Source organism: Arthrobacter mobilis, assembly GCF_012395835.1.
GTDB classification, from domain to species: domain Bacteria; phylum Actinomycetota; class Actinomycetes; order Actinomycetales; family Micrococcaceae; genus Crystallibacter; species Crystallibacter mobilis.
Window position 1 is genome coordinate 20,344 of the sequence record NZ_JAAZSQ010000004.1, and the last position, 49,904, is coordinate 70,247.

Genomic DNA, 49,904 nt, shown 5'->3' on the forward strand with positions numbered 1-49,904 from the left:
CCAGGATGATGCCGGTCAGGCCGCCGAAGAGGAAGGTGGCCAAAAAGCCCAGGCTCCAGAGCATCGGGGTTTCGAAGGTGACCGACCCGCGCCACATGGTGCCGATCCAGTTGAAGAACTTCACCCCCGTCGGCACCGCGATCAGCATGGTCATGAAGGCGAAGAAGGGCAGCAGCACCGAGCCGGTGACGTACATGTGGTGCGCCCAGACCGTGACCGAGTAGGCGGCAATCGCGATGGTCGCGAAGACCAGGCCCTTGTAGCCGAAGATCGGCTTGCGGCTGAAGACCGGGAAGATCTCGGTGACGATGCCGAAGAACGGCAGCGCGATGATGTAGACCTCGGGGTGGCCGAAGAACCAGAACAGGTGCTGCCACAGGATGGCCCCGCCGTTGGTCGGATCGAAGATGTGCGCGCCGAAGCGGCGGTCGGCCAGCAGCCCGAACAGTGCGGCGGCGAGCACCGGGAAGGCCATCAGGACCAGCAGCGAGGTGACCATGGTGTTCCAGGTGAAGATCGGCATGCGCCACATGGTCATGCCCGGGGCGCGCATGGTGATGATCGTGGTGATGAAGTTCACCGAGCCCAGGATGGTGCCGAAACCGGTCAGGGCCAGGCCTGCCACCCAGAGGTCCCCGCCCACCCCGGGCGAGAACGTGGTGGCCGACAGGGGAGGATAAGCCGTCCAGCCGAAATCCGCCGAACCCTGCGGGGTGATGAATCCGGCCATCACGATCACCGAGCCGAAGAGGAAGAACCAGTAGGCCAGGGCGTTCAGGCGCGGGAAGGCCACGTCGGGGGCGCCGATCTGCAGCGGCATGATGACGTTGGCGAAGCCGGCGAACAGCGGGGTCGCGAACATCAGCAGCATCACGGTGCCGTGCATCGTGAACATCTGGTTGTACTGTTCCTTGGTCTGCAGGATCTGCATGCCCGGCTCGTACAGCTCGGCGCGGATGACCAGGGCCATCACCCCGCCGAGGCAGAACATCACGAAGGAGGTGATGATGTACAGGTATCCGATGGTCTTGTGGTCCGTAGTGGTGATCCAGTTGACGATGATGCGTCCCTTGGACCGGGGAACCACCCGCGGAACAACCCGAGTTGCCGGTTCCGCGGTGTATTCAACTGCCATGGTCGCTCCCCTGCAATGCCGCAATGAAAAGTTACCGGGGCCTGCTGCTAGACCACACCAGGACATTCCGGCCGGTTGCAGCCGTGCTGCCCAACAAGGTGAAGGGAACGTCCTGTTCCGCCACCGTACGCCACATCCGCCCTCCCCGGAAGGGCGGTGGCAGGAAAGCAAGGGGGCGGCACCCGCGCCCGGAGGAAAGGGGTAGCCGAGGTGACACGTTCCTGGGCCGGCCCACCGGTGGGCTGCTGCCCGTTCATGCGGTTTTCTCCTGCCCGTCCTGCCTGCCGGCACCGGCTTCGCGGTTGCCTACCTCTCGTCGCGGAGATGGGCGGTCATCACCCAGAAGAGCCGGTTCAGCCGCTGGACTGCGGCGTCGGCATCACCGGCGGCCAGGAAGCCGACCGTCTCCTCCCAGCCTGTTGTCCACGTCCCGTACAGCTCCGGGTACGGGTGCAGGTGCAGCCGTGCCATGGCCCGGTGCACCACGTGTTCGGACAAGGAACGCAGCTCATCATGGCCGGCAGCGAGCACCAGCGTATCCAGCAGGTCCAGGCCCGCCTCCCGCGAACCGGGCAGGTCACCGGCATCAAGCATGCTGCGCTGCCGCTCCACTGCCTGGCCGAGGGCACGGATCTGGTCTGCGGTCAGCCGCGCCGCAGCCCGCTCCAGGACCGCGGTCATCACGATGCCCAGCACCTCCAGCAGCTCCACGGCGTTGCGGTCGCTCACCACCGTGACCCGCCGCCGTTTGTTCGGCAGGGCCTCGATCAGCCCCTCGCTGATCAGCTGGACGATTGCTTCGCGGACCGGGGTGATGCTCAGGTTCAGGTCCCTGGCCAGCTCGGCGTCCTTGACCGGGGTGCCGGGCGCCAGCGCCCCGGAGAGGATTTCATCCCTCAGGTACTGGCCCACCGTATCGCGGCGCGTCCGGGAAGCTTCCTTGTCCACGGCACCTCCTGCCGTCCGGGGCGGCACGTCCAGCCGCAGGCCATGCGTGCCGTCACGAACCTGAAATATTCGCCACTGCGCTGGAAAGAATGCATTTCGAATCCTAGTCTGGGGAGACCTGCGTCACAACGGCGTGCCGCAGGACTCCCCCACACTGGTTCCCCTGCCGGCCGGAGACCGGCCGCTCCCGCCCATAGCGCGGACGCAGGCTTGGGGGTTTACTGGAGGTAGCTTTATCCGATGAGGTAGCTCCATCCGAGTAGGGGAAGCAGGCGATAGCTGTCATGGATACAGCCCAGCTGATCTGGATCATCGTTGCGATAGTCGTAGTCCTGGCCATCATCGCCGTCGTCGCTGTCCTCGCCCGCAAGCGCAGCACCGCGCGGGCCGAGCAGCAGCGGGAAGCGGACCGCAGGAAGGCGGGCGAACTGCGCGCCGCCGCGCAGACGGCGGACCTGGAAGCGCGGCAGCGCGAAGCCGAGGCACTGCGGGCCAAGGCCGACGCCGAGCAGGCCGAGGTCGAAGCGCAGCGGCTGCGCCACGAAGCCGAGGGACGGGCAGCGCACGCCCAAAACACCCGCGAACAGGCGCAGGAACAGTTCCGGCAGGCTGCGGACCTGGACCCGGACGGCTCCGGGGACAAGGCCGGGCGGCAGGAGCATGACCGGACGGACGCCGGCAGGGGCAACGCACCGGAGCACGGCGTGATTTCCGGAACCGACCAGGGAGCCGGCCGGCATCCGGACCAGGGCCGGACGCCATGAACGGTGCCGGCGGGGCGGCTGCCATGCAGGACGACTACACGGCCAGCGCGGAGTCCAACAGCAAGGATCCGCATGACTGGGGCCGGGCGATGGCCGCGGCCATGTCCGCCCTGGCCGCCCAAAGCAGTACGGAGGGCAGCAGCCATACGGACCTCTTCGGCAGGGACATGCGCCTGATGGTCACCGAAACCGCCGAAGGCGTGCGGATCACGCTGTCCTGGACGCCCGCCGGCCTTTCCCCCGCCTGACGTGGAACCCGCCGGGAGCCTGATGCCTGCAGACCACGAGCCCTACCTGCACCACCTGGCCGCGGTAGTCGCCGCACCGCTGCAGACCTGGTCGGAACCGCAGGGCCAGATCCGCGGCCACGGCGCGCAGGGCGTCTACTTCGGCGAGGAGCGGGTGCTGGCCCGCTGCCTGCTGCGCGTGAACGGGACCGAGCCGGAGTGGGTCTCTACCCAGGTCCGTGCGGCCGGGGCTGCCGAGTACATCCATGCCATCCGGATGCCCGGCCAGGACGCCGACCCGGTGGTCTGGGTGATCCGCACCCGCACGGCGGCGCCGGGACGGCTGACCGAATCGCTGAGCTTCGAATCCGGCCTGTCCCGCCCGGTGCGGCTGGCTGTCCAGCTGGAACTGGTGGCCGATTCCTCCTCGGTGGAACAGGTCAGGCACGGCATCGCCTTCTCGGCCGGCGGCGTCGCGCCCGAGGGCAGCAGCTGGCACTGGCGGGACCCGTCCACTACTGCCTCGCTCACCGCCGCCGGGGCCGGCATCGAAGCCGACGGCAGCCTGGTCCTGCTCAACTGGACCGTCGAACTTCCCCCGCAGGACACCGTCGAACTTGGCTGGTCGCTGGACCTGGCGGACGACAACGCGCCGCTGCAGGCCGCCGCGGGCAGGCCCCTGCTGACGCCGGCAGTGGCAGGGGAACCGCGGCTGCAGCGCCTGATGAGCACGGCGATCAGCGACCTGAACAGCCTGCGCATGGCGGACATCCTGGCTCCTGAGGACGCCTTCGTGGCTGCCGGTGCACCCTGGTACCTGACGTTGTACGGCCGGGATTCGCTGATCGCCGCCAGGATGCTGCTGCCGGTGAACCAGGACCTGGCGGCCGGCACGCTGCGGGCTCTGGCCGCCCGCCAAGGCAGCAGCCACGACCTGGAAACCGTCCAGGAACCGGGCAAGATCGTGCACGAGGTCCGGCGGCAATTCACCCAGCTGCCCCCGGTGTACTACGACTACTACGGCAGCATGGACGCCACGGCGCTGTGGGTGTGCCTGCTGCACGACACCTGGCGGGCGGGGCTGCCGGATGCCGAGGTGGCCGACCTGCTGCCGCATCTGGAGGCGGCGCTGGCCTGGCTGCGCGACTACGGCGACCCGGACGGCGACGGCTTCCTGGAACACCTGGACGACACCGGCAACGGGGCGGCCCACCACGGCTGGAAGGAATCGCCCGATGCCATCCGCTGGCACGACGGCACCCCGGCCAAGGGTCCGCTCGTGCTGCCGGAAATCCAGGCCTATGCCCACGAGGCGGCGCTCTGCGGCGCGGCGCTGCTGGAGCATTTCAGGGACCCGGACGCCGCGCGGCAGTGGCTGACCTATGCGGCCGAACTGAAGGACCGCTTCCACGAACAGTTCTGGTGCTCCGACGACTTCGGGCCCTACCCCGCCCTGGCCCTGGACGCGAACAAGCAGCCCGTGGATGGCATCGGTTCCAATATGGGCCATCTGCTGGGCACCGGCCTGCTGGATGAGGACGAGACAGCCGCGGTGGTGGGCCGGCTGATGCATCCGGCCCTGTTCTCCGGCTACGGCATCAGGACCCTGTCCACCACCAATGCCGCCTACTGGCCCGGACGGACCTATGCCGGCGCCGTCTGGACCCATGACAGTGCCTGGACGGTGATGGGCATGCTCCGGTCCGGTTTCGCCGACGAGGCGGCCCTGCTGGCGTCCGGACTGCTCAATGCCGCCGAAGGCTTCACCTGGCGGCTGCCGGCGATGTTTTCCGGGCACTCCACCCAGGAAGTCTGGCCCCCCGTTCCGCACCCTGCAGCCACCCGGCCACAGGCCTGGGCCGCAGCTTCCGCGGTGCCGATCGCACTTGCCCTGGGCGGCTTCAACGCCTTGGGCTGACCAGGGCGGGCCGTCCGGGTGGACGGACCGCCCGCTGCCCCAACCCTCCAAGCACAGCAGGAGCATGGAATGAGCGGATGGAACGCCGATACTGCCGCCGGACCCTCGGGTGCAGGCGCCGTCACGGTCGTGGAAGGTTCGTCTTTCTGCATTTCGTCACCCGGCGGCGACATCCACCCGGAGCTGACGCAGGGCGCCTTCTACCACGACACCCGGATCCTCTCCGGCTGGCAGCTGGCCGTGGACGGCCAACCCCTGGAGCCGCTGACCGCCCAGGTCATGGAGCCCTACCGGGCGGTGTTCGTGGGGCGGGCCCGGCGGCCGGACGGACACGCCGACAGCCCGCTGGTCGTCGAACGCGAACGCCTGGTCGGCGCCGGCCTGCGCGAAGACCTGACCATCCGCAACTATTCGCGCAGTTCCGCCGAATGCAGCATCCAGCTGCGGGTGGAGGCCGACTTCGCCGACCTCTTCGACGTCAAGGGCGGCGTGCCGATCCCCCGCACATCCCTGGGCCGCCGGGTGCAGGGCGACGAGCTCGTGCTGGAGACCGAGCGCCACGGCAGCCACCGGGGCATCGCCGTCCACGGACGCGGCGCGCAGGTGGCCACTGACGGGCTCTCCTTCCGGGCCGTCATCCCGCCGCGCGGCACCTGGCACACCAGCCTCATCGTGACTCCGCTGGTGGAACGCGACCGACCGGCGGAGCCCTTTGTGCACACCCTGGATCCTTCGAAGCTGAACGCCGCCCGGCGTTACCAGGCCTGGGAGCGGTACGTTCCCGAACTGCACCTGTCGAACACGGAGATCGAGCAGACGCTCAGGCGCAGCAGCGAGGACCTCGGCTCCCTGCGGATGTTCGACCAGGACCATCCGGGCCGCGTGGTCGTGGCGGCCGGCGCCCCTTGGTTCATGGCGCTCTTCGGGCGGGATTCGCTCATCGCCTCCTGGATGTCGCTGTCCATCGACCCGTCCCTGGCCCGGGGGACGCTGCAGACGCTCGCCGAGCTGCAGGGCCGGCAGGTCAACCCCGATACCGAGGAGGAGCCCGGCCGGATTCTCCACGAGGTGCGCCTGGGCGTAACCGCCGGGCTGGCACTGGGCAACGGGACCGCCTACTACGGCACCGCCGATGCCACCCCCCTGTTCGTCATCCTGCTGGCCGAGCTGGACCGCTGGGGACTGGAGCGCCAAGTGCGGGACCAACTGCTGTCGCATGCAGACCGCGCGCTGGACTGGATCCGCGACTACGGGGACCGGGACGGCGACGGCTTCGTGGAATACCAGCGGGCCACCGCGCACGGGCTGATCAACCAGGGCTGGAAGGACTCCTGGGACGGCATCAACTTCGCCGACGGCACGCTGGCACAAGCCCCGATAGCCCTCTGCGAGGTACAGGCGTACGTCTACGGCGCGTACATCGGCCGCGCCATGCTGGCCATCACCGACGGCGACCGGGCCCTGGCCGCCGAGTGGGGCCGCCGTGCCGCCGCCCTGAAGGAACGGTTCAACGAGCAGTTCTGGCTGCCGGACAAGGGCTACTATGCCATTGCCCTGGACAAGGACAAGCGGCCGGTGGACGCCTGCGCGTCCAATATGGGCCACTGCCTCTGGACCGGCATCGTGGACGAGGACAAGGCGCCGCTGGTCGCCGAGCGCCTGATGTCCCCGGAAATGTTCACCGGCTGGGGCATCCGGACCCTGGCCTCGGACATGGGAGCCTACAACCCGGTCAGCTACCACAACGGCTCGGTCTGGCCGCACGACAGCACACTGGTGGCCGCCGGCCTGATGCGCTACGGCTTCGTGGAGAAGTCCCTGCGCCTGGTGACCGGGCTGTTCGAGGCGGCCGGGCACTTCGACGGGCGGCTGCCCGAGCTTTTCTGCGGCTTCGACAAGTCAGAGTACAGCCCGCCGGTCCCCTACCCCACCTCGTGCTCGCCGCAGGCCTGGGCCGCCGCCTCGCCGCTGCACCTGCTGCGCATCATGCTGCGCATGGACCCCTGCTTCCCCACCGGGGAACTGTGGCTCTCACCGGTCATCCCGCCCGGTTTCGGCTCGTTCGAAGCCAGCAATGTGCTGCTGGGCAGCTCCCGGCTTGCCCTGAGCGCGGATGGGAACGAATTCAATATTGAGGGCCTCGACCCGGCGCTGGTCCTGCACCGGTCCATGCGGCCCCAGCTCACGGAGCTGCTCGCGGCGCTGGGTGCGGAGCCCGAAGCCCGGAAGATACCGGCGGAGGGGCGCTGAGATGCGGATCGGCCTGATTGCCCCACCCTGGATCCCGGTGCCGCCCCCGGCCTACGGCGGAACGGAATTGGTCGTGGATGCCCTGGCGCGCGGCCTGGCGGCGGCCGGGCATGAAGTGCTGCTGGCGGCGCCCTCCGACAGCACCTGCCCGGTGCCGCTGGTGCCGGACCTGCAGCCGGCCGATTCCCGGACCCTCGGATTCACCGATGCGGAGCTGGCCCATGTGGTCCGCGCCTATGCCGCCATGGCGGACATGGACCTGGTCCACGACCACACACTGGCCGGGCCGCTCTACCGCCACCGGCCGGTGCTGCCGGTGGTGGCCACCAACCACGGTCCCTTCAATGCCGCGAACACAGCCATCTACGCCGCGGCCAGCCGCGACGTAGCGGTCGTGGCCATCTCCCGGCACCAGGCGAGCACGGCAACCGGCGTGCGTGTGGCCCGGGTGATCCACCACGGCATGGAGCTGGGCAACGTTCCGGTGGGCGACGGCGGGGGTTATGCATGCTTCCTGGGGCGGGTAAACCCGGACAAAGGAATAGCACAGGCAATTTCCATTGCCCGCACCGCAGGCATGCCGCTGAAAATCGCCGCCAAGATGCGCGAGCCGGCCGAGATCGACTACTACGACAGCGTGATCAGGCCGCAGCTGGGATCCGACGTGGAGTTCCTGGGCGAGATCACGCCCCAGGAAAAGTACGCGCTGCTCGGCGGCGCGGCCGCCATGCTCAACCCCATCCAGTGGGATGAGCCGTTCGGCCTGGTCATGATCGAAGCGCTGGCTACCGGGACCCCGGTGGTCGGGACCCCGCGCGGGGCCGCCCCGGAAATCATCGTGCACGGCCGCACCGGGTTCCTGACCGCGGACCTGGACCAGCTGGCGGGGTTCCTGCAGCAGGCCCCGGACTTGGACCGTGCCCAGTGCCGGGCCCATGTGGAGCGGCACTTCAGCGCCCGGCGGATGGTGGAAGACCACCTGCAGCTGTATGCCGATGTGCTCGCCGGCGGAACCGGGTTGCCGGCGGTCCCGGAGGCTGCCGCGGCCGGGCTGCCGGGGACGGTACGGCCGGAGCCGGGACGGGATCCCGGCTCCGGCTGACGGGGCAGGCAGTGAACGCGCCTAGCCGCGGGGGACGTCCGGGCCGATGGGCCAGCGCAGCAGCGCCGCCACTGCCTTGCCGCCGGGCAGCGCCCCTTCCGGCACCAGCACCACGCGTGCATCAGTCAGGACGGCGGCCCGCACCAGTGCGGCCGGTGCATCGAGCTTGCCGAGCACAAGGCCGTTGCCGTCCTCGCCGGCGGTGGCGATCCATGGTTCCTGCGTGAGCGCCAGGACCTTGTGGTCTGCCAGCGCCTGCTGCTGCAGGATCAGGGTGTCTACCTGCGCCTGCTGCAGGGCGCGGACCACCTCGCCCAAGCCGGAGGCAGCTTCGGCGTGGGGCTGTCCCTGCTGCTCGGACAGGCGCTCGAGGATGGCCTGCTGCTGCCTGGCCCAGACCCCGGCGACGTGCCTGGAGATCTCGGTCCTGAGCGACTCCCGGTCCGCTCCGCCGGTACGGGTGTGGGAATCGATGGTGACCTCGATCGCCCGGCTGGCCTCCGAAAGCTGGTCCGTCACCAGTTCCCGGGCGCGGATGTCCCCGGCGATGATGAGCAGCTGGGCCCTGGACGTGCGCACCACCCGGTCGATCTCGGCGGCTATCTCATCCGCGTTCCGCCGCCAGATCTCCTCGGTGTGATGCTGGAACCTGCCTTGGGACCAGCCGCCCGTCGGCACTTTTTTCAGGTTCTCGGTCTCGCCCTCCACCGCACGCTCTTCGACCACCCCGTCCTGCCGGGCGTACTGCAGCCGGATCTCGCCGCCGTCGCGTCCTACCTCGGCCACCACGTAGGGAAAGTCATCCCCGCGCTGCTGCAGCAGCGGCAGCAGGTTGGGGATCAGTCCCACTTCGACGACGGGCGGCCCGACCATGGGCCCGGGCAGCACCTCGTTCAGCTCCACCGTCCCGTCCCGCACGAGCACGAACCGGGCCACCGGCGATGGCAGCCCGGTGGCCGGCGACAGGGCCTCCTCCACCGCCCGCAGGTCCGCTTCCGAGGCCCCCTGCTTGTCCAGGGAGTCCCGCACCTTCGCCGGCAGGACGTCCCCGGCCCGCAGGGTGTCGACGGTACCGGTGCTGGCATCAACGTAGACGGTGGCCCAAGGACCTTCCTTCCTGAACAGCTCGGCATACAGCTTCTCAGGGGAATGGGCGGTATTGACCTGTTCGGCCATGGTGTTTTCCTTCCCTGCCGGGAACAGCCAGTGCAGCATGCGGCTCCCTGGCCGCCCGGCGAAGGGCAGCCGGACCATTCACAGCTCGGCCGCGCCGGTGGATCGGCTTGATCCCGGCATCACAGAGTGGAACCTGACGGGGTCCGGGCCGCAGCGCTGCGGCCCGGTGGTCTAGCGGCTTTCCGGCGAGCCCTCCGGCCCGGAGCCGGTGCCGGTTGCGTCCGGGCCTGCTTCCATGCGCATCGCGTCGCGGACTTCCTGGCTGTCCGTTTCATCCGGGAGCGGCTCGGTGTCACGCCATTCCTCGGCGTGGGGAGGCTGGTTGCCTTGAATCAGCCCTTGGTCTTCGTGCTTCATCTGGTCATCCACGTGGGGTCCGTGCTTGTCGCTGCCCCGCTCTGCCATCGCGATCTCCTCCCGCGTTCAGCGCCGCGAATTGTGTCGATCCGTCCCTTCACCGTAGCACCGGAGCACGGGGGCTTGAAGGGCCGGAGCATAAATCGATCAGCCTGCTTAGCACATCCATCCCGGGCTCAGCGGGACAGGTACTCCGCGTGCTGGCGGTGGGCCTCGGCGACCTGCTCGCGGATCTTGTCCACATCCTTGGCCCTGTCCCGGTACTTCCGGTCCATCTGGCGGATCTGCGCCTCTTCGGCCACCAGCAGGTTGAAGACCCGCTCGCGCTCGGCGGGATCGGCAGTGTAGGACAGGTCCAGGTAGGCCGTGGCGTGCCGGCGTGCATTGTTGATGGCCGTCTGGGCCTTGCCGGCCTTGCTCAGCAGCGAGGCGAAAACCGTCACCACGAGCACACCAACGATGACCGCCAGGGACACCGCTGTGCTGATCTCGACAACCGGCACGGGCTCGCCGCCGTTGATGAACGGCAGGTTGTTCTCATGCAGGGCGTGCAGGATCAGCTTCACGCCGATGAAGGCCAGGATCACGGCCAGGCCGTAGGAAAGGTAGATCAGCCGGTCCAGCAGGCCGTCGATCAGGAAGTAGAGCTGGCGCAGGCCCATCAGCGAGAAGGCGGTGGCCGTAAAGACGATGAACACGTTCTGGGTCAGGCCGAAGATCGCGGGGATGGAATCCAAGGCGAACATGATGTCGGTGCCGCCGATGGCCACCATGACCAGCAGCATCGGGGTCATCATCCGCTTGCCGTCCACCTCGGTGAACAGCTTGTCCCCGTCATAGTGGTCCGTGGTGTGGAAGAAGCGCCTGGCCAGGCGGATGATGACGTTGTTGGCTTCCGCGTCGGCATCCTCGGGCTCGGGCTTGAGCAGGTTGCCGGCGGTGACCAGCAGGATCAGGCCGAAGGCGTAGAAGACCCAGGCGAAGGAGTTGATCAGCGCGGCGCCGAGCAGGATGAACCCGCTGCGGGCGATGAGGGAGAAGACGATACCGAACAACAGCACCTTCTGCTGGTCCTCGCGGGGAACCCGGAAGCTGGCCATGATGACCAGGAACACAAAGAGGTTGTCCACGGACAGGGCCTTCTCCGTGATGTAGCCGGCGAAGTACTCCGAGCCCATGTCGGTGCCGCCGAAGATCCAGACCAGCACGCCGAAGACGACGGCGAGCCCGACATAGACCGATGACCAGACCGCAGCCTCTTTCAGCTTCGGCACGTGGGCCTTGCGGATGTGGAAGAAATAGTCGAATGCCAGCAGCGCAAGGATGACGGTGATCGTCACGCCCCAGACCAGGGGTGAAACAGGCATCTGTTCCTCTTTCGTAAGGTAGCGGACAGTTCCGCAAGTCTCTCCGCCGGCAGACCGGCCGCTGCACCCGGCAGGACGTCATCGCCCCGCGTGCTGACGGGCACACCGCTGCGGGATACTCCCTTACGCACTGCCTATGGTATCCGGTGCCCGGCGGCTGCCGGAATCCGAAGGGTCAGGAATCCAGCACGACGTCGGCAGCCTCGACCCTGCGGTCCGGCACGGTGGTCGGGGATTCCAGGTGCACCGCGCCGGAGGGGATCATCCCTGCCCCGCCGTACTTTTCCATCACCTGCCACTCGGCGGCCATGTCCTCGCCGGCGTGCCCGGGCGGCAGCCGGTGCCAGAAGCCGAAGCCGCCGCAGTCCAGCAGCGCCTGCCGGTCATACAGCACGCAGCCGCCCACCCAGGCCACCTTGTACAGCCGCCAGCCGCCCGGCGGGATCTGCAGGTCCCGGGCCAGGTGCGCCAAATTCGCAGCATTGTGCAGCGTCCAGCGGCCAAAGCCCGGCGAATCCCGGCGCACCCGTTCGGGCAGCACCGGCCCGTCCCACAATTCGAAGGGCCGCTGTTCGTCCGGACGCTCGTCCGGCAGGTAGGACAAGCCCTGAACCGCCGCCCCGATGAAACCGCAGCGGGCCTGCCGGATGGCCGAGACCATCCGGTGCAGCATGTCCGGCTCCAGCCACACGTCGCTGTCCAGGTACAGCACCAGCGGCGCCGACGCGAGGGACAGCAGATAGTGGCGCTGCTCGGCCATGCCGCGGCGGGGCAGGTGGTGTTCCAGCTGCACCGGGCGGCCCTGGCAGCGCAGCACGCGCACCATGGCCGCCACCGCCGGATCTTCCCAGACCGGTTCCGGCTCGGTCTGGTCGCTGAGCACCACCCGGAACCCCGGAGCGTCCTGGGCGGCCAGGCCCGCCAGTGCCACCGCCAGCTCCGCAGGCCGGCCGTAGCACGGGATGAGCACGTCCACCTCGGCCGGTTCCGGTTCCGGCAGCGGCCGCGCCCAATCGCCCGACCAGCGCCTGCTCATTTTGGCTCCGCCCCCTCGACCGCGGACTGGGTGTCAGCCGGGCTGGTACCGCGGATGCGCCTGACCACCGCGCTGGTGGAGTGCTCGGCCACATAGTCCAGGATGCTCACCGTCCCCCCGTAAGCCTGGACGGCAGGAGTCTCCGCCAGCATCTGCGGCGAGTAGTCCCCGCCCTTGGCATAGACGTCCGGGCGCAGCGCATTGATCAGCGGAATGGGGGTGTCCGTGTCGAAGACGGTGACATAGTCGACGCAGCTCAAGGCCGCGATGACCGCCGCCCGGTCGGCAATCGGGTTGATCGGCCGGTCCGGCCCCTTCAGCCGGCGCACCGATTCGTCCCCGTTCAGCGCCACCACCAGCACATCGCCCAGCTGCTTGGCCTGGTTCAGGTAGCGAGTGTGTCCGCGGTGCAGCACATCGAAGCAGCCGTTGGTCAGCACCACCCGGCGGCCGGCTGCCCGCTCGTCGGCTATCCGGCGCGCCAGCTCGTGCGCCGGCAGCACCGTGTCGGCAAAGCCGCGCAGGTGGTCCGCCAGGTCCGCCGCGGAGCAGACCGAGGTGCCGGCACGGTGCACGACGACGTCGGCGGCGGCCTGGGCCAGGTCCAGGCAGGTGGTCAGCGGCAGTCCGGTGGCCCGGGCCAGCGTCAGGGCGGCCACGAAGGTATCCCCCGCCCCGGAGGCCTGCTTTTCCGCCGCCGCCCGCGCCCAGGTCCGGTGGGTGCCGCCGTCGCGGCGGGACAGCAGCACGGTGCCGTCCTTGTCCAAGGTGACGACGGCGTCGCGGGCACCGGTGGCGTGCAGCAGCTCCGCGCGGCGGGCGGCCACGGCCTCCGCCCGGTCCATGCCGTGGTCGAACTTGAGCCCGAGCAGCTGGGCCGCCTCCTGGGCATTGGGCGTGACCAGGTCCGGTTGCAGGCCGGCCCAGGGCCGGGCATCGTGCGCGTCGACGACGACCAGCGGCCTGGTCCCGGCCGCGGCGTACTGCTCCAGGCACTGCCGGAGGGCCTCCCGCACCTCGCCGGCGAGCGCGCCGGAACCGTAGTCGCAGACCACCACCGCGTCGGCACCGCTGACCAGCCCCGGCACCAGGTCGGCCAGCGCCTGCAGCGCCGGGGCAGGCAGCCGGCCCGGCTGTTCGTCCAGCCGCAGCAGGATTTGGTCGCCCCCGATGATCCGGTACTTGGTGGTGGTCACGGTATCCCGGCGTCCAAGCACAGCTGAGGCATCCACCCCGCCTTGGCCGAGCAGGGCGCGCAGCCGCCGCCCGGCGTCGTCGTCGCCGGCCAGCCCGGCCAGCCGCACCCGGGCCCCCAGGGCAGCCAGGTTCATGGCCGTGTTCGCCGCCCCGCCCGGGGCGTAGTCCCGGCTGGTCAGCTCCACCACCGGGGCCGGGGCCTCCCGGCAGAACCGCTCGATCAGCCCCGTCCACCAGCCGTCGAGCATCACGTCGCCGACCACGGTGATCCGCGGTGCGAGGGCGGCGAGCCTGCCCGGCAGCCACTCCGAGAGTCCGCGGACAGCATCCAGCGCGGCCATGGCTACCGCTCCTCCGGCAGCGGGGAAAGATGGACCACCTTGACCAGGGTAAATTCGTCCAGCAGCTCCGGCCCGTACCCGAAGCCGCGGCCGCTGTCCCGGCGCGGCTGCGCCGAGCCACCGGGGGCGCCGCCGAAAACGGCATTGATCTTGACCGTGCCCACCGGCAGCGCGGCAGCAGCCCGCTGGGCATGGGCGATGCTGCCGGTGAGCACCGTCGCGGCCAGCCCGTAACGGCCGGCCGCAGCCAGGTCCAGTCCCTCGGCGAAGCTGTCCACCACGCTGACCGGCGCCACCGGGCCGAAGGTCTCCTCGGTCATGATCTCCATCTGCTCGGTGCAGTCCAGCAGCACGGTGGCCGGATACCAGGCCCCCGGCCCGTCCGGCACGCTGCCGCCTTCGGCCGCCACGGCTCCCTGCTCCAGCGCGCCGGCGACCTGGGCCTGGACCGCGGCACGCATCCGGGTGTCCACCAGCGGCCCGAGCAGCCCTTCCCGGTTCCACCGGCGGGCCTCGGCGGCCAGGGCCTCGCAGAACGGGCCGGCAACCGCCCGGTGCACGTAGATGCGCTCGACGGCGGTGCAGATCTGCCCGCTGTTGCTGAAGGCCCCGATGGCTGCCTGGCCCGCCGCCCAGACCGGATCCACGCCCTCGTCCACCAGCAGCGGATCGTTGCCGCCGTTCTCCCGGATCACGTGCGCGCCGGTGTCCATTGCCGCCCGGGCAATGGCGCTGCCGGTGGCACTGGAGCCCACATGCGCCACCACATCGACCTCGGCCGCGGCCAACTGCCTGCCGACCTCAGGCCCGCCGGAGAGGGTGGCGAACACCCCGGAAGGGAAGACCGGTTCCAGTACCTCGCCCAACAGCAGGCCCACGTGCGGACAGCGCTCGCTGGGTTTGTGCAGGACCGTATTGCCGGTCACCAGCGCAGCCCCGAGCAGCCCCGCCGCCACCGCCACCGGATCATTCCACGGGGTCAGCAGCACGGCCACGCCGCGGGGCTGGCGCAGTGTGTAGTCCGAGGCCAGGGCTGCACCGCGCAGGCTGACCCCGCGGTGCAGCGGCCCGAGTTCGGCGTACTGCTCCAAGGTGGCCACGGCCGCTTCGACCCCGGCCAGCGCCTGGTCCTGCGGCCGGCCGGTTTCCCGGCTGTTGAGCACCGCCAGTTCACGTGCGGACCGGGCCAGCCGGGCCGCCGCCCCGCGCAGCAGCCGGCCGCGTTCGGCCGGGTTCGTGGCGGCCCAGGCGGGCTGGGCAGCGCGGGCGGCGGCGACGGCCTGGGCGACCTGCCCGCTGGTGGCCGGCGGGACGGACCCGACAACGGTCCCGTCCCGCGGGTCGTGCACGGTGACGGCCGAATCCACGCCGTCGGTCTGAAGATCGGTAAGCGGGTTCATCTGGCTCCTGCGGAAAGGGACCCGTCCAACCTGCCGCACTGCGGCACGGGTCCGGTGGTCATCGGGCTGGTCCGGTCCCGCCGTCCGCTGGCGGCGGCGGGTGGCTTCACCAGTCCCATACCCCGTTCCCGCCAGGCTTAGACAGCCCGCGGAAAGATCCTGCCGCGCGTTGCGGACGGCTGCAGGGTTGCCGCGGCGGGCCGGTGCCCTAGAGTAAGGAGGCGAAAGACCCGCCGAAGAGAGCGGCCAAGGGTCCCGTGCGCGGAGCGTGCGGGCCAGGCCGCGAACGGGCGGAACCGGCACGGCAGAGGGAGACCTGGATGGAGCAGCGGTACCAGACGGAGTTCGGCGGCGCCGCAGTCATGGATACCGCCGTAGGCCCGGTGCTGGAGCCCTTCGCGGACGTGAAGCGGATCGCCGTGCTGCGCGGGGGCGGCCTGGGCGACCTGATGTTCGCCGTGCCGGCCATGGAGGCCCTGGCGGCCGCCTATCCGGAGGCATCCATCACGCTGCTGGGCACCCCGGCGCACGCGGCGCTGCTGGAGGGGTTCCCCGGCCCCGTGGACCGGGTCCAGGTGCTGCCCTTCGCCCACGGCGTCCGGCCCGGGCCCGAGGACCCGCCGGCCCAGGCCGCCTTCTTCGAACGGATGCGCGGCGAACGCTTCGACCTGGCCGTCCAGCTGCACGGGGGCGGGCGCTTTTCCAACCCGTTCCTGCTGGCCCTGGACGCCACGCACACCGTGGGCACCCGCACCCCGGACGCGCAACCGCTGGAGCGCTCCCTCCCCTACATCTACTACCAGAACGAGGTCCTGCGCGCCCTGGAAGTGGTGGGCCTGGCCGGCGCCCGCCCGGTAACCCTGCAGCCGCGGCTGGCAGTCACCCCGGAGGAAACCGAGCGCATCCGGCCGCTGCTGCAGCCGGAGCGCACGTCCCTGGTGGTCATCCATCCCGGCGCCAGCGACCCGCGCCGCCGCTGGCCGGCGCCGTCGTTCGCGGAAGTGGCCGCGAAAGCGGCGCAGGAGGGCAGCCAGGTCCTGGTCGTCGGCGATGCCGGCGAGGCGGACCTGGCCGGCAGTGTGGTCGCCCAGGCTCGGGCCATTGCCGACGACGGCGGCCGGATCGGTTCCGTGGCCGGCCAGCTGGATTTGCGCGGGCTGCTGGCCGTGCTGCAGTCGGCCAATGTCATGGTGGCCAATGACAGCGGGCCCCGGCACCTGGCCCAGGCCGTGGGGACCCCCACGGTGGGCATCTACTGGGTGGGGAACATGATCATGGCCGGCGCCCCCGGGCGCACCTTCCACCGGATCCACCTGGGCTGGGTCACGCACTGCCCGGTGTGCGGCGTAGACGTCACCCAGGTCGGCTGGAATGCCGAACGCTGCGACCACGATTTCCCGTTGACCGCGGCGGTCTCCCCCGGGGACGTCTACGCCGACGTGCAGGAGCTTACGGCCACGAGCCTTCTTCTTCGTGGCAGATAAGCAGCTCGCGCACCTCGCAGCCGGCCGGCTGTGAGAGGGCGAACAGGACCGCCTGCGCCACCCGGACCGGATCGTTGAGCCGCGAGTCGTCCTGCGGCCGGTACTGCTCCGTGCGGTCATCGAAGAAGTGCGTGTTCATCCCGCCCGGGATCAGGGTGGTCACCCCGATCTGCCCGGCGGTTTCGGCCGCCAGCGCCCGGCTGAAGCCCAGGACCCCGAACTTGGAGGCACAGTAGGCGGTCGCGTCGGAGACCGCGCGCAGCGCCAGCGTCGAGGCCACCGTCACCACCCGGCCGTGCGAGGTCTTAAGGTAGGGCAGCGCCGCGCGCACCACGGAGACGGTGCCGAGCAGGTTCACGCCGATCACGCGCTCGAATTCCTCCGCCGGCACGTCCTCCAGCCGGCCGCAGCGGTCGATGCCGGCGGCCGTGACGACCGCGTCCAGCCCGTCCAGCATTTCCGCTGCCTGGTCCACGGCCGCGGAAACCGCCGGCCGGTCCGCCACGTCCACTTCCAGGCACTTCATGCCGGTGACGCGGCTGACGTCGCGGTCGAGCACCACCGGGGTTCCGCCGGCCGCGGCGACCGCCGCGGCGACGGCGGCGCCCAGGCCGGAGCCGCCGCCGGTGATGAGGACACGTCCGGGATTGACTGCTGCTGTGTTCATTCCTTGCCTTTCGGTTCGATTCACGGTGTGCGGGGCATGGGCCCTAGCCGACCCTGGCCAGTGCCTCGGCCAGGCGGGTGGTCGAGCGGGCCGGATGGTACGGGACGGTCATGATCTGTCCGCCCCACGAGCGCACCAGCGCGGCCTCGGGCAGCTGCTCCACGGTGTAGTCCCCGCCCTTGACCCAGATGTCCGGGCGGAGCCGGTCCAGGGCCGCCTCCGGGGTGTCCTCGTCGAAGATGAGCACCCCGTCCACGCATTGGAGCGAGTTGAGCAGTTCGGCCCGGTCCTGCTGGGACATGATCGGCCGGTGCTCGCCCTTGAGCCGGCGGACGGAGGCATCCGAGTTCAGGCAGACGATCAGGCAGTCGCCCAGGCTGCGGGCTGCCGAGAGCGTCCGGGCGTGCCCGGCGTGCAGCAGGTCGAAGCATCCGCCGGTGGCCACCACCGTGCCGCCGGCCTCCCGGATGCGCAGGGCGGCGGCGAGCGCATCCAGGCCGCCGCTGCGCAGCCGGCGCGGAGGCGGAGCCGCGCGCAGCGAGGCAACCCCGCCGGCGGCCAGGAAATCGGCGGCGTCGCGGGCGGCCGCCTCGGCCGCTTCCTCCACCAGGACGCCGCGCCCGAGCCCGACGGCCAGGGACGCGGCGAACCTGTCACCGGCACCGCAGGGGTCCCCGGACTCGGTCCGGGGCGCCGGCACCAGCTGCGGCAGGCCCGCCTCTGCCAGCACCAGCGCGCCGTGGCTGCCCATGGTGACCACCAGTGCGCGGCTGCGCCAGCGGGCGCGCAGTTCGCTCGCTGCTGCGGCCGCCGCCCGGGCTCCGCTGCCGCCGCCGGTCCCGGCGGACTGCAGGGCTTCGGCGAGGTTCGGCGTCACGGCCGCCACGCCCGGCACCGGCACGGCCCCGGCCGGGTGCGGGTCCCAGACCACCGGCACCTGCCCGGCGCACGCTTCCAGCACCTCGCGCAGCCGGGCGTTCGCCGCCAGCCCGCGGCCGTAGTCGGCCACGATGACCACATCCGCGCTGCGCACCGCCTCGAGCATCTCCGCGGTCGCCTCGGGAACCGGTGCCTCCGCGCAGCCTTCGTCGAAGCGGACCACCGCCTGGCCGTGGGCCCGGATCCGGGTCTTGACCGGAGTCGGGGCCCCGGACGGGCCGGCCACCACCTCGATGCCGTCCAGCACGGAGCGCAGCCGGCCGGCGGCGTCGTCGTCGGACAGGACGGTGACCAGGCGCACCCGGTGGCCGTCCAGGGACAGCAGGGTGGCCACCAGCCCGGCCCCGCCGGCACGCAGGTCCTCAGTCTCCACGTCCACCACCGGCACCGGGGCATCCGGGCTCAGCCGCCGGGCGCCGCCGCGCAGGTCCCGGTCCAGCAGCACGTCGCCGACCACCGCGATTTTCAACGGCCGGGTCTTCGCCGCGCTCATGACAGCCTCCCGCTGCCGCGCCGCGGCCGGCGGAGCCCGACTTCGGCGTCGAACGCACGGCACAAGGCGTGCAGGGCGATCAGGTGGCATTCCTGCACATTGGCCGAGGGGGCCTCGACCGCCACGTAATCGTCGCAGACCTCGGTGAGCGGATTCGGGGCCGGCCCGGTCAGCGCCCAGCTGGTCACGCCGATCCTGCGCGCGGCTTCGGCGGCGTGCAGCAGGTTCGGGCTCCGGCCGCTGGTGGAGAGCAGCACCAGCACATCGCCGGCGCGGCCGTGGCCGAGCACCTGGCGGGCAAAGAGCTGGTCGTAGCCGTAGTCGTTGGCAATGGCGGTGACCGCCGAGGTTTCCGCGTGCAGCGAGATCGCGGAGAAGGGTTCCCGCTCGCCGTCGAAACGGCCGACGAGCTCGGCGGTCAGGTGCTGTGCCTCGGCCGCGGACCCGCCGTTGCCGGCCGCGAGCAGGCGCTGGCCGGCCAGCAGCCGGGCGGCCAGTTCGGCACCCCAGCCGGCCAGGCGCGCGGCCTCGCGCCGGAGCGTCTCCACGGCCGGGTGGACTTCGTCGAGGTGGCCCAGCACCGCCGCCAGCGGCACCGTGGACTCTGCGGGTTCCGCCAACGGCTCCGCGGCCAGCGGCTCTGCGGCCATCGCTGCGGTGACTGCATCGGTGCTCATAGTGCCTGTCCTTCCACCGGGTCGAGTGCCGCATCCACGGCGGCGCGGGCCAGCTGGTAGGCCTTCTCCGTTTCGGCCGCCACCCGTTCCCAGGAGTAGCGGGCGCAGACGCGCCGGCGGCCGGCCCGGCCCAGTTGCCGGGCCAGCTCGGGACGGGCCAGCAGTTCGGCCAGGGCGCCGGCCAGGGCCGCCGGATCCTGCGGGGGAACGTGCAGGCCGGTCTTGCCGTGGACCACGGTGTCGATCAGTCCGCCGACCGCGGCCGCCACCACGGGAACCCCGCAGGCCATGGCCTCCAGCGGCACGATGCCGAACGGTTCGTACCAGGGGGCGCACACCACCGCGTCCACGCCGCGCAGCAAGGCCGGCATCTGTGCCTGGGGCACCTGTCCGCGCAGCACCACCTGGTCCGCCACGCCCAGTTCGGCCGCCAGCGCCGTCAGGCGGCGGGCCTCCGGGTCCACGGCCAGCCCGTCCGGGCCGGAGGAGCCGCCGACCACCAGCAGCTCGACGTCGTCCAGGCCGCCGTCCTTGAGCTCGCGCAGGGCCCGGATGGCCAGGTCCACACCCTTGCGCGGCACCAGGCGCCCGACGGTGGCGATCCGGTGCCGCCGCGTCCGCCGTTCGGCCGGCCCCTCCGGGGTGAACAGCTCCAGGTTCACCCCGCACGGGGCCACGGAGATCTTGGTACCCGGCACGCCGAGCGCCTTCAGTTCGAAGACCTCGTCCGAGCAGGTGGCGATGATCCGGTCCGCCGTCCGGCCGACCGCCGGTTCCAGCCAGGACCGTTCGGCCGGCGAGGTGTCCTGCGCGCCCTGGTGCCGGCGCTTGACCGAGCCCAGCGCATGGAAGGTCTGCACCACCGGCACGGGGTAGCCGGAGCCGGTGCCGGCCCGGGCCGCCTCCAGCGATGCGAGGCCGGACATCCAGAAGTGCCCGTGCACCAGGTCCGGCGGCTCCTGGCCCCAGTCCGCCGCCACGCCGCGGGCCAGCTGGGCCATGTAGGGCAGCAGGCTGTCCTTGGGGACCTGCGTCGGCGGGCCCGCGTCCACGTGCACCACCTCGAACCGCTCGCCTGCCGCCACCCTCGCCGGCAGGTCGGGACTGTCCCTGCGGGTGTAGACGGTGACCCGGTGGCCGCGCGCGGCCAGCGCCGCGGAAAGGGCCGCAACGTGCACGTTCTGTCCGCCGGCATCCACCCCGCCGAGGGCAGCCAGCGGGCTGGCGTGCTCCGAGATCATCGATATCCTCACTGCGCTCTCCTTTCCGCCGCGGCGTAGAGCCGCCGGGCGCGCTGCGGTGTGTCGGCCAGTACGTTGTCCCAGGCATCGAGGAAGGCGGCCAGGCTGTAACGCTGCAGCGCCGCTTCCCGGGCCGCCCGGCCCCTCGCCCTGGCCTCGTCCGGATCGGCCAGCAGCCGTGCAGCTTCGCGCTGCAGCCTGCCCACGTCCGTGGAGATGGCGCCTGCTTCCGGCGGGACCGCGCGGGAGGCCTCGGTGGCATCGAGCACCACGACCGGCATGCCCAGGTGCATGGCCTCCAGCAGGGACAGTCCCAGCGACGTCCAGCGCAGCAGGTGCAGGTACACCCGGCAGCCGGCCAGCTCGTGGTGCAGCTGCGCGGTCGGCAGGTCGCCGCGCACCTGCAGCCGGTCCGGGCCCAGGCCGGTGGCCTCGCCCAGCTGCCCGCCGCCCATGCCGAAGACTTCCAGCGGTCCGGCTGCGGCGAAGCCGGGCAGCAGGTCGGTGCCGGTGACCCGCCAGCGGCGCACCGGTTCGTTGACCACGACGCCGAGGTGCTCCCGCGCGCCGGTATAGCGGTAGCCTGGGTCGGCGATGCCGTGTTCGACCACCGTGGTCCGCGCGCTGCCGCAGTCCCAGAAGAGGTTGTTGAAGTGCGTCACATGGACAATCGGGATGTCCTGCTGGTCGGCCAGCGGGTGCCGGGTATCGGGGACCGAGCCCTTGGGGGTGTTGTGTTCCAGGTACACCGCCGGCAGGTCCCGGCCGGGACGCCGGCCCAGCAGGCGTTCGCAGGCGTCCAGTTCCTCCGGCCGCTGCAGCAGCACGACGTCGATGTCCTCCTCCCGAAGCCGTCCGGGATCGACCTCGCGCGCGGCGGCCGGCCAGTCGCGCCCGCCGCGCCCCAGCCCCCAGGGGCCGCCGTCGGGCGTGGCCGGCAGCAGATACTCGTGCCGGCCACGGACAAACGCGTCCGTCCAGCCGCCGTGCACATGCCACAGCAGGATCCTCATTGGTACCACCTTTCCGGAGTTGGCTTGGGAGCGCGCCCGAGCTGCCGCCGGGTGCCCAGCGAGGGAACGTCGGCTGCCAGGCGCTCCACCGCCGCCGCCACGTCCTCGGGCTGGACGGCCGCCAGGCACGGATGGCCCGGCACCGGGCAGACGCGGGCGCGGCTGAGCCGGCAGGGCGCGTTCTGGTCACCCAGCAGTTCCAGCGGAACCTTGTACGGAGCCCACCGGATGGCCGGGACCACCGGCGCAAACAGGGACACCACGGGGGTGCCGACGGCGGCGGCCAAGTGGGCCGGACCGGTGTTGCCGGACACCACCACGGAGGCACCGGCCAGCACGCCGGCCAGGCCGTGCAGGTCGGTCCGGCCGCCCAGGTCCAGGCCGGCGGCGCCGGCCACGGTCGCGGTCAGTTCGCGCTCCTGCGGGCCGCCGGTAACCACCACCCGGTGCCCGGCGGCGGTCAGCAGTTCGACGGCGGCGGCATGGTGCAGCGGCGGCCAGGCACGGGCCGGGACGGCGGCGCCGGGATGGACGACGACGTAGGGCCCCTCCCCCACCAGGGCGGACACGTCGGGCACTTCCCGCACCCGCAGCCGGCCGTCGTCGCCGGCCGGCAGGTCATAGCCTGCGGCCCGGGCAATGGCCAGAGCGCGCTCGGCTTCCGGCTGGTCCTCGGGGAAGTCCTCGCCCGGCCGCAGCCGGGTATCCAGCAGGGAACCGGCATAGTCCGTGGAGGCACCACAGATGCGCCGCACCCCGGCCAGCCGCAGCAGCAGAGCCAGCGGCAGCGGGGACTGGTGGAACGAGGTCAGGATGACCGCTTCCTCCACCCCGGCGCCTTCGACCATTTCCCGCAGCCGGGCCAGGTGTTCCTCGCTCACCTCCGGGGCAGGATCCACGATCCAGGGTGCCGCCCAGACCAGCACGCGGTCCACATGCGGCAGCAGCCGGGCCGCAGCAGCGCCCTGCGGGCCGCACAGCATCAGCACCTCGTTGGGGCCGGGCTCTTCCCCGCGGCCGGCGGCGATCGCGCGCACTGCCGGACCGGCCAGCAGCACGTCCCCGGCGCTGTCCAGCCGCGCCACCAGCACCCGCGTCACCGGGCCCGTCCCCACAGCAGCTCGATCGCACCGGCCAGGTCCGCGGCCACCGCCGGCGCCGCCGCGATTTCCTCCGGCCGCGTCACCGGCGTGGGCACCAGCACGGCCGCTGCGCCGGCGGCGCGCGCCGCCTCCATGTCCGCGCCGATGTCCCCGATGAAGGCCACCTGGGCCGGGTCCAGACCCAGCCGCCGGCACGCGCTGAGCAGCATCCCCGGCGCGGGTTTGCGGCAGGCGCAGCCGTCGCCGGGCCCGTGCGGACAGACCTCCCAGACGTCGAAGGGACCGAGCAGCTCCTCCACCCGGGCGTTCACCGCCTGCACCTGGGCCTCGTCCAGCAGCCCGCGGGCAATCCCGGACTGGTTGGTCACCACCCCGCACCGGACGCCTGCACGGCGCAGCGCCTCCAGCACGCCGGCGGCACCGGGCATTGGCCGGACCTGTTCCGGATCCGGGTTGTACGGCACGTCCACAACCAAGGTGCCGTCCCGGTCGAAGAGGACGGCACGCGGCGGAGTCTGCGTCGGGCTTCCCATGCCCGTTCTTTTCCCACGTCAGGACAGGGCTAAACATCCCGGGCCGATTTTCTTTCGGCCCGCCCGGGCCGGACCGCCATCTGGCAGGATGGAAGCCGGCCGGAAACCGCACAGGAACAGAGGAAGGGGAACCGGGTGGAGGTCCACAGGAAAGGACTGCACCGCAAGGGGCAGCCGGAACTGCTCGTCCTGCGCGCACTGAAGCTGGGCGACCTGCTGGTGGCGGTGCCCGCGCTGCGCGCGCTGCGCCGGGCGTACCCGGAACACCGCCTGGTGTATGCCGCCCAGCAGTGGCTGCGGCCGGTGGTGCAGCTGACGGGCTCGGTGGATGAACTGCTGGATACCCACGGGCTGGACGTGGCCATTGACCGGGCCCCCGGCCAGGTGGACGTGGCAGTGAACCTGCACGGCAACGGGCCCGAGAGCCGGGGGCGGCTGGAAGCGCTGCAGGCCAGGACCTACCTGGGGCACCGGGCACCGGGCTGGGACGGCCCGGAGTGGCAGCACGGCATCCACGAACGTGACCGGTGGACCCGGCTGCTGCGCTGGCACGGCGTGGCGGCGGACCCGCTCGACTACCGGCTCGACCGGCCCGCGGTGCCCACCACGATGCCCGGCGCCGTCGTCATCCACCCCGGCGCCGCCTACGGCAGCCGGCACTGGCCGGTCGAGCGTTTCGCCGCCGTGGCCTCGGCCCTCGCCCGCTCCGGCCACCGCGTGGTCTTCACCGGCAGCAGCGGCGAACGGCCGCGCGCGGAGGCCGTGGCCGGACTGGCCGGGCTCGCTGCGGACACGGTGGTGGCCGGGCGGCAGCCGCTGGCCGAATTCGCCGCACTGATCGCGGACGCGGCACTGGTGGTCTCCGCCGATACCGGGGCGGCACATCTGGCCACCGCCTACGGGCGCCCCTCGGTGGTGATCTTCGGGCCGGCGCCGGTGGCCGAATGGGGCCCGCCGCCGGGACCGCACATTGTGCTCACGGACGAAAGCCGCCGGGTCGGGGACACCTTCTCCGCCGTTCCGGATCCGGCGCTGCTGGCCGTCACGGCCGCCGACGTCCTGGCCGCGGCAGCACGCCTGGGCCTGTCCTGAGGTCCGGCGGCTGCCTCAGGCTGACCGGGCCGCGGACGAAGTGCCGGAACCGGCAGGTTCGCCGAGCAGGTGCCCCTGGAGCTTGACCAGGACCGCCGCCAGCATCCGCGAGACCTGCATCTGGGTCATGCCCAGGCGCTCCCCGATCCGCTGCTGGCTCTCTTCGTGGAAGTAGCGGTAGAAGAGCAGCCGCCGTTCGCGCCCGCTGAGCTGGCGCAGGGCCGCCCGGAGCATCACCCGGGTCTCCACCGCTTCCAGCCGTCCGTCCCAGCCGCCAAAGGATTCGGCCGGTTCCCGGCCCTCCAGCGGCGCCTCGAGGGAATCCGGCCGCAGGCTGTTCCGGCTGGCCAGCGCCTCGGCAACCGCCTGGCGGGAGACGCCTAGCTCGGCGGCCAGTTCCGCCTCCGTCGCCTCGCGGCCCAGCCGCTGGGCCAGCTGCGGGGCCGCCTTGGCCAGATCCGTGCGCAGGTCCTGCACCCGGCGCGGCGGCCGGATCATCCAGCAACTGTCACGCAGGTAACGCTTCAGCTCCCCCGCGACCGTGGGCGAGGCATAGGCCGGAAACGGGGTGCCCCGCTCCGGATCGAAACTGCGCACTGCCTTCAGCAGGCCGAGACGGGCCACCTGCCGCAGGTCCTCCAGGTCGCGTCCGGCGCCCTCATACCGCCGGGCCGCAGCCTCGGCGATGTCCAGGTACTCCAGTACCAGTTCTTCCTCCAGCGCCTTGCGCAAGGCCCCCGGGCACCGGCGGGCGCGGCGGAACGAGTCCAATCCGGTGCTGCCGGCGGCTTCCTGGCGGTTCGTGACAAGCGACATAGCCGTTTGTTTCCTATCCGTCGAGTGGCAGTTGACCCTTCTGCTCGACAGAAAAACATAAGCTTGCTTATAAAGCAATTGCTTGCCGGTTCAAACACCCTGTGCCGCGCCGCAGAAACAGGCCTGCTGCGGCGGATCCGGCGGCGAGCGGCGGCCCGCGGGGCCCACGCTACTCCGGGCGCGGGCGGCTGTCCATGATCCGGCGGCGGCCCGGCCCGGACCTGTGCAGATTTGCCCGCCGGGCGTAGCCTAGGAACCTACGGATCCGCGGGCTGTCACGCTGTCCGCGGCCACAGCAACCACAGCGCAGGACGGCAGCATGGCAACCTCGGCGTTTTCCGGCGGATCCTCCGGTACGGGGCAGGCGGGGCACCCCTGGTGGTCGGTGATGCTGGGCGTTGCCGGCCTGCTGCTGCACGGCGGCTCCGCGCTGTTCTATATTTCGGCCAGCCTGATCGCCCCGCTCTACGGTGTGCTCGCGCTGCAGCTGGTGTGGATTGTCCTGCTGGTGGCCGGCCTGCACCTGATGCGCCGGAACCCGCCCCTGACCCTGTTCGTGCCGGCGGCGTCCCTGGTGGCGCTGGCGGTGCTGGCCTGGTTCGGCGGGGCCTTCCTGGGCTGGGGGCCGTCGATGCATGGCTAGCGCCGGTGCGCCCGCCGGGGCAGGCTCCCTGCGGGTGGCGACCTTGGACGGGAGCTATTTCCCGCCGTCGGCAACCACCATGCTCCTGGAGCTGGCGGTCCGGGAGCTGGGCCGGCACCGCCCGGTCAGCCGTGAGGAGATCAGCGTGGCCGAGCTGGGGCCGGGCTTCACCTCGGCGTTGTCCCGGGAAGAGCTGGCACCGGCGGTGCTGGGCCGGCTGCGGGCCTTCGAAACAGCGGACGCAGTCATTGCGGGCAGCCCGGTGCACCAGGGCTCGTACTCGGGCCTGTTCAAGCACTTCGTCGACTTCGTGGAGCCGGGAGCCGTGGCGGAGACCCCGGTGCTCCTGGTGGCCAGCGGCGGCAGCGACAGGCACCTGCTGATGATCGACCACCAGCTGCGTCCCCTGTTCGCCGCCCTGCAGGCCTTCGTGGTGCCGGCTGCCGTCTTCGCCTCGGCCGGGGACTTCGACGGTCTGGTGCTGGTCAATAACGGCCTGAACCGGCGGATGAACCGGGCCGTCGCCGGCCTGCTGCGGCTGTTGTGACCGGCGGACCGGACTGTGTGTCAGTCCTGGTCCGGCTTGCCGTCGGCGAACTTCAGTCCAATGACACAGGCAATGATCCCGGCCAGGAAGAGCAGCTTCAGTGGTCCGGCCTCCTCGCCGCCGGACAGCACGGACCAGGCCACCGTGAGCACTGCCCCCAGCCCCGTCCAGACCGCATAGGCAGTACCCAGCGGCACGCCCCGCATGGCATAGCCCAGGCCTGCCATGCTCAACACCATGCCGGCGAAGAACACCGCAGTGGGCAGAGGCTCGGTGAACCCGTTGGACATGCCCAGCGCGGTGGCCCAGACAGCCTCCAGGGCGGCGCTGGCCAGCAGCACGGTCCAGTGCATGGCCTAACCCACCACCTTGAGGCCGACGACGCAGCCGACGATACCGGCCAGCAGGGCCGCCTTGAGCAGCGATGCCTTCTCGGCCCCGGTGGCCATGGCCACGGCTGCGGTCAGCACCGCCCCGATCCCCACCCAGACCGCATACGCCGTTCCGACCGGCACGGCCGTCATAGCGTAGGCGAGTCCGGCCATGCTGGCGGCCATTGCCGCCACGAAAACCATGCTCGGACCGGGCCGGCGGAAGTTGTTGGAAGCTGCCAGCGCCGTGGCCCAGACAGCCTCGAGCACACCGGCCAGGACCAACACGATCCATTCCACGAGAGAATCCTTTGGCCAGTCTTGTCGCTCACCGGGTACTGAACCGTCGTCCGGGGGCCGGCTTGCGGGCCCTACCGGAAATGTAGCAAAAAATTGGACGGCCGGGCGGGAGGGCAACGCTGCCCTCATCCCGCCCGGCCGCCGGCATACCGTCAGGACCCGGGGCCGAAGATGAATTCCTCGGCATGGGCCACGGCTTTCTTGAACGAATCGTTGCGCAGGGCAGCCTGCTGCTCGTCGGTTTCCTCGCCGGATTCGACGTACTGGGTGAAGCCCGGGCGCAGGACCCAGATGCCGCCCGCCGGCGGCAGGTAGAACACGGCGAAGGACCGGTTCTTGCGGTCATCCTGCCACACCGGCACGACGGCGACGGCAGCGCCGGTGTCGACGTTGATCCACTGTGCGCGCGGCCTGGGCTGCTCTTCGTCATAGACGCTGGGGTCCAGGAACGGCGCAGTGCCCTCGCCCCAACGCTCCTCGAAACGTTCGTGGAAAATGGGAAACAGGTTGTAGTCATACCGGCGCCAGCTGCTGTGTGCGGCGCCTTGCCCGTTGCCGTGCATGACGGCGGACTCCTTTCGACGGTGGAACCTCGTAGCCGGTGGACCTCATGGGTGCAGGTGGCAGCGGCGCGCTCACCACGGGAACCGGCCCCGCAGCAGGTACTCCAGCAGCTGCCTCAGATCGGGCAGCGGGTCGTGCCGCGTCTGCCGCGGCGGGAAAATCCAGACCGTGTCGCCGGCCTGCACCGGCGGCCGGTCCGGCAGCAGCGGGTCCGACGGCGCGCGGCGCGGCGGCTTGGGCGCTGTCGCCCGGTCATAGGCGGCGCGGCGCGCGGGATCCCCCAGCACCTCGTAGGCCTTCATGACCGCGTGCAGGTCCGCCACCGGGGCCGGCTCGCCTTCCCCCGGCTGTGGCTGCAGGTCCGGATGGAAGCTGCGCATCAGCCGGCGGTAGGCACGGCGGATCTCCTCCTGGCTGGCCGTCCGCTCCACCTGCAGGACGGCGTACAGATCCGGACGTGGACCGTTCACGCTGACCCCTGCCTTTCCCGACCTCGCTGCGCCGCCTTGCCCGGCGGGCCGGGCCTGCCGGACAAGGCGCACGGCTGCCGGCCGCCTGCGGCCCCTTTGTCAGGTCCGCGGGCAGCCGGCCGGTGGAACTAGGCGTTGATTTGCTGCTGCTGGCCGCCGGTAGCGACCTCGATCTTGCGCGGCTTGGCCTGCTCGGCGACAGGCACCCGCAGGGTCAGCACGCCGGCGTCGTAGCTGGCCTTGACGTTGCCGGTGTCCAGCGTGTCACCCAGGATCAGCTGGCGGCTGAAGGTGCCGGCCGGCCGCTCCTCGGCGAGCATTTCGGCGCCCTCGGGAGCCCTGGCCTTCCGCTCGGCGCGGACCGTGAGCACGTTCCGCTCCACATCCAGGTCGATCGACGCCGGGTCGACCCCGGGCAGGTCGAATTCGACGATGAATTCATCCCCCTCGCGCCAGGCGTCCATCGGCATCACCGCAGGCCGGGACGGGGTTCCGAAGACCTGCTGGGTCAGCCGGTCGAGCTCCCGGAACGGATCAGTGCGCATCAACATGGTTGCCTCCTTCAGTTCTTCGTTACCAAGCCAAGTGTCAGGAAATCTATATTCGCTGACGCAGATATTATAGATCCAAAGTGTAAGATTTATGCAAGTGGAAAGTGAGGTGAAGGCCATCATGAAAACCCCCGGATCCACCCGTTCCGCACGCGGGGTCTACGGCATTTCCGTCGCCGCCGACCTGGTCGGCATGGGGCAGCCGACCCTGCGGCTCTACGAACGCAAGGGACTGGTCGAGCCCGAGCGGACCAGCGGCGGCACCCGCCGGTACAGCGAGGACGACCTCGAGCGGCTCCGGCGCATCGGGGAGCTGGTCGGCGCGGGCCTGAACCTGGCCGGCGTCGAGATGGTCCTGCGCCTGGAAGCGGACAACCGCCGCCTGAGCCGGGACCTGGCCAGGGCGAGGTCCCGGCAGAACTCCCGGCCGGAGGACTAGGAGCCGTCCCGCGGGATGTTGCGGTTGGCCGGGCGGACGCGGAACGCGGCGAACCGTCCGGTCATGGCCGCGTCCAGGTCGCCGGGGCCGGCCTTGGTGCCGTGCCGCCAAGTGAGTTCGGTGAACGCGTCCGGGGCGGCCAGGGCCAGGTCCTTGGCGCAGACGGGGGCATCCTGGTAGCGGACGGTGTGCGGCCGGGGCCCGCGCCCGGTGTAGTCCATCAATGCCGGCGGGCTCTGGGCATCATGAGCCTCATGTGTGCGGGATGTCCTGAAACCCTCACCACCCCTGCCCGGCCGGGGCCGGCGCTGCTACCCTCTCCCCCATGGATTGGGTCGCCGCGGCAACCAGCCCGGCCGTCGAGACGGCCTCGGAAACCGACTGGCTGGGGCAGGGCCTGCTGGCCGGGGCTTTCGTGGTGGTCGGCGCGCTGATCAGTACCGGCGCCGCCTGGCCGCACGATGAGCACAAGGCCTGGCCCGATGTCCCGCGCCGTTGGGACGCGGACATCCGCACCTACGGGCGAAATTCCTGGCCCTGACGGACGCTTGGTTCAAGGCCCTAAAAGACCTTGAGCGGCAGCAGGTGATTGAGGACTTGAGGCCAGCCGGCGAGGAGATTTCCGATGCCGTCGGGAATGCCGTCAGGAGTGCAGAGGGTGGCCAAGGAATTCGAGCTTCGGGAGGCCACAATGGCTGCGCGCCGGGTCGGCGGACAGCTTGAATTCATCGCCCCGACACCGGTGCTGGAGGCCATGTCCACACTGACGCTGCAACTGTACGGATACCTGCCCCATGCCATCCACCCGGACGATTTCCGCGGCTTCATCGCCGTCGGCGAGGAGGGCAGCGCCACCGGAGCTCCGGTCATCGTCCGCTTCCTGCACACCGACGGAAGCTACGGCCGCTACGAAGTCTCCGCCAGCAACGGGCACTTCAGCAGCCGCAGCGAACGCTACGTCATCGTCAGCCTCTCCCCCATGGTCGGCGCCGGCTGACCTGGTCAGTTTTACGCCGGGGACGCCTGTGCCGACAGGCTGTTGTCCCTGTTCTATGGTGCTGCGGTTCGAGCGGTGCGAAATTTAATGGATCAGGAGGACCACTTCGGACAAAGGAGCTTCCTATGTCTTCCACTCCGCAGCTTCCCGCGGAACAACCTTCTCCGAACGGCCGCTCTGTCACGAAAAAGGACCGGACCCACTTCCTGTACATCGCGGTCATTGCCGCCGTGGTCCTCGGTGCGATCCTCGGTTTCGTGGCCCCTGAGCTGGCCGTCGCCCTGAAGCCGCTCGGCACGGCCTTCATCGCGCTGATCAAGATGATGATCGCGCCGGTCATCTTCACTACCATCGTGCTGGGCGTCGGATCGATCGCCAAGGCCGCCACAGTCGGCAAGGTCGGCGGGCTGGCGCTCGGGTACTTCCTGCTCATGTCCACGTTTGCCCTGGCGATCGGACTGGTGGTCGGCAACATCATCCAACCAGGCGCGGGACTGGACTTTTCCGGCACGGGCGCATTCGAAGCCCCGGAGGCGGAAGGAGAAGGCGGAACGGTCGACTTCATCCTGGGCATCATCCCGACGACGATGGTTTCCTCGCTGACCGAGGGCAACATCCTGCAGACCCTGTTCATCGCACTGCTCGTGGGCTTCGCCCTGCAGAAGATGGGCCCGACGGGTGCGCCGATCCTGACCGCCGTCGGCTATATCCAGGGCCTGGTGTTCCGGATCCTGATCATGATCATGTGGCTGGCGCCGATCGGCGCGTTTGGTGCGATTGCCGCCGTCGTCGGTGAAACCGGGATGGACGCGATCATCAGCCTTGCCACCTTGATGATCGCCTTCTACGTCACCTGCATCCTCTTCATCGTCCTGATCCTGGGGACGCTGCTGAAGCTGGCCACCGGGGTCAATATTTTCCGGCTGATGCGCTATCTGGCACGCGAATACCTGCTGATCGTCTCCACGTCATCATCGGAGGCGGCGCTGCCACGGCTGATCGCCAAGATGGATCACTTTGGCGTGGACCGGTCGGTGGTCGGCATTACGGTGCCCACCGGCTACTCCTTCAATCTGGACGGTACGGCCATTTACCTGACCATGGCGGCCCTGTTTGTCGCCGAGGCGCTGGGAAAGCCCTTGCAGATCGGCGAACAGATCTCACTGCTGGTGTTCATGATCATCGCGTCCAAGGGCGCCGCCGGTGTCAGCGGCGCAGGGTTGGCCACGCTGGCGGCAGGCCTGCAGTCGCACCGGCCGGACCTGGTGGAAGGCGTCGGACTGATCGTCGGGATTGACCGGTTCATGTCCGAGGCCCGGGCGCTGACCAACTTCACCGGAAACGCCGTCGCCACGGTGCTCGTTGGAGCGTGGACGCAGGAATTCGACCGAGGCCAGGCCGAGAGGGTCCTCTCCGGGCAAGCTCCCTTCAACGAGGCAATGGTTAGCGAAGAGCACACCTACACAGCCCACGAGGAGGTCCTGACCCCGGCGCGCTCGGGCAAGGAGGGGATGTACATGAGCGAGGAAGAGGACTGACTGCCCGGGTCAATGGAGACCCTCCAGCCGGCGGGAAGGTCTCCTGCATGAGCCGACCCGGGTTACCGGTCGGCTCGCAGGGAATCGCGGATTTCGGTCAGCAGCGCGGTCTGCGGACCCACGGCTTCCTCTTCCTTGGCGATGCCCAGCATGCGGTTGCGGCGTTCGACGAGGTGGTTCATCGGAACGATGATGACGAAGTAGACGGCGGCGGCAATGAGCAGGAAGTTGACGATGGCGGTCAAGAGGACGCCGAACTGGACCAGGTTGCCGTTGAAGTTCCAGGCCGCGAAGCTGTCGAAGTTGGGGGACCCGACCAGTCCTGCGATGAATGGCATCAGGACGTTCTTGACGAGCGCGTTGATGACGGCGCCGAAGGCCGTACCGATGATCACGGCGGTGGCAAGGTCAATGACGTTGCCCTTCATGATGAAATCTCTGAATCCCTGCGGGTTGTCCCCGTCCCGGCCGGGTGTCAGGATCACGTCCATGGGCAGGCCGCGACCGTCCACGGCCAGGTGGATCTTTGAACTCAGTCCGCCCCGGGAACGCCCAATCCCTTCTCCGTCCACTGCGATGGCCTCGACCGCGGGTTTGCACCCCCCTTTTTCCTGGCTCCGGCAGCATGCTGATGGGCCCGGACAATGGTCGAATCGATGCTCAGGATCCATTCGACCTCCCCGACGGCGTCGTCCTTGACCACTGCCTCGGCGAGGATTTTCTGCCAAGTGCCGTCCAGGGTCCAGGGTCCACTTGCGCAGGCGTTCGTGGGCGGTCTTCCACGGCCCGTACCGTTCGGGCAGGTCCCGCCAGGGAGCCCCGGTGCGCAGCTTGAACAGGATCGCGTTGATCACCTGCCGGTGGTCCCGCCACTGCCCGCCGCAACGAACCGGTCCCGACCTGCGCCGGGACGCGTCGGGTGTGTGAAAAAATGGACCATGCGCCCGATGCAGTACTCCAGCAAGCTCAACAACGTCCGGTACGAACTCCGCGGCCCCATCCTGCAGGCGGCCAAGAAAATGGAAGCCGAAGGCCACCGGATCCTGCGCATGAATCTGGGCGACCCGGCGCCGTTCGGCCTCGAGGCCCCCGAGTCCATCGTGGTGGACATGATCCACCACCTGCGCGAGGCCCAGGGGTACAGTGATTCCAAGGGGATCTTCTCGGCCCGCACGGCAATCTCGCAGTACTACCAGACGCGCGGGCTGATGCAGATCGGCGTGGAGGACATCTTCCTGGGCAACGGGGTCAGCGAGATGATCTCCATGACCCTGCAGGCGTTCCTGGAAAACGGGGACCAGGTGCTGATCCCGGCGCCGGACTATCCGCTCTGGACCGCTTCGGTCACCCTCTCGGGCGGCGAAGCCGTGCACTACCTCTGCGACGAGGACAACCAGTGGTGGCCGGACATGGCTGACGTGGCAGCGAAGATCACCGACCGCACCCGCGCGATCGTGATCATCAATCCCAACAATCCCACCGGTGCCGTCTATCCGCGGCACATCCTGGAACAGTTCGCCGAACTCGCCCGCCGGCACGACCTGGTGCTCTTCTCGGACGAGATCTACGAGAAGATCCTCTACGAAGACGCCGTTCATATCCACACCGCCTCCGTGGCCCCCGACCTGCCGGTGCTGACCTTCAGCGGCCTGTCCAAGGCCTACCGGATGCCCGGCTACCGCGCCGGCTGGGTGGCGGTCAGTGGCCCGCGCACGGCTACGGCGGGCTACCGGGAATCCTTGGAACTGCTGGCATCGCTGCGGCTGTGCGCCAATGTGCCTGCCCAGCATGCCATCCAGACATCGCTGGGCGGCTACCAGAGCATCGAGGACCTGGTGAAGCCCGGCGGCCGGCTGCGCGAGCAGCGGGATCTGGCCTGCCGGCTGCTGAACCAGATCCCCGGCGTCAGCTGCGTCCCGGCCGCCGGGGCGATGTACCTCTTTCCCCGGCTGGACCCGCAGGTCTACCCGTTCACCAACGATGAGCAGTTTGTCCTGGACCTGCTCCAGGACCAGAAAATCCTCATCTCCCACGGCACCGCCTTCCACTGGCCGACGCCGGACCACTTCCGCTTCGTCATCCTCCCGTCCGCGGAAGACATCGAGGAGGCGGTGCGCCGCATCGGGGTGTTCCTCAGCGTCTACCGGCAGAAGGCGGCCGCCACCGCGGCGGCAGCTGCGGATACCGTCCGGAGCTGACCGGCCGGCAGCCCCTTAGCCGAACATGGCCTTGGTGCGCAACACAAGGCCATGAAACGCCGTAATTACCCGCAAAGACATGCGATGTTCACGCCAGGATGGAAGACTGCTGTCACATCGTAAGTGACCGGAGGTGCACTGTGAGCGCTAACGCTCAGGAGAACAACGCAAGACGGCTCAAAGCCGTGCTGGACAGCCTGGCCCGGGCGGGGCAGGAAACGAAAGTGGGCGGCAGCGCCGTGCTGGCCGAGGCCATTGGGCTGTTCCCGCTGAATGCCCAGGAAAGCGAACTGCTCTCCGGAGGTGTACCCCGCGGCCACAAGACCCTGACCGCCGCCACCACCAGGCTGGTCAAGGCCGGCTGGCTGGTCAAGGGCCGGGGCGGCTGGAGCATCACCGAGGAGGGGCTGCGGGCGACCGTGGCCTTCCCCGATGCCGTCTCCCTGGCCACCGCCCTGGCCGAGGGCACCCCCGTGCCGGCCGGCACCCCGCTGCCGGAGCAGGCTCCGGCCGAGGCCGCCGCAGTCCTGGTGGAGACCGTGCAGCTGGTGGACGCCGTCGAACAGGCAGAGTCAGCCGAACCGGACCGGACAACGGCCGACAGCACCGGAAAAGGCAGTGAAGAAGGCACGGAAGACGGCACGGCCGGGGCCGCCGCGGCCGGACTGCCCGCGGCTCCCGAGGAGGCGGCCTACCCGCAGCCGGAGGCCGTCGCGCTGGCCGGCGATTTTGGAACGCTGATGGGCTGCCCCGAGGACTGGCAGCCAAAGTTCGACGAGGTCCAGATGCGGCTCGACCCGGCAGACCAGCTCTGGAAGCTGACCGTGGACCTGCCCGCCGGCTTCTACAGCTTCAAGGCGGCCCTGAACCGCTCCTGGGACGAGAACTACGGTGCCTTTGGCCAGCCCAACGGCAGCAACCACGAGCTGCACCATCCCGGCGGCCCGGTCACGTTCCGCTATGACCACCGGACCAAGGACATCACCACCAGCCGGCCCTGAGGCAGCTTGCGGGCGGGGCCGCCGGTCCCGCCCGCAGCCAAGGCCGGCCCACCGGCTGGTTCACAGCCATTTGTTGCGCTTGAAGGCCATGTAGAGCCCGACGGCGATGGCCGCCATCAGCGCCAGCGCGAACGGGTAGCCCCAGACCCAGCGCAGTTCGGGCATGTCCTCGAAATTCATCCCGTAGACGGCGCCCACCAGGGTGGGCGCGAAGAGGATGGCAGCCCAGGAGGAAATCCGCTTCATGTCCTCGTTCTGGCGCTGGGCCACCAGGGTGGCATTGACGGCCAGGGCGTTCTGCAGCAGGGCGCGGAAGCCGTTGGCGCGGTCCACGATGCGCAGCACGTGGTCGTGCACGTCGCGCAGGCGCTGCTGCAGTTCCAGCGGCAGCCCGTATTTGTCCGCTCCGCGGGCCAGCGACGCGAGCATCTCGTTTAGGGGCTGGGTGGCCCGCTGGAACTCCATGACCTCGCGGTGAAGCTGGTAGATGCGGCGGGAGACTTCCGGCTCCCCGTGGAAGAGCTCATCCTCGATCTCGTCGATATCGTTTTCCAGCCCCGCCACCACCGGCGCATACTCGTCCACCACCTGGTCCAGGATCGCATAGAGCACCGCCTGCGGACCGAGGGCCAGCAGGCCCGGGGTCTGTTCCAGGCGCCGCCGCACCTGCGCCAGCTGGGGGGACTCGGCATGCCGGATGGTCACCACGAAGTCCGGGCCGGCGAACACATGCAGCTCGCCGAACTCGACCATCTCCACGTCGTCCAGGTACCGGGCGGGCCGGAGCACCACAAAGAGGGTGTCGCCGTAGCGCTCCAGCTTGGCCCGCTGGTGGCCGGAAAGCGCGTCCTCGACGGCGAGTTCGTGCAGCCCGAATTCCTGCGCGACCATCCGGATGCTGTCGATCTCCGGCCGGTAGAAGCCGATCCAGGCCATGCCCGCACGCTCGCGCATGATCTCGAACGTCTCGTCCAGGCTGGCAGGGCTGTCCGTGCGCCTGCCGTCCACATACACACCGTTGTCGACCAGCGTCACCTTTACTCCTTGCACGCGTCCGGGCGCCGCCGGGGCTGCCCGCTACTGGACAATGTACCCCGCTCTTCCCGTCCCTCCAGGCCGGGCGCTACCGTGGGCCCATGGATGGGAAGCTCGAACGGCTCTCGGCCACTGTCGCCGGGCATGTGCAGGGTGTGGGGTTCCGCTACTGGACGCGCAGCCAGGCCGAACGGCTCGGCCTGGACGGACAGGCGGTGAACAGTCCGGACGGCACCGTCAGGATCACCGCCGAGGGTCCGCGTCCGGCGCTCGAACGGCTGGTGGCGCTGCTGCGGTCCGAAGCTCCCGGCCGGGTGGACCGGGTGGACACCGGCTTTGCCGAAGCCACCGGCGGATTCCGGGGCTTCGACGTCGGCTGAGGCAGGGGAAAACGTCCAGTCCACCGTGGCGGCCCGGGGGCGGCAGTGGGACATTAGGAGAAGGCAGGCCCGCCTATCTTCCGTCACTTAAGGGAGGCTGCCATGGCACCCTCGGCGCATGTTCCTCCAAGCGGGGGCACCGGTGCCTCCGGAAGGAACCGGCAACACCACCAGCACCACCGCGGTCCGGAAGAAGGACAGGACGCACGTCCTCTACGTGGCGGTCATCATTGCCGTGCTGCTGGGCATCGCGGTCGGCCTGCTGGCACCGGCCCTCGGCCAGGCACTCAGACCCCTGGGTACCGGCTTCATCGCCCTGATCAAGATGATGATCGCGCCGATCATCTTCTGCACCATCGTGCTCGGCGTCGGTTCCATCGCCAAGGCCGCCACCGTCGGCAAGGTCGGCGGGCTGGCACTGCTCTACTTCATGGCCATGTCCACCTTCGCCCTGGGCATCGGCCTGGTCGTGGGCAACCTGGTCCAGCCCGGCGAAGGCCTGGACATCACCGGCACCGGGTTCGAGGCCGGCGGGGAGGAGGCCGAGGGCACCGTCGACTTCCTGCTCGGCATCATCCCGACCACGCTGCTGTCCTCCCTGACCGGGGAGAACATCCAGCAGACCCTCTTCGTCGCCCTGCTCGTCGGGTTCGCGCTGCAGAAGATGGGCCCGTCCGGCCGGCCGGTGCTGCGCGCCATCGGCCACATCCAGGCCCGGGTCTCCCGCATCCTGGCCATGGTCATGTGGCTGGCCCCGATCGGCGCCTTCGGTGCCATCGCCGCCGTCGTCGGTGATACCGGCATCGGCGCGATCATCAGCCTGGGTACGCTGATGCTGGCCTTCTACATCACCTGCATCCTGTTCATCGTGGTGGTGCTGGGAACACTGCTGAAACTGGTGTCCGGCGTCAACATCTTCCGCCTGATGCGCTACCTGGCCCGCGAATACCTGCTGATTGTCTCCACCTCGTCCTCCGAGGCGGCCCTGCCGCGGCTGATCGCCAAGATGGACCATGCAGGAGTCTCCCGGCCGGTGGTCGGCGTGGTGGTGCCCACGGGCTATTCGTTCAACCTCGACGGCACCGCGATCTACCTGACCATGGCCTCGCTGTTCGTGACCAGCGCCCTGGGCACCCCGCTGGCGCTGGGCGAGCAGATCTCGCTGCTGGTCTTCATGATCATCGCCTCCAAGGGTGCCGCCGGCGTCACCGGCGCCGGCCTGGCCACGCTCGCCGGCGGCCTGCAGGCCCACCGCCCGGACCTGGTGGAAGGGGTTGGCCTGATCGTGGGCATCGACCGGTTCATGTCCGAGGCCCGCGCCCTGACCAACTTCACCGGCAACGCCGTCGCCACCGTGCTGATCGGCACCTGGACCCGCCAGCTCGACACTTTCCAGCTGGAAGAAGTCCTCTCCGGACACGATCCCTTCGACGAGACCACCATGAACGAGGACCACGCCTACGTCGAGGCACAGGAAAACCGCGAGGCCGGAGCAGGCCAGGAGCAGCTGCCCGGGGTGGAAGCCGCGGCCCGGAAGGACGCCCGGCAGCATCACTAGGCAGCCGCCCTGCCCGCTGTCCCGGGCAGGGAAATCCCACGCCCACGGTGCGGTTTCCGGGGTACACAGAAGTGCCGGTTTGCACTAAGGTCTATTCCACTTCATAACCACACCGTAGGGGCACGGTGTGGTGCGCAGGAGGCACGGATCCTCCGAGGGATGGCAACCTCAGGCAATCCGACGGCACGGGGCGGGGCGGCCCCAGGATTCCTTCCGGTTCCCAGCGAGCGGCAGCGGCGACAAGAGCGCCGGGGGCCCGCCATGCCGTCCGATGATGAGGCGGACGTGCCTTCCGCGTCCAGGCCTCCGGAACAGCACGGAAGCAATGGGCCTCATGAAAACTTCAGCAACATGGCGCCTGTGGTTGATCATCACCGGTGCCGTCCTGGGACTCCTCGCCACGATGGGGGTTGCGGCACCTGCCACTGCCGCTGTTGCCGCCCACTCAAGTAGCTACGATCACAGGGACCGCGACCACGACCGCGAGTGGGACGATTGGGACCACGGGCATGATGACGACGAAGACGCCGAACTGACTCTGCGCATCTTCCGCGACGGGGACTACAGGATCAGGGGCGAAGACTACGACGCCCGCCGGGTCCATGTCTGGCTGGTCAACGTATCGCGCGACCGCGTGGTCGAGCACTACCGCGTCCGGACCGACGACGGCGAATTCACGATCCGCGACGGCGAAGTACGTTGCGGCCGCACCTACAAGGCAGTCAGCTTCAGCCGTGCCGATGGCTGGGAAGTGAGCAACAAGGTCAGCTTCCGGTGCCATGACTGACAAGTGGCAGCCGCAGCGTAGCGCCCCTTGGAGGGCATGACCTGCAACCAGCGGGGAGGACCGGATTTTCCGGCCCTCCCCCGTTTGTCCGGCCACAGCTGCGCAGCCGGCCAGGGCCGACAGGGGCGGCTTTTTGCCTGCGGGGCTGTCATGGCCCTCCGCCATACCCTACGATTGAGGAACACCGCGGGGGGCGCGGTGCACGCACCGGAGGGAGAATCCGCCTGGCGACTGACGCCCGGGGGAATGCTGCACGTTCGGTGCCCGCTGGAGGGAGCGGCCCGCGGGCCGCTCCGTCACACAGCGGCGGCCAGGCAGGCGCCGGGGCACCGGCCGGGCCGCCGGACCCAGGAAGCGGGCGTGGGGCCCGTTTCCGCGGCAACCCGGACATGCACGGAAGCAGTTGGCACCATGAAGACTTCGGCAACCTGGCGTCTGCTGATCATGACCGCAGGCATCCTGCTGGCCCTCCTGGCCGGACTCGGCACGGCCGCTCCGGCCTCGGCAGCAGACGGCAACCTTACAGGAAGCGGATCCTCGCTGTCCCTGAGCATCTCCCCCAACGGCAGCTACAGCGTCCGGGGAAGCGGCTATTCCGCCCGGACCGTGCATGTCTGGGTGGTGAACATCCGCACGGACCGGGCAGTGAACCAGCGATCCGTGAAGCCGCGGCGCGGCGCGTTTTCCTTCTCCGGCAGCGGGCTGGGCTGCAATTCCACCTACAAGGCCGTCAGCTTCAGCAGGCTGGACGGCTGGAACGAAAGCCTGGTTGTCCAACGGACCTGCTAGCGTTCGAATGTTCCCCACTCCTGCGGGGCAGCCCGTATTGCGGAACGGCCACGGGACCGTAACGTTCGGCACGCACCCCTGCCGGAAGGCTGCCGGAACGGCCCGGACTGTAACGATTAAAAGTTGCTTGTTCCCAGACCCCTCGCAGCACCACCCGACGCATTATCATAGTTGAATCATTCTCGCAACTTTGAGGTGGTGCGTCATGAAAAAACTACCCGCATGGCTGGCAGTACTGCTGCTGGTCCTGGGTCTGGGGCTGGTGGCACCAAGCACGGCCAGCGCAGCCCCGTATTGTGGAATCACCTGGGGGTCGCAGGCCAAGACCAAGTCCCTCATGGTCCAGTCGCCGATCATCAATGTCCGTTCCGGCAGGCACGCCTGCTTCGACCGGCTGGTGGTCGATCTCAAGGGCAAGGCCCCCGGCTACACCGTCCGCTACGTCAAGACGGTCCATGCCGAAGGATCCGGTAAGGCAATCCCGCTGCGCGGTGCCGCCGACCTGAGCATTACCGTCCGGGCTCCCGCCTACAACAGTGCCGGCAAGGCCACGTATGTGCCCAAGAACCGCAAGGAACTGGTCAATCTCGCAGGTTACCGGACCTTCCGGCAGGCCGCCTGGGGTGGCAGCTTCGAAGGTGTCACCACTATCGGACTGGGCGTGCGGGCCCGGCTGCCGTTCCGCGTCTTCACGCTGAAGGGCCAGAACAACGTGTCGATGCTGGTCATCGACGTCGCCCACCGCTGGTAGCCGGCACCGGCACAGCAGGCAGGCGCACGGCAGGCGGCGGCCCGGGGGACCGCCGCCTGCCGCTGTCCGCGGCCGTCCGGCGGCCGGATCCTCAGCCGGCGGCGGCCTGGAGGAACTGCTTCACCATCGGCGCCCCGGTAACCGACCCGAGGTCGCCGTCCTCCACGAACACGGCCACGGCCAGGTCCCCCTGGGCCGCGATCACCCAGGAATGGGTCTTCAGCGGCGCGCCGGAACCGTACTCGGCGGTCCCGGTCTTGCCGATCACCGGCTCGCCCGGCAAGTCCGCGAGGCTGGCCAGATAGCCGTCGGTCACCGCCGCGCGCATCATGGTGCGCAGCTGCCCGGCTTCCTGCCCGGTCAGTTCCGGAACATCCGGCAGCCTGGCCTCCTCGTCGTGCCCCTCGACCAGCTGCGGCACCACGGCTTCGCCCTTGGCCACCGAAGCCATCAGCGCTGCCAGTGCCAGCGGCGACACCTGCACCCTGCCCTGGCCGATCATCGACGCCGCATGGGCCGTGCCGGTCTCGTCACGCGGAACCTCGCCAAAGTACGCCTCGAGGCCGATCTCCGCCTCCATGCCGATCCCCAGCGCCCCGGCCGCCTCTGCCAGCTGCTCCTGCGGCAGGTTTCCGAACTGGGAGACGAACGCGGTGTTGCACGAATGCGCGATCGCCTCGGTCAGCGTAATCGTCCCCGTGTAGGCCGCCGGGTAGCCGTCCGCATTCTCGAACCTCCTGCCGTCGGCAGCGAACCGCGGATCGCACTGCACCGTGGATTCCGGCGTTTTGCCCTGGCGCAGCAGCGCCAGCGCCGTGGCGACCTTGAAGGTGGAGCCCGGCGCATACCGGCCCAGGAAGGCGGTGTTGTAGCCTCCGCTGTCCGGGCCGTTGGCGGCGGCGAGGACCGCGCCGCTGGAGGGACGGATGGCCACGATGGCACTGGGCGACGTGATGTCCGCCAGGATCTTCTCTGCAGCGCTCTGCAGCCTGGGCACCAGAGTGGTCCGCACGTCCGTTCCGTCCACCGGCTCGGTGGCGTACAGCTCCCGGGACGGAGCCTTGGCACCTTCCTCGGCCGGGGTGCCGACGGCGCTGATTGTCAGGCCCGGGGTCCCGGACAGCTGATCGTTGAAGGATGCCTGCAGCCCCGAGGCGCCAACCAGCTCGCCCCGGGTAACCTTCCCCCCGGACTTTTCGATGTCCTCGGCGGTCGCCTCGCGGACCGACCCCAGGACGGCGGAAGCGAATTCCCGTGTGGGGGCCAGCGGGAGCGACCGGGAGAGCGCGGTCGCTCCCTTGATCGCCTCCAGAGCGTCCTGGTCCAGTTCCCGGTAGGCAGCCTCGCGCAGGGTGATGGCTTCCACGAAGGCCTCCGGCCCGTAGCCGGCCACCGTCTGCGCGTACTCGCCGGCATCGATTCCAACGACGGCGGCCAGCGCCCGGGCCGAATCCTCGGCGCGTCCGGCGGACAGACCCGCCTTGTCGATGCCGACCACCTTGACCGGGCGGTCTTTCACGATTGCCGCGCCGCCGGCGGCCAGAATGTTGCCGCGCCGAGGTGCGGCAATGTCCAGGGACAGCTTCTCGCCTTCCTGAAGGGAAGGCTCGACGACGGCCGCCGACCAGCGGATGTCCCAGGGCTTTTCCGGATCGTCCGTGCGCTGCATCTCGGCAGCAGCGGCATAGGTCCAGTCCTGCTCGGTGTCCGGCAGATCCCAGGTGTAGTTGAGCGTGGCCCGGGCAGCATCCCCGCCGGTCCGGCTCACCTCGCCCACCGACACCTTGGGCTCGAGCGGAGCCATCCCCTCCGTTGCCTCGTCGAAGGCGGCCTGGACCTCGGCAGCCGCAGTGGTAAATTCCAGCTTCTCCAGGTTGCCGGCCGTCAGCGCCGCCGCCAGGGCCTCCGCAGTGGAACGCCCATCGTCCTTCGGAGCGCAGGCCGTGCCTGCCGCCACCAGTGCCAGGGCCAACAACGTACCTGCCGTGCGTCGAAGCATGTTCCTCCCCGAAAGCGTCGCTACTCCCCCTCTAGTCTGCACCAAGGGCACCCGCGCCACAGGCACCGACGTCTCAGGCAAAGCGCGGCAGGCGCAAAACAGTGGCGGCGCCGGGCGGCGCCGCCACTGTTCCGGGACGGGGCTCAGGCTCCTGACGGCAGGTCAGGTGCGTCCGGCCTCCCGATGCTCCCTGGTGAGCGCCAGACCCAGGGCGACCATGCCCGCACCAAGGACGAAGTGAAGCCAGTTGTCCGCGGTGTTGACCGGGACGAAGTTGGCCGCAGTCTCGTGGCCGATGATCAGGCCGTACAGCCAGAGCACCAGGTAGACCACGCCGCCCCAGATCAGATAGTTGCGGGAACCGGAAACACTGCGGGCCATCGCCAGCCCGGCCACGCCGAAGAGCAGGTGGACGATGTTGTGCAGGATCGAGACCTGGAACACACCGAACAGCATTGCTTCGGACTCATGTCCGGCAAAGGACATCAGGTTGTAGTTGGTGGTGACTCCGGGGATGAACCCCAGGATGCCGACAAGCAGGAAAACCACGCCGACGGCCATGGCGGCCTTCTGCACATTCGTGTATACGTGGCCTCGAGCACTGGCATAGTTGGATGATGCGGTCATTACATTCCTCCATTCGAAGGCGGCCGCCCACAGGACGGCCTCTGGTTAACGGCGGAGCCGCGCCCATACCTCTATACTAAGTGAGCTTATGGATTTTCGCTCTACCGAAGGGTAAGGAAAATGGCCGACAAGCCCAATCCAATACAGATCCAGAAGGCTCTCGGCGGGGTGGACTACCCGGCCTCCGCGGAGGACCTGGTCCGGAACGCCGAGCAGTCAGGCGCGGACGAGGCGGTGCTTGAGGCGCTGCGGAAGCTGCCAAGGGGCCCTTACGAGACCCCCGCCGACGTCAGCAAGGCGGTTTCGGAGTCGGCCTGAAGCACCTGGGGCCGGACCGCATCAGCGGTGCTGGTTGATGAGCAGGCGTGCCATGACCTGCGCCCGCGCGGCGGCGGCCAGGTCCCCCTCGGCGGCGGAGATGATCGAGCCCTTCATCAGGATGTGCCACGAGCGGGCAAAGTCCTCCGGATCACGCAGGCCTGCCTGCTCCGCGAACCCGCTCACATACTCCCGGATCCGGGCCAGGTAATCGATGCTGGCCCTGCCCAGTGGGTGGTCCGGACCCATTTCGAGCAGCACGTTGATGAAGGTGCAGCCTTCGAAGTCGCGGCGGCGGAACCAGTCCCCGAAAACGTCGAAAATGGCCAGCAGCCGCTCCTCCGGGGTGCTCCCCCGCCGGGCGGCCGAGGCCATGATCACTTCCTGGGTCCAGACCTCCTCGCGGCGCTGCAGGAACGCCAGGACCAGGTCGTTCTTGGACGGGAAGTGCCGGTAGAATGTCGCCTTGGCCACGCCCGACCGAAGGATCAGTTCATCCACCCCCACATCCCGGATGCCGCGGGCGGAGAACAGCTCGTAGGCGGCCTGCAGCACGCGTTCACGCGGCCCTGCCGGCGGCACCGATACTGCTGTGGTTGCCATAGCCAACAATTTTACCGAAATTGACGGCGAGACAGACAGGTCTTTCCATTTGCCGGACGGCGGCGTAGAGTGGAGTGAGCAACAACGCCGCGCGCCTTCCCCCCAACGGGCGCCGGGTTGGGCCCCCGGAATTCCCCCAATCTTCCGGGGGCTGCTCTCTTTCCGGGCCCGTGCTTCCCGGCCGGTCCGGCAGCAAGGAGCCCATCATGAAAGTCCGCGTATCCGCGCTGCTTGGTGCTGCGGCCCTGGTCCTGGCAGCCGCCGCCTGCGGCTCTCCCGCGGAGTCCGGCGGCACCGCGCCGCCCCGTGCGGCGTTGGGCACCACCTTGCAGCAGGTCAGGGACGCCGGCGTACTGAGGGTGGGCACCGAGGGAACCTACCGGCCCTTCTCCTACCATGAGGATGGAGCCGGCGGGCTGACCGGTTACGACGTCGAAGTCGTCACCGCCGTCACGGACAAGCTGGGGGTGGAATCACAGTTCGAGGAAACCCAGTGGGATGCCATCTTCGCCGGCCTGGAGGCCGGCCGCTTCGACGTGATCGCCAACCAAGTAACCATCAATGACGAACGCAAGGCCAAGTACGAGTTCTCCGACCCCTACACCGTCAGCCGCGGCGTAATCGTCACCCGGGCGGACAACACCGACATCGCCTCGTTCGCCGACCTGAAGGGCAAGACCACCGCGCAGTCGCTGACCAGCAACTGGTACCAGCTGGCCAAGGATTCCGGTGCCCGGGTCGAGGCGGTGGAGGGCTGGGCGCAGTCCGTCTCGCTGCTGGAGCAGGGCCGCGTGGACGCCACCATCAACGACAAGCTCACGTACCTGGACTACCAGGCCACCAACCGCAACGCGGACATCAAGATCGCCTCCGAGACGGAGGAGACCTCCGAGGCCGCCCTGGCCTTCCGCAAGGGCAGCACCGACCTGGTCGAGGCCGTGAACCAGGCGCTGGACGAGCTGCGCGCCGACGGCACGCTGGCCAGGATCTCGAAGAAGTACTTCGGCGAGGACGTCAGCAGCTAGTGGCCTGCCCCTGAAATCCGCTTCCTAATTGTAAAATGGGGCATGGCGACTGTCGGGAGGCCCCTGTGGAACTGTCGGATGGGGAGCGGACGACGCTGACGCGGTGGGCGCGGCGGGCGAAGTCCTCCCAGGCGCTGGCCGTGCGGTCAAAGATCGTGCTGGCCAGCGCCGAGGGCCTGACGAATAAGGAGGCCGCGGCCCGGTGCGGGGTCGAGCCGCACACGGTGGCCCGGTGGCGCCGGAGGTTCCTGGACCAGCGCCTTGACGGCCTGGTGGATGAGCCGCGGCCGGGCCGTCCGGCCACCATCACCGTCGAGCAGGTCGAGGACGTGGTGGTGGCGACGCTGGAGTCCGTGCCGGAAAACGCGACGCACTGGTCGCGGGCGAAGATGGCCAGGCGCACCGGCCTGTCCAAATCCACGATCGGACGGATCTGGAAGACCTTCGAACTGCAGCCGCACCGCGCCGACGGGTTCAAGCTCTCCACCGACCCGCAGTTTGTGGACAAGGCCTCTGACGTGGTCGGGCCCTGACTGAACCCGCCCGAATCGGCCGTGGTGCTGTGCGTGGATGAGAAGTCCCAGGTCCAGGCGCTGGCCCGGTCCCAGCCGGCCTTCCCTTTGATGCCCGGGATGCCGGAGAAGCGCACGCACGGTTCCATCCGGCACGGCACCACGACCCTGTTTGCCGCACTGAACACCGCCGATGGGTCCGTGATCTCCAGCCTGCACCGCAAACACCGGGCCGCGGAGTTTGAAAAGTTCCTGGCCAGGATCGAGGCCCAGGTCCCGGCCGGCCTGGAGATCCACCTGATCTGCGACAACTACCAGACCCACAAGACGCCCGCGGTGCGGGCCTGGCTGGCCAGCCACCCCCGCTTCCATGTGCACTTCACCCCGACCTATTCTTCCTGGCTGAACCAGGTCGAACGGTTCTTCGGCTTCGTCACCGAGGACCTGCTCCGGCGCAGCGACCACCGCTCCGTCCAGGCCCTCGAGGCCGACATCCGCGCCTGGGTCAAGGCATGGAACGAAAACCCCACACCCTTTACCTGGACCAAGACCGCCGAACAGATCCTCGAATCCCTCGGACGACTTCTGAACCGGATTTCAGGCGCAGGACACTAGCACCGGGGCCCCGCCGCGAGCGGAGCGAGCAAAGAGAGCTGCCAGGGGTCCCCGCACGCTGAGCGTGCGGGGCAGACAGCGAACGGGGAAGGTGCGACGCTAAGGTCAGTCTCCGACGGCGCCCAGCATCCTGGCCGCGCCCACGTACATCGCCGCCAGCACCCGGGCTGCGTGTTCCACCGCCACATCGGAGGGCAGGAACGAGGCCGAGTGCAAGGCCCTGCGCTCCCGGCCGCCGGCCTGGTCCACGCCGAGGAAGGCCATCAGGCCGGGCACCTGCTGCGTGAACTAGGCAAAGCCGTCCGAGTCGCAGCGGCTCCGCGGACGCCAACCCGGCCCGGCCCGTTCCAGCCACGGGAGGGCATGCTGCACCAACGAGGCATCGTTGACCAGCACCGGTTCGCCGGGGGTAATGGCAACGCTGGCCCGGGCCCCGGAGGCCTGGGCCAGGTGTTCGGCACAGCGCCGCAGCGCGGCGTGCTGCAGTTCCCGGTCCGCGGCGTCCATCGTCCGCGCAATGCTGCCGAGCACCGCCGAATCCGGGATGACGTTCGACGTAGAGCCGGCGGCCAGCCGGCCTACGGTCAGGGCCGTGGCCTGCACGGGTGCCCGGCAGGCTTTCAGTGGACACCGGCGTACCTGAGGCACTTGGCGCCCCCGTCCAGCCCCTTGAGCCGGCGCATCTCGTACAGCTTGAGCGCGCGCTGCGCGTCCTCGCCGACCTCCTCGATTGGCCGGTCCAGCCCCTCCGGCGCCGGCAGCCGCTGCCGGATCCCTTCGAGCCCGGCACGGATCAGCAGTCCCATCACCAGCCACGGGTTGCCGGTCGCGTCCGCGGCACGGAACTCCAGGTTCAGCTGGGCGGCCGGGTCCCGGCCGCCCAGCCCGATGGCCGGGCGGCAGCCGGAGCATCGCCTCGCGGTTGTGCCCGCCGAGGAAGGCATGCGTGGCGGACCAGCGGCCGGGTGCCAGCCGCAGGTACGAGACTTCGCTGGCGGCGGTGAAGGCGAGCAGCGCGCGGGCGGCACCCAGCCGCACCTGGTTTCCAGATCCAGCTGGGCCAGCGGCATGGCCCGGCCCCGGGTGATGGCGCACAGGTCGTTGGTGGCGATGAATGCCAGTTCGTGCTCGGCCATCCGGTCCTCCTGGGCTGGGTCCTTCACGCGCGCTGGGCCGATTCAACCACCTTGGACCGGCTACGGGAAGGCCCGGACTGCTTCCCGGCGCGGGTGTACTAGCGTAGGCCTATGGATGTGGACTGGGAGCTCTTCCTCAGCTCGCTCTGGCCCATCGTCCAGGGTGGCCTGACCGGAACCATCCCGCTGTCCCTGGCTTCCTTCGCCCTGGGACTGGTGCTGGCCCTGCTGGTGGCCCTGATGCGGCTGGGCGGCAGCCGGATCCTCGCCGGAGCGGCCCGGGCGTACGTGTCCATCATCCGCGGCACGCCGCTGCTGGTGCAGCTGTTCGTGATTTTCTACGGCCTGCCCTCGGTGGGCGTGGTGATCGATCCGTGGCCCAGCGCGATCATCGCCTTCTCGCTCAATGTCGGAGGCTATGCGGCGGAGGTGATCCGGGCGGCCATCCTCTCGGTCCCGAAAGGGCAGTGGGAGGCCGCGCACACCATCGGCATGTCCCGCCGCCAGGCCCTGCAGCGGATCATCCTGCCCCAGGCCGCCCGGGTTTCCGTGCCCCCGCTGTCCAACACGTTCATCTCGCTGGTCAAGGACACCTCGCTGGCGTCGCTGATCCTGGTCACCGAGCTGTTCCGGCAGGCACAGCAGATCGCCGCCTTCAGCCAGGAGTTCATGCTGCTGTATGTGGAGGCCGCCCTGGTGTACTGGGTCTTCTGCCTGGCCCTTTCCGGCGGCCAGTCGTCCCTGGAGAGGAGGCTGGGCCGCTATGTCGCCCACTGACCAGCCGCCGGGCCCGGCGCAGTCCGGTCCGCCGTCGTCCGCGGCCCGCGTGCTGACCGTGAGCCGGCTGCGGAAATCCTTCGGCACCCACCAGGTGCTTCAGTCCATCGACCTGGCCGTGGACCAGGGGCAGGTCCTGGCACTGATCGGCCCGTCCGGCTCCGGCAAGACCACCGTGCTGCGCTGCCTGAACGGGCTGGAAATCCCCGACGCCGGCACCGTTGCGTTCGGCGGCGGTCCAGCCGTGGACTTCGGCCCGCCGGTGCCGCGCCGGCAGCTGACGGCCCTGCGCGACCGCAGCGCCATGGTCTTCCAGCATTACAACCTGTTCCCGCACATGAGCGTGCTGCAGAACGTCATCGAGGGCCCGGTGCAGGTGCAGAAGCGGCCCCGGGCCGAGGCCGTGCGCGAGGCGGAGGAACTGCTGGCCCGGGTCGGGCTGGCGGACAAACGGGACCACTATCCGCACCAGCTCTCCGGTGGCCAGCAGCAGCGGGTGGGCATCGTCCGTGCGCTGGCACTGCGGCCGGCGCTGCTGCTCTTCGACGAGCCGACCTCCGCGCTGGATCCGGAGCTGGTGGGGGAAGTGCTGACCGTGATCAAGGAACTGGCCGAGGAGGGCTGGACCATGCTGATGGTCACCCACGAGCTGGCCTTCGCCCGCGAGGTAGCCAGCGAAGTGGTGTTCATGGACGGCGGCGTGGTGGTCGAGCGCGGGCACCCTGACGTGGTGCTGCGCGATCCGCGCGAGGAGCGCACCCGGCGGTTCGTCGCCCGGCTGCTGAACCCGTTCTAGGTGCCCTGCTGCTGACGGTGGTCCGTCCGCCGAACCACCGTCCTGGCCCGCACGCTCCGGGTCAGGATGGCGAGGGAAGCCGCCACGGAGTGGTCGGGTTCCTCCGGGGGCGGTACGTGGGCCCGGAGCACGAGCACCGACTTGGCGGCCACGTCGATCTTTTCGTCCGCCTGCAGGATCCTGCTGTCGGCTCGCTGGCCGGCCGTATCCAGGACCTGCTCCCACTGCGCGGAGTATTCGGCGGGAGGAAGGGTGAACACCACAACTTCTTCGCTCGAGTTGAAGTACAGCAGGAAGTTGTCGTCGGTGATTTCCCGCCCGCGGTCGTCCTTGCCGATCCAGGCCCCGTTGTAGAAAACGCCCACCGCCCGGGCCAGTTCCGCGTCCCAGTCCTCCGGGAGCATGGGTGAGGCATCCACGTTCAGCCACACGATGTCGGGCAGGCGTTCGCCTTCGGCGCGGCGCACGGGGCGCCCTTCAAAAAACCGGCCCCGCCGGAACGTGGGATGTTCGTGACGCAGCTTGCTCACCGCCGCCGCGAACCCGGCCAGCGGGCGGTCTGCGTCTTCCCAGCGCACCCAGGTCAGTGCCGAGTCCTGGCAGTAGGCGTTGTTGTTGCCGTTCTGGGTCCGGCCCAGCTCGTCCCCGTGGGAGATCATCGGCACGCCCTGGGAAAGCAGCAGGGTGGCCAGGAAGTTGCGCTGCTGGCGGGCCCGCAGCGCCAGCACCGCCTCGTCGTCGGTGGGCCCCTCGACCCCGCAGTTCCAGGACCGGTTGTGGGACTCGCCGTCGTTGTTGTCCTCGCCGTTGGCCTCGTTGTGCTTCTCGTTGTAGGAAACCAGGTCCCGCAGCGTGAAACCGTCGTGCGCAGTGACGAAGTTGATCGAGGCGACGGGCTTCCGGCCGGAGCGTTCATACAAATCGGCCGACCCCGCCAGCCGGGAGGCGAACTCCCCCAGCGTCGACGGCTGGCCGCGCCAGAAGTCGCGCACCGCGTCCCGGTACTTGCCGTTCCACTCGGTCCACAGCGGCGGGAAGTTGCCCACCTGGTAGCCGCCGGGCCCCACGTCCCAGGGCTCGGCAATGAGCTTGCACTGGGAGACCACCGGGTCCTGCTGGACCAGATCGAAGAAACTGGCCAGCCGGTCCACGTCGTAGAACTCGCGGGCCAGGGTGGAGGCCAGGTCGAAGCGGAAGCCGTCCACATGCATTTCCGTCACCCAGTAGCGCAGCGAGTCCATCAGCAGCTGCAGCGAATGCGGACTGCGCACGTTCACCGTATTCCCCGTGCCGGTGTAGTC

The 49,904-nt window shown here is 69.6% G+C and carries 55 protein-coding genes, 3 pseudogenes and 1 riboswitch; of the genes and pseudogenes, 25 read left to right on the forward strand and 33 right to left on the reverse strand.

The genetic code is table 11. The features are described from left to right. The coding region (locus tag HGG74_RS06085) for a cbb3-type cytochrome c oxidase subunit I (RefSeq protein ID WP_246262698.1) at nt 1-1,135 on the reverse strand (1,135 nt) is incomplete at its 3' end. Nucleotides 1,136-1,441: 306 nt separating this feature from the next. Next, entirely contained in the window at nt 1,442-2,083 is a 642-nt protein-coding gene (locus HGG74_RS06090; RefSeq protein ID WP_168485472.1) for a GntR family transcriptional regulator, read from the reverse strand. Nucleotides 2,084-2,367: 284 nt separating this feature from the next. Here HGG74_RS06090 and HGG74_RS06095 point away from each other — a divergent pair, with 284 nt between their 5' ends. The 5 genes from HGG74_RS06095 (at nt 2,368) to HGG74_RS06115 (ending at nt 8,344) form a co-directional block, all read left to right on the forward strand. Continuing rightward, a complete protein-coding gene (locus HGG74_RS06095; RefSeq protein ID WP_168485473.1) occupies nt 2,368-2,847 on the forward strand; it encodes a hypothetical protein in 480 nt (159 codons plus the stop codon). Next, the gene (locus tag HGG74_RS06100) at nt 2,844-3,095 is read left to right on the forward strand and encodes a hypothetical protein (RefSeq protein WP_168485474.1); all 252 of its coding nucleotides are present in this window, start codon (nt 2,844-2,846) and stop codon (nt 3,093-3,095) included. Before HGG74_RS06095 ends, HGG74_RS06100 begins: the two co-directional genes overlap by 4 nt. 22 nt (nt 3,096-3,117) lie before the next feature. Continuing rightward, nucleotides 3,118-4,992: a glycogen debranching N-terminal domain-containing protein gene (locus tag HGG74_RS06105; protein WP_168485475.1), complete on the forward strand. Its 1,875-nt coding sequence runs from the start codon at nt 3,118-3,120 to the stop codon at nt 4,990-4,992. Between the two features lie 69 nt (nt 4,993-5,061). Further along, nucleotides 5,062-7,242: an amylo-alpha-1,6-glucosidase gene (locus HGG74_RS06110; protein WP_168485476.1), complete on the forward strand. Its 2,181-nt coding sequence runs from the start codon at nt 5,062-5,064 to the stop codon at nt 7,240-7,242. 1 nt (nt 7,243) lies between these two features. Next, nucleotides 7,244-8,344 carry a glycosyltransferase family 4 protein gene (locus HGG74_RS06115; protein WP_168485477.1) on the forward strand — a complete coding sequence of 367 codons (1,101 nt, stop codon included), beginning with the start codon at nt 7,244-7,246 and terminating at the stop codon, nt 8,342-8,344. Nucleotides 8,345-8,365: 21 nt separating this feature from the next. Here the strand turns inward: HGG74_RS06115 and HGG74_RS06120 are convergent, their stop codons facing one another. From HGG74_RS06120 to HGG74_RS06145, 6 genes are all read right to left on the reverse strand, one after another. Next, entirely contained in the window at nt 8,366-9,520 is a 1,155-nt protein-coding gene (locus tag HGG74_RS06120) for a baeRF2 domain-containing protein (RefSeq protein WP_168485478.1), read from the reverse strand. 171 nt (nt 9,521-9,691) lie between these two features. Then, a complete protein-coding gene (locus HGG74_RS06125; protein ID WP_168485479.1) occupies nt 9,692-9,925 on the reverse strand; it encodes a hypothetical protein in 234 nt (77 codons plus the stop codon). Between the two features lie 128 nt (nt 9,926-10,053). Next, nucleotides 10,054-11,244, reverse strand: a complete 1,191-nt coding sequence (locus HGG74_RS06130) for a TerC family protein (RefSeq protein ID WP_168485480.1) — start codon at nt 11,242-11,244, stop codon at nt 10,054-10,056. A gap of 175 nt (nt 11,245-11,419) precedes the next feature. Continuing rightward, nucleotides 11,420-12,280 (reverse strand): glycosyltransferase family 2 protein, encoded by an 861-nt coding sequence (locus HGG74_RS06135; RefSeq protein WP_168485481.1) that lies wholly within the window; start codon nt 12,278-12,280, stop codon nt 11,420-11,422. Continuing rightward, entirely contained in the window at nt 12,277-13,818 is a 1,542-nt protein-coding gene (gene rfaE2 / locus HGG74_RS06140; RefSeq protein WP_168485482.1) for a D-glycero-beta-D-manno-heptose 1-phosphate adenylyltransferase, read from the reverse strand. Before rfaE2 (HGG74_RS06140) ends, HGG74_RS06135 begins: the two co-directional genes overlap by 4 nt. Nucleotides 13,819-13,820: 2 nt before the next feature. Continuing rightward, nucleotides 13,821-15,218 carry an aldehyde dehydrogenase family protein gene (locus HGG74_RS06145; RefSeq protein WP_168485483.1) on the reverse strand — a complete coding sequence of 466 codons (1,398 nt, stop codon included), beginning with the start codon at nt 15,216-15,218 and terminating at the stop codon, nt 13,821-13,823. A 320-nt stretch (nt 15,219-15,538) separates the two neighbouring features. Between HGG74_RS06145 and HGG74_RS06150 the strand changes: the two genes are divergently transcribed. Continuing rightward, complete coding sequence (locus HGG74_RS06150; protein WP_168485484.1) at nt 15,539-16,702, forward strand: glycosyltransferase family 9 protein; 1,164 nt, start codon at nt 15,539-15,541, stop codon at nt 16,700-16,702. Here the strand turns inward: HGG74_RS06150 and HGG74_RS06155 are convergent. The 7 genes from HGG74_RS06155 to HGG74_RS21410 are packed head-to-tail and all read right to left on the reverse strand — an operon-like array spanning nt 16,668 to nt 23,368. Then, a complete protein-coding gene (locus tag HGG74_RS06155) occupies nt 16,668-17,369 on the reverse strand; it encodes an SDR family oxidoreductase (RefSeq protein ID WP_168485485.1) in 702 nt (233 codons plus the stop codon). The genes HGG74_RS06150 and HGG74_RS06155 overlap by 35 nt on opposite strands. 43 nt (nt 17,370-17,412) lie before the next feature. Continuing rightward, nucleotides 17,413-18,777 (reverse strand): D-glycero-beta-D-manno-heptose 1-phosphate adenylyltransferase, encoded by a 1,365-nt coding sequence (rfaE2, locus tag HGG74_RS06160; protein WP_168485644.1) that lies wholly within the window; start codon nt 18,775-18,777, stop codon nt 17,413-17,415. A 20-nt stretch (nt 18,778-18,797) separates the two neighbouring features. Beyond that, entirely contained in the window at nt 18,798-19,478 is a 681-nt protein-coding gene (locus HGG74_RS06165; RefSeq protein ID WP_168485486.1) for a D-sedoheptulose-7-phosphate isomerase, read from the reverse strand. After that, the gene (locus tag HGG74_RS06170) at nt 19,475-20,731 is read right to left on the reverse strand and encodes a glycosyltransferase (RefSeq protein ID WP_168485487.1); all 1,257 of its coding nucleotides are present in this window, start codon (nt 20,729-20,731) and stop codon (nt 19,475-19,477) included. Before HGG74_RS06170 ends, HGG74_RS06165 begins: the two co-directional genes overlap by 4 nt. Next, nucleotides 20,728-21,732, reverse strand: coding sequence for a glycosyltransferase (locus HGG74_RS06175; RefSeq protein WP_168485488.1), 1,005 nt, complete (start codon nt 21,730-21,732; stop codon nt 20,728-20,730). The genes HGG74_RS06170 and HGG74_RS06175 overlap by 4 nt, the downstream gene beginning before the upstream one ends. Beyond that, nucleotides 21,729-22,832: a glycosyltransferase family 9 protein gene (locus HGG74_RS06180; RefSeq protein WP_168485489.1), complete on the reverse strand. Its 1,104-nt coding sequence runs from the start codon at nt 22,830-22,832 to the stop codon at nt 21,729-21,731. Before HGG74_RS06180 ends, HGG74_RS06175 begins: the two co-directional genes overlap by 4 nt. Next, the gene (locus tag HGG74_RS21410; RefSeq protein WP_168485490.1) at nt 22,829-23,368 is read right to left on the reverse strand and encodes a D-glycero-alpha-D-manno-heptose-1,7-bisphosphate 7-phosphatase; all 540 of its coding nucleotides are present in this window, start codon (nt 23,366-23,368) and stop codon (nt 22,829-22,831) included. The genes HGG74_RS06180 and HGG74_RS21410 overlap by 4 nt, the downstream gene beginning before the upstream one ends. A gap of 135 nt (nt 23,369-23,503) precedes the next feature. Here HGG74_RS21410 and HGG74_RS06190 point away from each other — a divergent pair, with 135 nt between their 5' ends. Next, complete coding sequence (locus tag HGG74_RS06190) at nt 23,504-24,460, forward strand: glycosyltransferase family 9 protein (protein ID WP_312856764.1); 957 nt, start codon at nt 23,504-23,506, stop codon at nt 24,458-24,460. Between the two features lie 15 nt (nt 24,461-24,475). Here HGG74_RS06190 and HGG74_RS06195 read toward each other — a convergent pair whose 3' ends face one another. Beyond that, nucleotides 24,476-25,276, reverse strand: a complete 801-nt coding sequence (locus tag HGG74_RS06195; protein WP_168485491.1) for a sigma-70 family RNA polymerase sigma factor — start codon at nt 25,274-25,276, stop codon at nt 24,476-24,478. 319 nt (nt 25,277-25,595) lie between these two features. Between HGG74_RS06195 and HGG74_RS06200 the strand changes: the two genes are divergently transcribed. Further along, a complete protein-coding gene (locus HGG74_RS06200) occupies nt 25,596-25,919 on the forward strand; it encodes a hypothetical protein (protein ID WP_168485492.1) in 324 nt (107 codons plus the stop codon). Further along, entirely contained in the window at nt 25,912-26,466 is a 555-nt protein-coding gene (locus HGG74_RS06205) for an NAD(P)H-dependent oxidoreductase (protein ID WP_168485493.1), read from the forward strand. Before HGG74_RS06200 ends, HGG74_RS06205 begins: the two co-directional genes overlap by 8 nt. A gap of 20 nt (nt 26,467-26,486) precedes the next feature. Here the strand turns inward: HGG74_RS06205 and HGG74_RS06210 are convergent, their stop codons facing one another. The 5 genes from HGG74_RS06210 to HGG74_RS06230 form a co-directional block, all read right to left on the reverse strand. After that, nucleotides 26,487-26,819: a DMT family transporter gene (locus tag HGG74_RS06210; protein ID WP_168485494.1), complete on the reverse strand. Its 333-nt coding sequence runs from the start codon at nt 26,817-26,819 to the stop codon at nt 26,487-26,489. A gap of 3 nt (nt 26,820-26,822) precedes the next feature. Beyond that, complete coding sequence (locus HGG74_RS06215; RefSeq protein WP_312856765.1) at nt 26,823-27,137, reverse strand: DMT family transporter; 315 nt, start codon at nt 27,135-27,137, stop codon at nt 26,823-26,825. 10 nt (nt 27,138-27,147) lie between these two features. Next, a riboswitch (guanidine-III (ykkC-III) riboswitch) is annotated at nt 27,148-27,212 on the reverse strand. Between the two features lie 77 nt (nt 27,213-27,289). After that, on the reverse strand, nt 27,290-27,700 hold the full coding sequence (locus HGG74_RS06220) for a hypothetical protein (protein WP_168485496.1): 411 nt from the start codon (nt 27,698-27,700) through the stop codon (nt 27,290-27,292). Between the two features lie 72 nt (nt 27,701-27,772). Next, on the reverse strand, nt 27,773-28,171 hold the full coding sequence (locus tag HGG74_RS06225) for a J domain-containing protein (RefSeq protein ID WP_168485497.1): 399 nt from the start codon (nt 28,169-28,171) through the stop codon (nt 27,773-27,775). A gap of 128 nt (nt 28,172-28,299) precedes the next feature. Further along, nucleotides 28,300-28,722, reverse strand: a complete 423-nt coding sequence (locus tag HGG74_RS06230) for an Hsp20/alpha crystallin family protein (protein WP_168485498.1) — start codon at nt 28,720-28,722, stop codon at nt 28,300-28,302. 121 nt (nt 28,723-28,843) lie between these two features. Here HGG74_RS06230 and HGG74_RS06235 point away from each other — a divergent pair, with 121 nt between their 5' ends. Next, nucleotides 28,844-29,161 (forward strand): MerR family transcriptional regulator, encoded by a 318-nt coding sequence (locus tag HGG74_RS06235; RefSeq protein WP_168485499.1) that lies wholly within the window; start codon nt 28,844-28,846, stop codon nt 29,159-29,161. Here the strand turns inward: HGG74_RS06235 and HGG74_RS06240 are convergent. Beyond that, entirely contained in the window at nt 29,158-29,382 is a 225-nt protein-coding gene (locus tag HGG74_RS06240; RefSeq protein ID WP_168485500.1) for a hypothetical protein, read from the reverse strand. The genes HGG74_RS06235 and HGG74_RS06240 overlap by 4 nt on opposite strands. 104 nt (nt 29,383-29,486) lie before the next feature. On the opposite strand from HGG74_RS06240, the gene HGG74_RS06245 reads away from it, so the two are divergent. The 3 genes from HGG74_RS06245 to HGG74_RS06255 all read left to right on the forward strand — a co-directional run bounded on the left by HGG74_RS06245 (nt 29,487) and on the right by HGG74_RS06255 (nt 31,696). Then, nucleotides 29,487-29,702 (forward strand): hypothetical protein, encoded by a 216-nt coding sequence (locus tag HGG74_RS06245; protein WP_168485501.1) that lies wholly within the window; start codon nt 29,487-29,489, stop codon nt 29,700-29,702. Nucleotides 29,703-29,819: 117 nt separating this feature from the next. After that, nucleotides 29,820-30,158: a hypothetical protein gene (locus HGG74_RS06250; protein WP_168485502.1), complete on the forward strand. Its 339-nt coding sequence runs from the start codon at nt 29,820-29,822 to the stop codon at nt 30,156-30,158. A 125-nt stretch (nt 30,159-30,283) separates the two neighbouring features. After that, nucleotides 30,284-31,696, forward strand: a complete 1,413-nt coding sequence (locus tag HGG74_RS06255; protein WP_168485503.1) for a cation:dicarboxylate symporter family transporter — start codon at nt 30,284-30,286, stop codon at nt 31,694-31,696. Nucleotides 31,697-31,758: 62 nt separating this feature from the next. Here the strand turns inward: HGG74_RS06255 and mscL are convergent, their stop codons facing one another. Together mscL and HGG74_RS21425 are read right to left on the reverse strand one after the other, a co-directional pair. After that, entirely contained in the window at nt 31,759-32,187 is a 429-nt protein-coding gene (mscL, locus tag HGG74_RS21415; protein WP_168485646.1) for a large conductance mechanosensitive channel protein MscL, read from the reverse strand. A 267-nt stretch (nt 32,188-32,454) separates the two neighbouring features. Then, nucleotides 32,455-32,733 (reverse strand): annotated as a pseudogene (locus HGG74_RS21425) (transposase); the annotation flags it as partial. On the opposite strand from HGG74_RS21425, the gene HGG74_RS06265 reads away from it, so the two are divergent. Next, on the forward strand, nt 32,635-33,894 hold the full coding sequence (locus HGG74_RS06265) for a pyridoxal phosphate-dependent aminotransferase (protein WP_168485504.1): 1,260 nt from the start codon (nt 32,635-32,637) through the stop codon (nt 33,892-33,894). The pseudogene HGG74_RS21425 and the gene HGG74_RS06265 sit on opposite strands and share 99 nt — an antisense overlap. 140 nt (nt 33,895-34,034) lie before the next feature. Beyond that, entirely contained in the window at nt 34,035-34,895 is an 861-nt protein-coding gene (locus tag HGG74_RS06270) for a pullulanase X25 domain-containing protein (RefSeq protein ID WP_168485505.1), read from the forward strand. A 60-nt stretch (nt 34,896-34,955) separates the two neighbouring features. Here the strand turns inward: HGG74_RS06270 and corA are convergent, their stop codons facing one another. After that, nucleotides 34,956-35,930, reverse strand: a complete 975-nt coding sequence (gene corA / locus HGG74_RS06275) for a magnesium/cobalt transporter CorA (RefSeq protein WP_168485506.1) — start codon at nt 35,928-35,930, stop codon at nt 34,956-34,958. Nucleotides 35,931-36,031: 101 nt separating this feature from the next. Between corA and HGG74_RS06280 the strand changes: the two genes are divergently transcribed. From HGG74_RS06280 to HGG74_RS06300, 5 genes are all read left to right on the forward strand, one after another. After that, nucleotides 36,032-36,310, forward strand: coding sequence for an acylphosphatase (locus HGG74_RS06280; RefSeq protein WP_168485507.1), 279 nt, complete (start codon nt 36,032-36,034; stop codon nt 36,308-36,310). A 118-nt stretch (nt 36,311-36,428) separates the two neighbouring features. Then, the gene (locus HGG74_RS06285; protein ID WP_168485508.1) at nt 36,429-37,868 is read left to right on the forward strand and encodes a cation:dicarboxylate symporter family transporter; all 1,440 of its coding nucleotides are present in this window, start codon (nt 36,429-36,431) and stop codon (nt 37,866-37,868) included. A 334-nt stretch (nt 37,869-38,202) separates the two neighbouring features. Next, on the forward strand, nt 38,203-38,655 hold the full coding sequence (locus HGG74_RS06290) for a hypothetical protein (protein ID WP_168485509.1): 453 nt from the start codon (nt 38,203-38,205) through the stop codon (nt 38,653-38,655). A gap of 411 nt (nt 38,656-39,066) precedes the next feature. Then, nucleotides 39,067-39,444, forward strand: a complete 378-nt coding sequence (locus tag HGG74_RS06295) for a hypothetical protein (RefSeq protein WP_168485510.1) — start codon at nt 39,067-39,069, stop codon at nt 39,442-39,444. Between the two features lie 205 nt (nt 39,445-39,649). Further along, entirely contained in the window at nt 39,650-40,195 is a 546-nt protein-coding gene (locus HGG74_RS06300) for an AMIN-like domain-containing (lipo)protein (protein ID WP_168485511.1), read from the forward strand. A 91-nt stretch (nt 40,196-40,286) separates the two neighbouring features. Here the strand turns inward: HGG74_RS06300 and HGG74_RS06305 are convergent, their stop codons facing one another. Both HGG74_RS06305 and HGG74_RS06310 read right to left on the reverse strand, forming a co-directional pair. Continuing rightward, a complete protein-coding gene (locus tag HGG74_RS06305) occupies nt 40,287-42,167 on the reverse strand; it encodes a penicillin-binding transpeptidase domain-containing protein (RefSeq protein ID WP_168485512.1) in 1,881 nt (626 codons plus the stop codon). Nucleotides 42,168-42,356: 189 nt separating this feature from the next. Continuing rightward, nucleotides 42,357-42,821, reverse strand: coding sequence for a DUF4383 domain-containing protein (locus HGG74_RS06310; RefSeq protein WP_168485513.1), 465 nt, complete (start codon nt 42,819-42,821; stop codon nt 42,357-42,359). Between the two features lie 120 nt (nt 42,822-42,941). Between HGG74_RS06310 and HGG74_RS06315 the strand changes: the two genes are divergently transcribed. Continuing rightward, nucleotides 42,942-43,139 carry a DUF2795 domain-containing protein gene (locus tag HGG74_RS06315; RefSeq protein WP_168485514.1) on the forward strand — a complete coding sequence of 66 codons (198 nt, stop codon included), beginning with the start codon at nt 42,942-42,944 and terminating at the stop codon, nt 43,137-43,139. Nucleotides 43,140-43,160: 21 nt separating this feature from the next. On the opposite strand, the gene HGG74_RS06320 is transcribed toward HGG74_RS06315, so the two are convergent. Continuing rightward, on the reverse strand, nt 43,161-43,742 hold the full coding sequence (locus HGG74_RS06320; protein ID WP_168485515.1) for a TetR/AcrR family transcriptional regulator: 582 nt from the start codon (nt 43,740-43,742) through the stop codon (nt 43,161-43,163). 206 nt (nt 43,743-43,948) lie between these two features. On the opposite strand from HGG74_RS06320, the gene HGG74_RS06325 reads away from it, so the two are divergent. Further along, the gene (locus tag HGG74_RS06325; protein WP_205761491.1) at nt 43,949-44,767 is read left to right on the forward strand and encodes an amino acid ABC transporter substrate-binding protein; all 819 of its coding nucleotides are present in this window, start codon (nt 43,949-43,951) and stop codon (nt 44,765-44,767) included. A 35-nt stretch (nt 44,768-44,802) separates the two neighbouring features. Next, nucleotides 44,803-45,894: pseudogene (locus HGG74_RS06330) on the forward strand (IS630 family transposase). A gap of 105 nt (nt 45,895-45,999) precedes the next feature. Here HGG74_RS06330 and HGG74_RS06335 read toward each other — a convergent pair. The 4 genes and pseudogenes from HGG74_RS06335 to HGG74_RS22100 form a co-directional block, all read right to left on the reverse strand. Beyond that, the gene (locus HGG74_RS06335; RefSeq protein WP_168485516.1) at nt 46,000-46,158 is read right to left on the reverse strand and encodes a hypothetical protein; all 159 of its coding nucleotides are present in this window, start codon (nt 46,156-46,158) and stop codon (nt 46,000-46,002) included. Nucleotides 46,159-46,182: 24 nt separating this feature from the next. Then, nucleotides 46,183-46,497: a zinc-binding metallopeptidase family protein gene (locus HGG74_RS06340; protein ID WP_168485517.1), complete on the reverse strand. Its 315-nt coding sequence runs from the start codon at nt 46,495-46,497 to the stop codon at nt 46,183-46,185. A 17-nt stretch (nt 46,498-46,514) separates the two neighbouring features. Continuing rightward, nucleotides 46,515-46,838, reverse strand: a complete 324-nt coding sequence (locus HGG74_RS22095; protein ID WP_312856772.1) for a hypothetical protein — start codon at nt 46,836-46,838, stop codon at nt 46,515-46,517. After that, nucleotides 46,837-46,989 (reverse strand): annotated as a pseudogene (locus tag HGG74_RS22100) (hypothetical protein); the annotation flags it as partial. The pseudogene HGG74_RS22100 and the gene HGG74_RS22095, both read right to left, overlap by 2 nt. 152 nt (nt 46,990-47,141) lie before the next feature. Here HGG74_RS22100 and HGG74_RS06350 point away from each other — a divergent pair. Next, nucleotides 47,142-47,807, forward strand: a complete 666-nt coding sequence (locus tag HGG74_RS06350; protein ID WP_205761493.1) for an amino acid ABC transporter permease — start codon at nt 47,142-47,144, stop codon at nt 47,805-47,807. Then, nucleotides 47,794-48,603 carry an amino acid ABC transporter ATP-binding protein gene (locus HGG74_RS06355; protein ID WP_168485518.1) on the forward strand — a complete coding sequence of 270 codons (810 nt, stop codon included), beginning with the start codon at nt 47,794-47,796 and terminating at the stop codon, nt 48,601-48,603. Before HGG74_RS06350 ends, HGG74_RS06355 begins: the two co-directional genes overlap by 14 nt. On the opposite strand, the gene HGG74_RS21430 is transcribed toward HGG74_RS06355, so the two are convergent. Then, nucleotides 48,600-49,904, reverse strand: a 1,305-nt coding sequence (locus HGG74_RS21430) for a glycogen debranching protein (RefSeq protein ID WP_246262701.1), incomplete at its 5' end; no start/stop codon positions are given. The genes HGG74_RS06355 and HGG74_RS21430 overlap by 4 nt on opposite strands.

Excerpts from the sequence above, each read along its gene's own strand:
- HGG74_RS06325 (WP_205761491.1), top strand. The coding sequence starts at position 43,949 with ATGAAAGTCCGCGTATCCGCGCTGCTTGGTGCTGCGGCCCTGGTCCTG.
- HGG74_RS06175 (WP_168485488.1), bottom strand. The coding sequence starts at position 21,732 with ATGAGGATCCTGCTGTGGCATGTGCACGGCGGCTGGACGGACGCGTTT.
- HGG74_RS22095 (WP_312856772.1), bottom strand. The coding sequence starts at position 46,838 with ATGCCTTCCTCGGCGGGCACAACCGCGAGGCGATGCTCCGGCTGCCGC.
- HGG74_RS06235 (WP_168485499.1), top strand. The coding sequence starts at position 28,844 with ATGAAAACCCCCGGATCCACCCGTTCCGCACGCGGGGTCTACGGCATT.
- HGG74_RS06135 (WP_168485481.1), bottom strand. The coding sequence starts at position 12,280 with ATGAGCAGGCGCTGGTCGGGCGATTGGGCGCGGCCGCTGCCGGAACCG.
- HGG74_RS06220 (WP_168485496.1), bottom strand. The coding sequence starts at position 27,700 with ATGCACGGCAACGGGCAAGGCGCCGCACACAGCAGCTGGCGCCGGTAT.
- HGG74_RS06095 (WP_168485473.1), top strand. The coding sequence starts at position 2,368 with ATGGATACAGCCCAGCTGATCTGGATCATCGTTGCGATAGTCGTAGTC.
- HGG74_RS06295 (WP_168485510.1), top strand. The coding sequence starts at position 39,067 with ATGAAGACTTCGGCAACCTGGCGTCTGCTGATCATGACCGCAGGCATC.
- HGG74_RS06230 (WP_168485498.1), bottom strand. The coding sequence starts at position 28,722 with ATGTTGATGCGCACTGATCCGTTCCGGGAGCTCGACCGGCTGACCCAG.
- HGG74_RS06195 (WP_168485491.1), bottom strand. The coding sequence starts at position 25,276 with ATGTCGCTTGTCACGAACCGCCAGGAAGCCGCCGGCAGCACCGGATTG.
- HGG74_RS06200 (WP_168485492.1), top strand. The coding sequence starts at position 25,596 with ATGGCAACCTCGGCGTTTTCCGGCGGATCCTCCGGTACGGGGCAGGCG.
- HGG74_RS06155 (WP_168485485.1), bottom strand. The coding sequence starts at position 17,369 with ATGAACACAGCAGCAGTCAATCCCGGACGTGTCCTCATCACCGGCGGC.
- HGG74_RS06130 (WP_168485480.1), bottom strand. The coding sequence starts at position 11,244 with ATGCCTGTTTCACCCCTGGTCTGGGGCGTGACGATCACCGTCATCCTT.
- HGG74_RS06290 (WP_168485509.1), top strand. The coding sequence starts at position 38,203 with ATGAAAACTTCAGCAACATGGCGCCTGTGGTTGATCATCACCGGTGCC.
- HGG74_RS06150 (WP_168485484.1), top strand. The coding sequence starts at position 15,539 with ATGGAGCAGCGGTACCAGACGGAGTTCGGCGGCGCCGCAGTCATGGAT.
- HGG74_RS06245 (WP_168485501.1), top strand. The coding sequence starts at position 29,487 with ATGGATTGGGTCGCCGCGGCAACCAGCCCGGCCGTCGAGACGGCCTCG.
- HGG74_RS06100 (WP_168485474.1), top strand. The coding sequence starts at position 2,844 with ATGAACGGTGCCGGCGGGGCGGCTGCCATGCAGGACGACTACACGGCC.
- HGG74_RS06350 (WP_205761493.1), top strand. The coding sequence starts at position 47,142 with ATGGATGTGGACTGGGAGCTCTTCCTCAGCTCGCTCTGGCCCATCGTC.
- HGG74_RS06125 (WP_168485479.1), bottom strand. The coding sequence starts at position 9,925 with ATGGCAGAGCGGGGCAGCGACAAGCACGGACCCCACGTGGATGACCAG.
- HGG74_RS06145 (WP_168485483.1), bottom strand. The coding sequence starts at position 15,218 with ATGAACCCGCTTACCGATCTTCAGACCGACGGCGTGGATTCGGCCGTC.
- HGG74_RS06210 (WP_168485494.1), bottom strand. The coding sequence starts at position 26,819 with ATGCACTGGACCGTGCTGCTGGCCAGCGCCGCCCTGGAGGCTGTCTGG.
- HGG74_RS06165 (WP_168485486.1), bottom strand. The coding sequence starts at position 19,478 with ATGAGCACCGATGCAGTCACCGCAGCGATGGCCGCAGAGCCGCTGGCC.
- HGG74_RS06110 (WP_168485476.1), top strand. The coding sequence starts at position 5,062 with ATGAGCGGATGGAACGCCGATACTGCCGCCGGACCCTCGGGTGCAGGC.
- HGG74_RS06315 (WP_168485514.1), top strand. The coding sequence starts at position 42,942 with ATGGCCGACAAGCCCAATCCAATACAGATCCAGAAGGCTCTCGGCGGG.
- HGG74_RS06265 (WP_168485504.1), top strand. The coding sequence starts at position 32,635 with ATGCGCCCGATGCAGTACTCCAGCAAGCTCAACAACGTCCGGTACGAA.
- HGG74_RS06105 (WP_168485475.1), top strand. The coding sequence starts at position 3,118 with ATGCCTGCAGACCACGAGCCCTACCTGCACCACCTGGCCGCGGTAGTC.
- HGG74_RS06240 (WP_168485500.1), bottom strand. The coding sequence starts at position 29,382 with ATGGACTACACCGGGCGCGGGCCCCGGCCGCACACCGTCCGCTACCAG.
- HGG74_RS06355 (WP_168485518.1), top strand. The coding sequence starts at position 47,794 with ATGTCGCCCACTGACCAGCCGCCGGGCCCGGCGCAGTCCGGTCCGCCG.
- rfaE2 (WP_168485482.1), bottom strand. The coding sequence starts at position 13,818 with ATGGCCGCGCTGGATGCTGTCCGCGGACTCTCGGAGTGGCTGCCGGGC.
- HGG74_RS06115 (WP_168485477.1), top strand. The coding sequence starts at position 7,244 with ATGCGGATCGGCCTGATTGCCCCACCCTGGATCCCGGTGCCGCCCCCG.
- HGG74_RS06120 (WP_168485478.1), bottom strand. The coding sequence starts at position 9,520 with ATGGCCGAACAGGTCAATACCGCCCATTCCCCTGAGAAGCTGTATGCC.
- HGG74_RS06320 (WP_168485515.1), bottom strand. The coding sequence starts at position 43,742 with ATGGCAACCACAGCAGTATCGGTGCCGCCGGCAGGGCCGCGTGAACGC.
- HGG74_RS21410 (WP_168485490.1), bottom strand. The coding sequence starts at position 23,368 with ATGGGAAGCCCGACGCAGACTCCGCCGCGTGCCGTCCTCTTCGACCGG.
- HGG74_RS06285 (WP_168485508.1), top strand. The coding sequence starts at position 36,429 with ATGTTCCTCCAAGCGGGGGCACCGGTGCCTCCGGAAGGAACCGGCAAC.
- HGG74_RS06280 (WP_168485507.1), top strand. The coding sequence starts at position 36,032 with ATGGATGGGAAGCTCGAACGGCTCTCGGCCACTGTCGCCGGGCATGTG.
- HGG74_RS06205 (WP_168485493.1), top strand. The coding sequence starts at position 25,912 with ATGGCTAGCGCCGGTGCGCCCGCCGGGGCAGGCTCCCTGCGGGTGGCG.
- HGG74_RS06300 (WP_168485511.1), top strand. The coding sequence starts at position 39,650 with ATGAAAAAACTACCCGCATGGCTGGCAGTACTGCTGCTGGTCCTGGGT.
- mscL (WP_168485646.1), bottom strand. The coding sequence starts at position 32,187 with ATGGACGTGATCCTGACACCCGGCCGGGACGGGGACAACCCGCAGGGA.
- HGG74_RS06255 (WP_168485503.1), top strand. The coding sequence starts at position 30,284 with ATGTCTTCCACTCCGCAGCTTCCCGCGGAACAACCTTCTCCGAACGGC.
- HGG74_RS06335 (WP_168485516.1), bottom strand. The coding sequence starts at position 46,158 with ATGGCCTTCCTCGGCGTGGACCAGGCCGGCGGCCGGGAGCGCAGGGCC.
- HGG74_RS06310 (WP_168485513.1), bottom strand. The coding sequence starts at position 42,821 with ATGACCGCATCATCCAACTATGCCAGTGCTCGAGGCCACGTATACACG.